50 protein-coding genes and 3 pseudogenes (2 of these 53 cut by a window edge) are annotated in these 57,671 nt (G+C 67.8%); 27 read left to right on the plus strand and 26 right to left on the minus strand.

Annotation, left to right across the window (positions count from 1 at the left end; all coding sequences use genetic code 11):
- The 3 genes from G6N46_RS16280 to G6N46_RS16290 form a co-directional block, all read right to left on the minus strand.
- Positions 1 to 718, minus strand: partial view of an Hsp70 family protein gene (locus tag G6N46_RS16280; RefSeq protein WP_138247744.1) — the beginning only. 1,223 nt of this gene lie to the left of the window's left edge; the window shows 718 of its 1,941 coding nt (coding positions 1–718); it begins with the start codon at positions 716 to 718; its stop codon lies beyond the left edge, outside the window.
- A gap of 164 nt (positions 719 to 882) precedes the next feature.
- The gene (locus G6N46_RS16285) at positions 883 to 1,533 is read right to left on the minus strand and encodes a L,D-transpeptidase family protein (RefSeq protein ID WP_163692815.1); all 651 of its coding nucleotides are present in this window, start codon (positions 1,531 to 1,533) and stop codon (positions 883 to 885) included.
- Positions 1,534 to 1,580: 47 nt separating this feature from the next.
- Complete coding sequence (locus G6N46_RS16290) at positions 1,581 to 2,228, minus strand: phosphatase PAP2 family protein (RefSeq protein ID WP_064860590.1); 648 nt, start codon at positions 2,226 to 2,228, stop codon at positions 1,581 to 1,583.
- A 99-nt stretch (positions 2,229 to 2,327) separates the two neighbouring features.
- Here G6N46_RS16290 and G6N46_RS16295 point away from each other — a divergent pair, with 99 nt between their 5' ends.
- The 8 genes from G6N46_RS16295 to G6N46_RS16330 all read left to right on the plus strand — a co-directional run bounded on the left by G6N46_RS16295 (position 2,328) and on the right by G6N46_RS16330 (position 10,840).
- Positions 2,328 to 3,989 carry a purine-cytosine permease family protein gene (locus tag G6N46_RS16295; RefSeq protein WP_138247743.1) on the plus strand — a complete coding sequence of 554 codons (1,662 nt, stop codon included), beginning with the start codon at positions 2,328 to 2,330 and terminating at the stop codon, positions 3,987 to 3,989.
- 85 nt (positions 3,990 to 4,074) lie between these two features.
- A complete protein-coding gene (locus G6N46_RS16300) occupies positions 4,075 to 4,560 on the plus strand; it encodes a hypothetical protein (protein WP_061001058.1) in 486 nt (161 codons plus the stop codon).
- Positions 4,561 to 4,586: 26 nt separating this feature from the next.
- Positions 4,587 to 5,306 (plus strand): NUDIX hydrolase, encoded by a 720-nt coding sequence (locus G6N46_RS16305; RefSeq protein WP_061001057.1) that lies wholly within the window; start codon positions 4,587 to 4,589, stop codon positions 5,304 to 5,306.
- Between the two features lie 100 nt (positions 5,307 to 5,406).
- Entirely contained in the window at positions 5,407 to 6,780 is a 1,374-nt protein-coding gene (locus tag G6N46_RS16310) for a sulfatase family protein (protein ID WP_061001056.1), read from the plus strand.
- A 62-nt stretch (positions 6,781 to 6,842) separates the two neighbouring features.
- Positions 6,843 to 7,643, plus strand: a complete 801-nt coding sequence (gene stf0 / locus G6N46_RS16315; protein WP_061001055.1) for a trehalose 2-sulfotransferase — start codon at positions 6,843 to 6,845, stop codon at positions 7,641 to 7,643.
- On the plus strand, positions 7,640 to 8,542 hold the full coding sequence (gene cysD, locus G6N46_RS16320; RefSeq protein ID WP_061010337.1) for a sulfate adenylyltransferase subunit CysD: 903 nt from the start codon (positions 7,640 to 7,642) through the stop codon (positions 8,540 to 8,542). The genes stf0 and cysD overlap by 4 nt, the downstream gene beginning before the upstream one ends.
- Before the next feature lie 31 nt (positions 8,543 to 8,573).
- Positions 8,574 to 10,424 carry a sulfate adenylyltransferase subunit CysN gene (gene cysC / locus G6N46_RS16325; protein WP_138247742.1) on the plus strand — a complete coding sequence of 617 codons (1,851 nt, stop codon included), beginning with the start codon at positions 8,574 to 8,576 and terminating at the stop codon, positions 10,422 to 10,424.
- A 209-nt stretch (positions 10,425 to 10,633) separates the two neighbouring features.
- Positions 10,634 to 10,840 carry a hypothetical protein gene (locus G6N46_RS16330; protein ID WP_138247741.1) on the plus strand — a complete coding sequence of 69 codons (207 nt, stop codon included), beginning with the start codon at positions 10,634 to 10,636 and terminating at the stop codon, positions 10,838 to 10,840.
- A gap of 1 nt (position 10,841) precedes the next feature.
- Here the strand turns inward: G6N46_RS16330 and G6N46_RS16335 are convergent, their stop codons facing one another.
- A complete protein-coding gene (locus tag G6N46_RS16335; RefSeq protein ID WP_138247740.1) occupies positions 10,842 to 11,603 on the minus strand; it encodes a trans-aconitate 2-methyltransferase in 762 nt (253 codons plus the stop codon).
- Between the two features lie 51 nt (positions 11,604 to 11,654).
- Between G6N46_RS16335 and G6N46_RS16340 the strand changes: the two genes are divergently transcribed.
- Positions 11,655 to 12,554: an amidohydrolase family protein gene (locus tag G6N46_RS16340; protein WP_138247739.1), complete on the plus strand. Its 900-nt coding sequence runs from the start codon at positions 11,655 to 11,657 to the stop codon at positions 12,552 to 12,554.
- A gap of 9 nt (positions 12,555 to 12,563) precedes the next feature.
- Positions 12,564 to 13,799, plus strand: coding sequence for an alpha/beta hydrolase family protein (locus G6N46_RS16345; RefSeq protein WP_138247738.1), 1,236 nt, complete (start codon positions 12,564 to 12,566; stop codon positions 13,797 to 13,799).
- 103 nt (positions 13,800 to 13,902) lie between these two features.
- On the opposite strand, the gene eccE is transcribed toward G6N46_RS16345, so the two are convergent.
- The 13 genes from eccE to G6N46_RS16410 form a co-directional block, all read right to left on the minus strand.
- Complete coding sequence (gene eccE, locus G6N46_RS16350) at positions 13,903 to 14,808, minus strand: type VII secretion protein EccE (RefSeq protein ID WP_138247737.1); 906 nt, start codon at positions 14,806 to 14,808, stop codon at positions 13,903 to 13,905.
- Complete coding sequence (mycP, locus tag G6N46_RS16355) at positions 14,805 to 16,184, minus strand: type VII secretion-associated serine protease mycosin (RefSeq protein ID WP_138247736.1); 1,380 nt, start codon at positions 16,182 to 16,184, stop codon at positions 14,805 to 14,807. The genes eccE and mycP overlap by 4 nt, the downstream gene beginning before the upstream one ends.
- On the minus strand, positions 16,184 to 17,563 hold the full coding sequence (eccD, locus tag G6N46_RS16360; protein ID WP_138247749.1) for a type VII secretion integral membrane protein EccD: 1,380 nt from the start codon (positions 17,561 to 17,563) through the stop codon (positions 16,184 to 16,186). Before eccD ends, mycP begins: the two co-directional genes overlap by 1 nt.
- A 7-nt stretch (positions 17,564 to 17,570) precedes the next feature.
- Positions 17,571 to 18,470: an ESX secretion-associated protein EspG gene (locus tag G6N46_RS16365; RefSeq protein WP_138247735.1), complete on the minus strand. Its 900-nt coding sequence runs from the start codon at positions 18,468 to 18,470 to the stop codon at positions 17,571 to 17,573.
- A 23-nt stretch (positions 18,471 to 18,493) separates the two neighbouring features.
- On the minus strand, positions 18,494 to 18,781 hold the full coding sequence (locus G6N46_RS16370; RefSeq protein ID WP_061000613.1) for a WXG100 family type VII secretion target: 288 nt from the start codon (positions 18,779 to 18,781) through the stop codon (positions 18,494 to 18,496).
- 42 nt (positions 18,782 to 18,823) lie between these two features.
- A complete protein-coding gene (locus tag G6N46_RS16375; RefSeq protein WP_061010344.1) occupies positions 18,824 to 19,117 on the minus strand; it encodes a WXG100 family type VII secretion target in 294 nt (97 codons plus the stop codon).
- 61 nt (positions 19,118 to 19,178) lie between these two features.
- Positions 19,179 to 20,759, minus strand: a complete 1,581-nt coding sequence (locus G6N46_RS16380) for a PPE family protein (RefSeq protein ID WP_235688648.1) — start codon at positions 20,757 to 20,759, stop codon at positions 19,179 to 19,181.
- Position 20,760: 1 nt separating this feature from the next.
- Complete coding sequence (locus tag G6N46_RS16385; RefSeq protein WP_064860575.1) at positions 20,761 to 21,069, minus strand: PE family protein; 309 nt, start codon at positions 21,067 to 21,069, stop codon at positions 20,761 to 20,763.
- On the minus strand, positions 21,069 to 25,058 hold the full coding sequence (eccCa, locus tag G6N46_RS16390; RefSeq protein WP_135356754.1) for a type VII secretion protein EccCa: 3,990 nt from the start codon (positions 25,056 to 25,058) through the stop codon (positions 21,069 to 21,071). The genes G6N46_RS16385 and eccCa overlap by 1 nt, the downstream gene beginning before the upstream one ends.
- Positions 25,055 to 26,638 carry a type VII secretion protein EccB gene (gene eccB / locus G6N46_RS16395; protein ID WP_135356755.1) on the minus strand — a complete coding sequence of 528 codons (1,584 nt, stop codon included), beginning with the start codon at positions 26,636 to 26,638 and terminating at the stop codon, positions 25,055 to 25,057. The genes eccCa and eccB overlap by 4 nt, the downstream gene beginning before the upstream one ends.
- Positions 26,635 to 28,533, minus strand: a complete 1,899-nt coding sequence (gene eccA, locus G6N46_RS16400; RefSeq protein WP_275938038.1) for a type VII secretion AAA-ATPase EccA — start codon at positions 28,531 to 28,533, stop codon at positions 26,635 to 26,637. Before eccA ends, eccB begins: the two co-directional genes overlap by 4 nt.
- A gap of 269 nt (positions 28,534 to 28,802) precedes the next feature.
- Positions 28,803 to 29,690, minus strand: a complete 888-nt coding sequence (locus G6N46_RS16405) for an SAM-dependent methyltransferase (protein ID WP_138247733.1) — start codon at positions 29,688 to 29,690, stop codon at positions 28,803 to 28,805.
- A gap of 46 nt (positions 29,691 to 29,736) precedes the next feature.
- Positions 29,737 to 30,615 carry an oxygenase MpaB family protein gene (locus G6N46_RS16410; RefSeq protein WP_061003145.1) on the minus strand — a complete coding sequence of 293 codons (879 nt, stop codon included), beginning with the start codon at positions 30,613 to 30,615 and terminating at the stop codon, positions 29,737 to 29,739.
- Between the two features lie 77 nt (positions 30,616 to 30,692).
- On the opposite strand from G6N46_RS16410, the gene G6N46_RS16415 reads away from it, so the two are divergent.
- The 3 genes and pseudogenes from G6N46_RS16415 to G6N46_RS16425 all read left to right on the plus strand — a co-directional run bounded on the left by G6N46_RS16415 (position 30,693) and on the right by G6N46_RS16425 (position 32,998).
- Entirely contained in the window at positions 30,693 to 31,310 is a 618-nt protein-coding gene (locus G6N46_RS16415; RefSeq protein WP_135356757.1) for a TetR/AcrR family transcriptional regulator, read from the plus strand.
- A complete protein-coding gene (locus G6N46_RS16420) occupies positions 31,307 to 32,116 on the plus strand; it encodes a helix-turn-helix domain-containing protein (RefSeq protein ID WP_061003148.1) in 810 nt (269 codons plus the stop codon). Before G6N46_RS16415 ends, G6N46_RS16420 begins: the two co-directional genes overlap by 4 nt.
- Before the next feature lie 58 nt (positions 32,117 to 32,174).
- Positions 32,175 to 32,998 (plus strand): annotated as a pseudogene (locus G6N46_RS16425) (SAM-dependent methyltransferase).
- 362 nt (positions 32,999 to 33,360) lie between these two features.
- Here G6N46_RS16425 and G6N46_RS16430 read toward each other — a convergent pair.
- Both G6N46_RS16430 and G6N46_RS16435 read right to left on the minus strand, forming a co-directional pair.
- A complete protein-coding gene (locus G6N46_RS16430) occupies positions 33,361 to 33,939 on the minus strand; it encodes a VOC family protein (RefSeq protein WP_138247732.1) in 579 nt (192 codons plus the stop codon).
- 106 nt (positions 33,940 to 34,045) lie between these two features.
- Positions 34,046 to 35,267: pseudogene (locus tag G6N46_RS16435) on the minus strand (IS110 family RNA-guided transposase).
- A gap of 368 nt (positions 35,268 to 35,635) precedes the next feature.
- Between G6N46_RS16435 and G6N46_RS16440 the strand changes: the two are divergent.
- The 5 genes from G6N46_RS16440 to G6N46_RS16460 all read left to right on the plus strand — a co-directional run bounded on the left by G6N46_RS16440 (position 35,636) and on the right by G6N46_RS16460 (position 40,937).
- On the plus strand, positions 35,636 to 36,265 hold the full coding sequence (locus tag G6N46_RS16440) for a TetR/AcrR family transcriptional regulator (protein ID WP_061003156.1): 630 nt from the start codon (positions 35,636 to 35,638) through the stop codon (positions 36,263 to 36,265).
- Positions 36,262 to 37,281, plus strand: a complete 1,020-nt coding sequence (locus G6N46_RS16445; RefSeq protein WP_138247727.1) for a lysophospholipase — start codon at positions 36,262 to 36,264, stop codon at positions 37,279 to 37,281. The genes G6N46_RS16440 and G6N46_RS16445 overlap by 4 nt, the downstream gene beginning before the upstream one ends.
- Positions 37,278 to 38,240, plus strand: a complete 963-nt coding sequence (locus G6N46_RS16450; protein ID WP_234880498.1) for a 2-hydroxyacid dehydrogenase — start codon at positions 37,278 to 37,280, stop codon at positions 38,238 to 38,240. The genes G6N46_RS16445 and G6N46_RS16450 overlap by 4 nt, the downstream gene beginning before the upstream one ends.
- Positions 38,241 to 38,333: 93 nt before the next feature.
- On the plus strand, positions 38,334 to 40,514 hold the full coding sequence (locus G6N46_RS16455; protein WP_138247726.1) for an acyl-CoA dehydrogenase family protein: 2,181 nt from the start codon (positions 38,334 to 38,336) through the stop codon (positions 40,512 to 40,514).
- A gap of 126 nt (positions 40,515 to 40,640) precedes the next feature.
- On the plus strand, positions 40,641 to 40,937 hold the full coding sequence (locus tag G6N46_RS16460; RefSeq protein WP_407665115.1) for a hypothetical protein: 297 nt from the start codon (positions 40,641 to 40,643) through the stop codon (positions 40,935 to 40,937).
- Here G6N46_RS16460 and fadD2 read toward each other — a convergent pair.
- Entirely contained in the window at positions 40,934 to 42,646 is a 1,713-nt protein-coding gene (gene fadD2 / locus G6N46_RS16465; RefSeq protein ID WP_138247725.1) for a long-chain-fatty-acid--CoA ligase FadD2, read from the minus strand. The genes G6N46_RS16460 and fadD2 overlap by 4 nt on opposite strands.
- A gap of 65 nt (positions 42,647 to 42,711) precedes the next feature.
- Here fadD2 and ligD point away from each other — a divergent pair, with 65 nt between their 5' ends.
- Complete coding sequence (ligD, locus tag G6N46_RS16470; RefSeq protein WP_138247724.1) at positions 42,712 to 43,950, plus strand: non-homologous end-joining DNA ligase; 1,239 nt, start codon at positions 42,712 to 42,714, stop codon at positions 43,948 to 43,950.
- Positions 43,951 to 44,115: 165 nt separating this feature from the next.
- The gene (locus tag G6N46_RS16475; RefSeq protein ID WP_061003169.1) at positions 44,116 to 44,574 is read left to right on the plus strand and encodes an STAS domain-containing protein; all 459 of its coding nucleotides are present in this window, start codon (positions 44,116 to 44,118) and stop codon (positions 44,572 to 44,574) included.
- Positions 44,575 to 44,738: 164 nt separating this feature from the next.
- Here G6N46_RS16475 and G6N46_RS16480 read toward each other — a convergent pair whose 3' ends face one another.
- Positions 44,739 to 45,200, minus strand: a complete 462-nt coding sequence (locus G6N46_RS16480; RefSeq protein WP_061003171.1) for a PPOX class F420-dependent oxidoreductase — start codon at positions 45,198 to 45,200, stop codon at positions 44,739 to 44,741.
- A gap of 55 nt (positions 45,201 to 45,255) precedes the next feature.
- On the opposite strand from G6N46_RS16480, the gene G6N46_RS16485 reads away from it, so the two are divergent.
- On the plus strand, positions 45,256 to 45,657 hold the full coding sequence (locus G6N46_RS16485) for a MerR family transcriptional regulator (RefSeq protein WP_061003172.1): 402 nt from the start codon (positions 45,256 to 45,258) through the stop codon (positions 45,655 to 45,657).
- Between the two features lie 21 nt (positions 45,658 to 45,678).
- On the opposite strand, the gene G6N46_RS16490 is transcribed toward G6N46_RS16485, so the two are convergent.
- The gene (locus tag G6N46_RS16490) at positions 45,679 to 46,245 is read right to left on the minus strand and encodes a hypothetical protein (protein WP_138247723.1); all 567 of its coding nucleotides are present in this window, start codon (positions 46,243 to 46,245) and stop codon (positions 45,679 to 45,681) included.
- A gap of 264 nt (positions 46,246 to 46,509) precedes the next feature.
- Here G6N46_RS16490 and G6N46_RS16495 point away from each other — a divergent pair, with 264 nt between their 5' ends.
- Positions 46,510 to 47,823, plus strand: a complete 1,314-nt coding sequence (locus G6N46_RS16495; protein ID WP_138247722.1) for a hypothetical protein — start codon at positions 46,510 to 46,512, stop codon at positions 47,821 to 47,823.
- A gap of 91 nt (positions 47,824 to 47,914) precedes the next feature.
- On the opposite strand, the gene G6N46_RS16500 is transcribed toward G6N46_RS16495, so the two are convergent.
- Positions 47,915 to 48,736 carry a DUF732 domain-containing protein gene (locus tag G6N46_RS16500; RefSeq protein WP_131808828.1) on the minus strand — a complete coding sequence of 274 codons (822 nt, stop codon included), beginning with the start codon at positions 48,734 to 48,736 and terminating at the stop codon, positions 47,915 to 47,917.
- Between the two features lie 428 nt (positions 48,737 to 49,164).
- Here G6N46_RS16500 and G6N46_RS16505 point away from each other — a divergent pair, with 428 nt between their 5' ends.
- Both G6N46_RS16505 and G6N46_RS16510 read left to right on the plus strand, forming a co-directional pair.
- On the plus strand, positions 49,165 to 50,331 hold the full coding sequence (locus G6N46_RS16505) for a hypothetical protein (protein ID WP_138247721.1): 1,167 nt from the start codon (positions 49,165 to 49,167) through the stop codon (positions 50,329 to 50,331).
- Between the two features lie 117 nt (positions 50,332 to 50,448).
- Positions 50,449 to 50,868: a nitroreductase family deazaflavin-dependent oxidoreductase gene (locus G6N46_RS16510; protein WP_061003179.1), complete on the plus strand. Its 420-nt coding sequence runs from the start codon at positions 50,449 to 50,451 to the stop codon at positions 50,866 to 50,868.
- On the opposite strand, the gene G6N46_RS16515 is transcribed toward G6N46_RS16510, so the two are convergent.
- Entirely contained in the window at positions 50,855 to 51,436 is a 582-nt protein-coding gene (locus G6N46_RS16515) for a TetR/AcrR family transcriptional regulator (protein ID WP_061003181.1), read from the minus strand. The genes G6N46_RS16510 and G6N46_RS16515 overlap by 14 nt on opposite strands.
- A gap of 304 nt (positions 51,437 to 51,740) precedes the next feature.
- Here G6N46_RS16515 and G6N46_RS16520 point away from each other — a divergent pair, with 304 nt between their 5' ends.
- Positions 51,741 to 52,175, plus strand: coding sequence for an MmpS family transport accessory protein (locus G6N46_RS16520; protein WP_163692825.1), 435 nt, complete (start codon positions 51,741 to 51,743; stop codon positions 52,173 to 52,175).
- Positions 52,172 to 55,066, plus strand: a complete 2,895-nt coding sequence (locus tag G6N46_RS16525; RefSeq protein ID WP_138247719.1) for an MMPL/RND family transporter — start codon at positions 52,172 to 52,174, stop codon at positions 55,064 to 55,066. The genes G6N46_RS16520 and G6N46_RS16525 overlap by 4 nt, the downstream gene beginning before the upstream one ends.
- Positions 55,067 to 55,540: 474 nt before the next feature.
- On the opposite strand, the gene G6N46_RS16530 is transcribed toward G6N46_RS16525, so the two are convergent.
- Together G6N46_RS16530 and G6N46_RS16535 are read right to left on the minus strand one after the other, a co-directional pair.
- Complete coding sequence (locus tag G6N46_RS16530) at positions 55,541 to 55,765, minus strand: hypothetical protein (RefSeq protein ID WP_135356766.1); 225 nt, start codon at positions 55,763 to 55,765, stop codon at positions 55,541 to 55,543.
- A gap of 161 nt (positions 55,766 to 55,926) precedes the next feature.
- A pseudogene (locus G6N46_RS16535) lies at positions 55,927 to 56,712 on the minus strand (L,D-transpeptidase); the annotation flags it as partial.
- A 277-nt stretch (positions 56,713 to 56,989) separates the two neighbouring features.
- On the opposite strand from G6N46_RS16535, the gene G6N46_RS16540 reads away from it, so the two are divergent.
- A protein-coding gene (locus G6N46_RS16540) for a patatin-like phospholipase family protein (RefSeq protein WP_061001473.1) crosses the window boundary here: on the plus strand, positions 56,990 to 57,671 show its 5' portion. Its footprint extends 377 nt past the window's final position; only the first 682 of its 1,059 coding nucleotides appear in the window; its start codon is at positions 56,990 to 56,992; the stop codon falls past the right edge of the window.

A 57,671-nucleotide genomic window follows, 5' to 3' on the forward strand; every position in this document is an offset into this window, starting at 1 on the left:
CTGACAGTTGTTCCTTTGCCGCAGAGCAGAATTCACGGAGTTTCTCCAGCGAACTCACAGCGGCAGTGCCCGCGGTGTCCACTCCGCCGGCGCCACCGACCCGGTCGAGCACGTGCGACAGCAGGGCCTGATCGACGGCCTCGCCGGAGAACTCGGCGTACCGCACGGTCTCGATGGGCTCGAACGACGCGTCCGCCGCGGCGATCGTGATACTGGTGCCGCCACCACCGAAATCGAGCAGCGCGGCAGTACCGGTGGCAGGCAGACCCGGATTGGCGTGCAGTGCGGTCAGGGCCGCCACCGCATCGGACACCAGCCGCGCCGGGACCCCGTTGGGCGCCAGACTGGGGTTTGATCGCATCACGGTCCGCATGGCGCGCAGCGTCGCGGTATCCCAATGCGCCGGAACGGAAATCGCCAGCTGCCCGGTCGGCGGCTCACCGCCGGCCGCCTCGATCAGGGCGTCCAGCGCCTCGGCCACCAACTGATCGGCGTGATATGCGGTGCCGTCGGGCGCCACCATCGGCACCGGGTCACCGACCCGTTCGACGAAACCGCGCAGCGTCACACCGTCGTCGACGACATCCGCGGACAACCCGATCTCGGGCGCGCGGTCACGGAACAGGCGCAACACCGCCCGCCGCACCATGGGTGGTTCACCGACACGCGCTGCGACCAGGTTGGTCGTCCCGATCGACAACCCCAGCTGGTGGCTCATAACCCAACCACCCTAACGCGCGAACGCGTTACCGCAGCTCGGGACACGTACGAACTGCGTTCTCGCAGATACCTTTTCGTCCGCTGTGTCCGCGCTGTGGAAGAAAACGGGCCGGCGTTCAGTCCGGCTCCGCGGTTAAACCCGTTGCTGCCCTTCATATCTGATTACTTGGCAACGGCGATCAGCGCTCCCGGTTGCAGCCATCGCATGATTTTCACCAGGGTGCCCTCGTCGATGGCCACGCACCCGGCCGTCGGGCCGTCACCGATGTGGACGAAGAAGGCGCCGCCGTTACCGGGCGTCCGTTGCGGGTTGACGCCCATCACGACGGCGTACTTGTAGGCCGTGATGTCGAGATTCTCGGTGCCACTTGCGGGATCGGTGTCGAAGCGGCACTGCGCCTTCTTGCACACCTGCATGGTGTTGTAGGTGGGGCTCTTCATGTCGCCGTCCCACCAGTGATCGGGTGTGGTCTGGACGTATTGCAGACCCGTCCCGGGATTGGCGGCGGTGCCGAACGCGAACGGCAGTGTGAAGATGCCCATCGGGGTCTGCAGGTTGCCGTCGTGACTCTGCGGGACCATGCCCCTCGAGCCGACATGTGCCGGGATACCGACAGCGACGGCGTCCCACCCCGCGGGCCCACGCTGGTACACGTCCATCTTGGCCGACGAACCACCAACGCCCACAACCGAAATCACCTGCGTGGCCGATCCAACCGAGTTGGCGAACCAGGGCGTGACCACCGCATTGCCGACGGGCGCCAGTGCCACCGCCAGCGCGGCAGCACACAGCAAAGCGAACAGTCGGCGCACCCGTCCATGGTCGAGAACCGCCCTCTGGAAGGTCAAGCCAGGGCGGGTCAAGGTTTGGGCACGATAACGCTTCGGCTTCGAGACCCGCTGTGACTCAGTAGTGGTAGGCACACCAGGAACCACAGGCTGCCCAGCAACCAACCCGCGAGCACATCGGTCGGGTTGTGCACGTTGAGCACCACACGGCTCACGCCGACGAACACCACGATCACCGCGCAGAGCACCTCGATCAGCCGGGCGCGCGCCACCTGAGCCATCCGGAACACCGCACACAAACCGAGTGCACCGGCCATCGTGCCGAGTGCATGCCCCGACGGGAACGACCATGACGGTTCGTGCGCCAGCGCGGTCAATGGCCGCGCCCGTTGGGCGATGTCCTTGGCGACCTCGGTGACCAGGCCCGACGACACGACCCCGACCAAGAGGAAGAGCGCGGTGCGCCGCTGCCGCCGGGCGAGCGCGACGAAGGCGACCACCACGGCGGTGATCTGAAAGGTCCACGGGCCGAAAACGAACGACAGCCAGCGCCAGCCCACGACCCAGCCGGGGTGTGCGACGCCGTACCGGTGGGCGGGCGCGAGCAGCGACGTATCGAGCGTCGTCACCCAGGACCACTGTGCGACCCAGCCCACCCACAGCAGGGCGTAACCGATCGCGGCCGCGGCTCCCAACAGCCAGCGGTTGCGGTTCGTCACCGGTCTCCTTTCGGGGTACGCTCGCGCGCCAGAAATTCGCTACCGCCCGGAACATAACTGTCACGGGCACGAAACAAACTGACCATAGCTTCGCTAACCATGACCCAAGACCTCAGCCAGGAGCCGCTGTCGCCTGCAGTGGCACCGGATGATCAGGACCGGTTGACCGCGACGCGAGAAACCCTGGAGGACTACACCCTCCGCTTCGCGCCACGCAGTTACCGGAAATGGTCGACGCGCGTGGTCGGTATCTCGGCATTGGGCGGCATCGCCTACCTGGCCGATTTCGCGATCGGCGCGAACATCGGCATCTCGTACGGCACCACCAACGCGCTGGCGGGCATCGCGATCTTCGCGGTCGTCATCCTGCTGACCGGGTTTCCGGTGGCGTACTACTCGGCCCGGTACAACATCGACCTCGACCTGGTGACCCGCGGCAGCGGCTTCGGTTACTACGGCTCGGTGGTCACGAACGTCATCTTCGCGACGTTCACGTTCATCTTCTTCGCACTGGAGGGGTCGATCATGGCCCAGGGCCTCAAATTGGGCCTGGGCCTGCCGCTATGGCTCGGCTACGCGGTGTCGACGCTCATCATCTTCCCGCTGGTCATCTACGGCATGAAGGTGCTCTCGACGCTGCAGGTCTGGACGACGCCGCTGTGGCTGATCCTGATGGTCGCGCCGTTCGTCTATCTGCTGATCAGCCATCCCGAATCAGTCGGCCAGTTCTTCGCCTACCAGGGCAAAGACCACATCCAGGGCTTCGACATGGGCTCGACTCTGCTGGCCGCCGGCGTGTGTCTGTCACTGATCGCGCAGATCGCCGAGCAGAACGACTACCTGCGGTTCATGCCGCCGAAGACGCCGGAGAACAAGCGCTCCTGGTGGACCTGGATGTTCCTGGCCGGCCCGGGCTGGGTGTTCTTCGGCGCGATCAAGCAGGTCGTCGGCCTGTTCCTCGCCGTCTACCTGATCGCCAATGTCGCCGACAGCGCGGGCATCGCCAACCAGCCGGTGCACCAGTTCCTGTCGATCTACGAGAACTTCCTGCCGGGCTGGCTCGCGATGACCTTGGCCGTGGTGCTCGTGGTGATCAGCCAGATCAAGATCAACGTCACCAACGCCTATTCGGGCTCGCTGGCCTGGACCAACTCCTACACCCGCGTCACCAACCACTACCCCGGCCGCCTGGTGTTCCTCGGCGTGAACCTACTGATCGCGCTGATCCTGATGGAAGCCAACATGTTCGACTTCCTCAGCACCATCCTGGGTTTCTACGCCAACTGCGGCATGGCCTGGGTTGTGGTGGTGGCGAGCGACATCGTCTTCAACAAGTACCTGCTGAAGCTGTCGCCCAAGGAGCCCGAGTTCCGTCGCGGCATGCTGTACGCCTTCAATCCGGTGGGCTTCGGCTCCATGCTGATCGCGGCGGGCCTGTCGGTGATCGCGTTCTTCGGTGGGCTCGGCTCGGCGCTCACGCCCTACTCGCCGCTGGTGGCGATCGGGCTCGGCGTGGTGCTGCCGCCCATCATCGCCATCGCGACCAAGGGCAAGTACTACCTGCGCCGCACCGACGACGGCATCGACCTGCCGATGTACGACGAGTACGGCAACCCGTCCGACGCGCACCTGCTGTGCCGGAAGTGCCACCACGAGTACGAGCGGCCGGACATGCTGGCCTCGGCCGAGGGCGGCTACATCTGCTCGCTGTGCCTGGCGACGGACAAGACCGGCGAGCACGTCCTGCCCGCACAGAACTGACAGCAGACGGCGCCGGGTGTGACACCACAGTCACACTCGGCGCCGTTTTTGTGGTGCATCCACACTCGGGGCCTACGCTGAGGGCATGGCTGTTCTGCTGCGCAAGCTGCTCGGCATCGGCAACCTGCCCGATGACATCCGCGAGCAGCTCCAGGCCGAAGGGCTGCTGCACGTGGCCGAGTTCGTCCCGGTGACGTTCCGGTTCTCCGGCCACGTACCCGGCAAGGTCGCCAAAGGCACCCTCCGCAGCCTCGTCGGCGCCCTGGTGATCACCGAAAAGCGGCTCATCGGGACGCTGTCGTCGGTGCCGAAGAAGGGCGCCAAGACCGTCAACCACATGTGGGACGAGCCCGACGGCACCATGGTGCGCGCCGAGCTGGACGAGTCCGGTCTGCTGCTGGACGCCCCCGACCTCTCCGCCGTCGACCCGAGCTTCGAGGGCTCGATGTCGCTGCGCTACAAGACGCCGCTGCCCGCCGACCTGCTGGCCGCGCTGCCGGCCCGGGCCTTCACCTTCGACGTCCCCAACAAATACGTGTATCTGGCCTGTGGGATGCCCCCCACCACCTGACTCCGCCGGGGCGTAGCGTCGGCCCGATGACGATCCCGTACGACGAAACCCTGCGCGCGCAGATCGGGACGCACCTGGCCGGTCATCGCCGCCGGGTGGTCGACGACCCGAGCAAGCGGCACGCCGCGGTGGCCATCGTGCTGGTGGACTCGGAGCGCGGCGAAGATCGCATCGATCCGGCCCCGGTCGACGAATGGATCGGCGGGCGACCGCTGCCCGACCAGAATCTTGACGGCCGCATGGTCGACGTCGCCGGCGGCGCCGCGTTCCTGCTGTGCCGCCGGACGTCCCGGCTGAACTCGCATGCCGCGCAGTGGGCACTGCCCGGCGGGCGCCTCGATCCCGGCGAGACCGTCGTGGATGCCGCGCTGCGCGAACTGCACGAGGAGGTCGGCATCAAGTTGCCCGACGAGTCGGTGCTGGGCCTGCTCGACGACTACGCGACGCGCTCCGGATACGTCATCACACCGGTGGTGATGTGGGGCGGCGGCCGGCTCGACCCGCAGCCGTCGCCCGACGAGGTGCTGGCCGTGTACCGCGTCGGGCTGCACCAGTTGCAGCGGCCGGACTCGCCGCGGTTCATCTCGATTCCCGAGAGTGACCGTCCGGTGGTCCAGATTCCGCTGGGCAACGACCTCATCCACGCGCCCACGGGTGCGGTCCTGCTTCAGATGCGCTGGCTCGGACTGGAGGGCCGGCCGGACCCCGTCGACGAACTGGAGCAGCCGGTTTTCGCGTGGCGGTGAGGCGGGCACGAATCATGACGCACGAAACCGTTGAAGAGTAAGGCAATTCGCGGTTTCATGGCTGATTTCGTGACCATGACCGCCAGGAGGTAGCCGACCCATGCCCCACACGCCGGGCCAGAACGTGCTGTTCGTGCACTGGCACGACCTCGGGCGCTACCTCGGGGCGTACGGCCACCGCGACGTCCGCAGTCCCCGGCTGGACCAGCTGGCCGCCGAAGGCACCCTGTTCACCCGGGCACACGCCACCGCCCCGCTGTGCTCGCCGTCGCGCGGTTCGATCTTCACCGGGCGCTACCCGCAGAGCAACGGGCTCGTCGGGCTGGCGCACCACGGCTGGGAGTACCACGCCGGCGTGCAGACGCTTCCCCAGCTGCTCTCCGAATCCGGTTGGCACACCGCACTGTTCGGTATGCAGCACGAGACGTCGTTCCCGTCCCGGCTGGGGTTCGACGAATACGACGTCTCGAACTCCTACTGTGAATACGTCGTCGAGCAGGCCCTGCGGTGGCTCGAGGAACCACCACAGAAGCCGTTCCTGCTCACCACTGGATTCTTCGAGACGCACCGGCCGTACCCGCGGGAACGCTACGAACCCGCCGCCGGCGAGACCGTCACCGTCCCCGATTACCTGCCTGACACCGACTCCGTACGGGAAGACCTGGCGGAGTTCTACGGGTCCATCGCGGTCGCCGATGCGGCGGTGGGGCAGCTGCTGGACGCGCTGGAAGCCCGTGGGCTGGACCGCAACACGTGGGTGGTGTTCCTCACCGATCACGGACCGGCCCTGCCACGGGCGAAGTCGACGCTGTACGACGCCGGCACGGGCATCGCGATGGTCGTGCGGCCACCACGCGACGCCGGGATCGAGCCACACGTGTACGACGAACTCTTCAGCGGGGTGGACCTGCTGCCGACGCTGTTGGAGTTGCTCGGGGTGCCCGTTCCAGTTGAGGTGGAGGGTTTTTCGCACGCGCAGGCTCTGACGCGCAGCGAGGCGGGGTCCGCGGTACGCGAGGAGGTCTACACCGCGAAGACCTATCACGACTCGTTCGACCCTATTCGCGCAGTGCGAACAAAAGACTTCAGTTACATCGAGAACTATGCTTCGCGCCCGCTGCTGGACCTGCCATGGGACATCGCCGACAGCCCGCCCGGCCGGGCCGTGCAGCCGGCCATCAGTGACCCACGCCCGGCCCGCGAACTCTATGACCTGCACGCCGACCCCACCGAGCGGCACAATCTCCTGCTCGACGTGCAACCCGAATACCATGCAGTGGCAGCACAATTGGCGCTCAAGCTCAACACCTGGCGGCAGCAGACGGGCGATGTCATACCGTCGGACTTCACCGGGACGCAGATCTCCGACCGCTATACCCGGACATATCTGAGCATCCACGGACGCCCTGCGACGAGCCGCTCAGCGGTGGCCTCCGACCGCGGAATCAACCCGGATTCGACGTCGCAAGACTAATACTCATTGTGCGAAAAATCCCCTTCTGCAAGGGATTTCAGCGCAGGCTAGGCTCTTGCGCCATGACAGCACGGACGGCCTATCTGGTCCTCGCATCACAGCGCAGCGGCAGCACGCTTCTCGTCGAGTCGCTGCGCGCCACCGGTGTGGCCGGCGAACCCCAGGAGTTCTTCCAGTACCTGCCACACACCAGCATGTCCCCGCAGCCGCGCGAATGGTTCGCCGACACGGAAGACGAATCGATCCTGCGGCTGCTGGACCCGCTGATCGACGGCAGGCCCGAGCTGGCCCCGGCCACCATCTGGCGCGACTACATCCAGACCGCCGGACGCACGCCCAACGGCATCTGGGGCGGCAAGCTCATGTGGAACCAGACCGCGCAGTTGCAGCGCCGGGCCCAGGGCCTGCCGGACCGCTCCGGTGACGGACTGCTGGCCGCCATCCGCGACGTCATCGGCTCCGATCCGGTGCTCATCCACATTCACCGGCCCGACGTGGTGTCACAAGCGGTTTCGTTCTGGCGCGCGGTGCAGACCCGCGTGTGGCGGGGCCGTCCGGACCCGGTGCGCGACGCCCGCGCCGAGTACCACGCCGGCGCCATCGCACATGTCGTGCGGATGCTGCGGGCCCAGGAGGAGGGCTGGCAGAAGTGGTTCCTCGACGAGAACGTCAACCGGATCGAAGTGCCGTATCCGGTGTTGTGGCGCAACCTGACCGAGGTCGTCGGCGATGTGCTCGAGGCGCTCGGTCAGGACCGCAGGTTGGCACCGACGCCGGTGCTGGAGCGGCAGGCCGATCAGCGTTCGGACGAATGGGTGGAGCGCTACCGCGCCGAAGCCGAAAAGGAAGGGCTGCCGGTATGAGTATTCACGTCGACGAGCTCCGGCTGCTCGAAGCCGAAGCCGTGCACATCATCCGCGAGGTCGTGGCCGAGCTGGAGCGCCCGGTCCTGCTGTTCTCCGCGGGCAAGGACTCGATAGTGCTACTTCGGTTGGCCGAGAAGGCTTTCCGGCCCGGACCATTGCCGTTCCCGGTACTGCATGTCGACACCGGCCACAACTTCCCCGAGGTCATCGACTTCCGGGATCGCCGCACCACCGGCGTCGGGCACAAGCTGCTCGTCGGGTCGGTGCAGGAGAGCATCGACACCGGCCGGGTGGCCGACCCGGGTCCGGGGGCGTCGCGCAACAGGCAGCAGACCCGCACCCTGCTCGATGCCTTGGAGGCCGGCGGCTTCGACGCAGCGTTCGGCGGCGCCCGCCGCGACGAGGAACGCGCCCGCGCCAAAGAACGCATCCTGAGCTTCCGCGACGAGTTCGGCCAGTGGGACCCGCGCGCCCAGCGGCCCGAGCCCTGGTCGCTCTACAACGGCCGCATCCGCAAGGGCGAACAGGTGCGCGTGTTCCCGTTGTCCAACTGGACCGAACTGGACATCTGGCGCTACATCGAGCTGGAAAACCTTGAGCTGCCGTCGATTTACTTCGCGCATGAGCGCGAGGTGTTCGAACGCGATGGCATCCTGCTCGCCGTGTCGGAGTACACCCAGCCGGGTCCTGGCGAATCGGCCGCGGTGGAGTGGGTGCGCTACCGCACCGTCGGCGACCTGACCATCACCGGTGCGGTGCGCTCGAAGGCCGTCGACATCGCGAGCGTCATCGCCGAGATCTCCGCTGCCACCGTGTCGGAACGCGGCGAGACCCGCGCCGACGACCGCACGTCGGTGGCGGCGATGGAAGACCGCAAGCGAGAGGGTTACTTCTGATGGGGCGAGCGAAGCGACGGGGAAAATCGGCATGAGCACCAGACAACTGCTGCGAATCGCGACGGCAGGATCGGTCGACGACGGAAAGAGCACGCTGATCGGCCGGCTGCTGCACGACACCGACAGCCTGCCCCTGGACCACCTCGACGCCGTCACCGACGACGACGGGGTGGCCGACCTGGCGGCGCTGTCCGACGGCCTGCGCGAACAGGGCATCACCATCGACGTGGCCTACCGCTTCTTCTCCACCGAGGCCCGCAGCTACATCCTGGCCGACACCCCGGGGCATGAGCGCTACACCCGCAACATGTTCACCGGCGCCTCCAACGCGCACGTGGCCATCCTGCTGGTCGATGCCCGCGCCGGCGTGCTGCGGCAGACGCTGCGCCACGCGCGGATCGCAAAGCTGCTGGGTATCAAGCACTTCGCGGCCGCGGTCAACAAGATCGATCTCGTCGACTTCGACCAGGCCAGGTTCGACGCGGTGCACGACGAGCTCGGCCAGGTCGCGGCCCGGCTCGGTGCCGTCGACCTGACGGTGATCCCGCTGGCGGCCAAGCTCGGCGACAACGTCGTGCACCGGTCCGAGAACACGCCGTGGTACGAGGGGCCGACTCTGCTGGAATACCTGGAGGGCATCGAACTCGGTGCGCCACAGGCCGAACCGGCCAAGCTGCGGTTGCCCATCCAGTGGGTGTCCCGCCCCACCGCAGAACAGCGGCGCCGCTACACCGGCCGGCTGACCGCCGGCACCCTGCAGGTCGGCGACACCGTCCTCAGCCTCCCGGCGGGCACCAGCTCGACCGTCACCGCCGTCGACACCCTCGACGACGATCGCACCACAGCCGTTGCGCCCCTGTCGGTTTCGATCGAGCTGGCCGACGACATCGACGTCGGCCGCGGTGACGTGCTCGTCAGCAGCGCCGAGAACGCGTCGGTCCCGGTATTGGCCCGCGAACTCGACGCGACGGTCTGCTGGTTCGCCGAGACCCCGCTGCGGGCCGGTGACCGGCTGGCACTCAAGCAGGGCACCCGCACCGTCCGCGCCACGGTGCAGGCGCTGCACACGCGGCTCGATCCCGAGACGCTGGACGACATCGATCAGCCGGTCGAGTTGGTACTCAACGACATCGGCGCCGTCACGCTGCGCACCAGTTCCACCGTGATCGCCGACCCCTACCGCGACAACCGGGAGAGCGGCGCCTTCATCCTGATCGATGAGACGTCCAACGACACCGTCGGCGCCGGCACCATCACCGAGCCGCGCGAGGTCAAGCTCGGCACTCACTCGCGCAGTGATATCCGTTGGCACCATTCGTCATTGGACCGCTCGTACCGCTGGGCCCGGACCGGGCAGCGGGGCGCCACCATCTGGTTCACCGGGCTGCCGGCGTCGGGCAAGTCGACGCTGGCCGTCGCGGTCGAGCGCGCGCTGGTCGAGACCGGGCAGGTGGCGTATCTGCTGGACGGCGACAACATCCGGCACGGGCTGTCCGACGACCTGGGGTTCTCCGCGGGAGACCGGGCCGAGAACATCCGCCGGGTGGGCCACCTGGCACGCCTGTTGGCCGACTCGGGTGTGGTGGCACTGGCGTCGCTGGTGTCGCCGCTGAAGTCGGACCGCGACACCGCACGCGAGCTGAGCACCGTCGCCAAGTTGCCGTTCATCGAGGTCTACGTGTCCACCCCGCGCAGCGAGTGCGAGCGCCGCGACCCCAAGGGCCTGTACGCCCGGGCCAAGGCCGGTGAGCTGCGCGGCCTGACCGGCGTGGACGCCCCCTACGAGCCGCCGGAGAACCCGGATCTCGTGGTCGACACCACCGGCGCCGACATCGACACCCTGGTGGCCCAGGTGCTGGGCGCTCTCAACACCCTCCGCTGACCAGGGATTTGTGCACGTTTTTCCGCGGTCGGCGCGGAAAATCGTGCACAAATCCCCGTGTCGGTGTCCCCCAATCGGGGGACAGTGAATTCATCCTGTTGGGGGCCCGGCTGGTGGACAGACACCGCGGGCGTGCTGCGGGACTCTTGAGTCAACACCGGATCACTCCGGACCCGACATCAAAAGCCCACAGCAGCAGGAGAATTCAAATGAGCATCGTCACCCGCTGGGTCAGCTACTTCATCATCGTCGTCGGCCTGACCGTCGCGCCCGGACTGATCGCGATCGGCCTGGCGACGTCCGCCCACGCCGCGCCGAACACCGGCTCGATCTCGGTGCACCAGATCGTCGCGCACCAGAACAGCGCGCCCCAGCCCGGGACCCCGGTTCAGCACCAGTACCAGCAGCTCCACTGATTCACGTCTGGGCGACCACGAAAATCCGGCGGAACGGGAAGAACGTCGTCCCGTCGGGCTGGGGTGGATAGGCCTGCGCCAACAACGGGATGATCGCCTGGCGGTACCGCTCCCAGGCGTCGTCGGTGAGCCGGGAGCGGACGTCGGTCAGCGCGGTACCGGTGATCCAGTCCAGCACCGGGGTCTCTCCGGTCAACTGGTGCAGATACGTGGTCTCCCAGGCGTCGACGGTGCAGCCGGCGGCGGTCAGCAGCGCGGCGTATCCCGCCGGGTCGTCGACGACGTTCGTCTCCCGGAACCGGATGTCGGCCAGCGCTTCGGCGAACTCCGGATACCGAGCCACCTCCCGCACCGCCTGGTGTGACGGCGAGTCGAAGTTGCCGGGTACCTGGAACGCCAGCCAGGCGCCCTTCGGCAACTGACCGACCCACCGACGCAGCAGTTCCCGGTGCTCCGGAACCCATTGCAGCACAGCGTTGCTCACCATCACGTCGGTGTCCGGCGCGGGCGACCAGTCGGCGGCGGCGACCACCCGGGCATCGACACCGCGGGCACGTGCCGCCTCGACCATCTCCGGTGAGTTGTCCACCGCTTCGATCACGGCGTCGGGCCAGCGCTCCGACAGCGTGACGGTCAGATTGCCGGGGCCGCAGCCGACGTCCGCCACCCGTCTGGGCGTCTGGGCACCGACCCGCGCGAGCAGGTCGTAGAAGGGCCGGCCGCGGTGGTCAGCGAAGGCGAGATAGGTGTCGGGATTCCACACATCCCCATCCTGCCGCCGGAGCCTGATACGTGCCTGACATTCTGTTGGGTGATGGACGAGTCAGTACGCGACCTCTGGCAGTCGCTGGGCCTTCCCGGCCTGATCGATGTGCACACCCATTTCATGCCCAAGAACGTGATGGACAAGGTGTGGAAGTACTTCGACAGCGCCGGGCCGCTGACGGGCCGCACCTGGCCGATCATGTACCGCACCGAGGAGCAGCACCGGCTGGAGACGCTGCGCGGTTTCGGGGTGCTGGCGTTCACCTCGCTGGTGTATCCGCACAAACCCGACATGGCGGCCTGGCTGAACCAGTGGGCCGCGCAGTTCGCCGCGCAGACCCCCGACTGCCTGTCCACCGCGACGTTCTACCCCGAGCCCGGCGCACCTGACTACGTCGCCGACGCCATCGCCGGCGGCACCCGGGTTTTCAAGGCGCATGTTCAGGTGGGCGCCTACCACCCGGCTGACCCGCTGCTCGACGACGTGTGGGGCACGATCGCCGACGCCGGCGTCCCGGTGATCATCCACTGCGGTTCCGGCCCGACGCCGGGCGTGCACACGGGCCCCGACCAGGTCCGCACCGTGCTGGACCGCCACCCGAGCCTCAAGCTGATCATCGCGCACCTGGGTATGCCCGAGTACCGCGAATTCCTGGACCTCTGCGAACAATTCGACGGCGTGCACCTGGACACCACCATGGCGTTCACCCCGTTCATCGAGGAAACCATGCCGTTCCCGCCTGCCGAATTGCCGCGCCTCGCCGAACTCGGCGACCGGGTCCTGTTCGGCAGCGATTTTCCCAACATCCCGTACCGGTACGCCGAGTCCCTCGAAGTCCTCACCAAGGTCGCCCCCGACGACGACTGGCTGCGAAAAGTGCTGTACCACAACGCCGCCAGGCTGTTCGATATCGACGATCGGCGGACGGGCGCCGAGAATCGGGGTTAGCATCCGAATGTGAACAGTCCGCACGGCGATGCGTTCAACCCGCCCGTCCCGGTCCCCGACGTGCCGGGCGCGGATGCCACCGCCCGCGGACTGCCGCGCCGGGCCGACCTGACCTGGCAACAGAAGCTGATCGTCGACTCCTCAGCGGTGGCTGACCTGGGCCTTCGCACGGCGCTGGCCTCGGTGATCGGCGCCGGCATGATTCCGCGAATGGCGGCATCGGCGGTGCGCAGCCGCGCCGGCGACGACCCTGACGCCCTGCGGTTCTACGCCGAGCTCGCGACCACCAAGGACCCGCAGCAGTGCTTTCCGGCGCCCAGCCGTCCGCCGCGGGTGTCCACTCGTCCCGCCGGCCAGGTCGCGCAGTGGGTCGCGCGGGGCCGGGTGGAGAACATCTGGTTCCAGAGCAGTTACGACGCCGTGTATCCCGGCCTCCGGGACCGTCGAAGTGGCTATACCCGCAACAACGTCGTGCATGCCCAGCACTGGCGGCACGACGACGGTCCGCGCCCCACGCTGTGCGTGATCCACGGGTTCATGGGCTCGCCCTACCTGTTCAACGGCTTGTTCTTCTCGCTGCCGTGGTTCTTCCGGTCCGGGTATGACGTCCTGCTCTACACCCTCCCGTTCCACGGGCCGCGGGCCGAGAAGGGCTCTCCCTACAGCGGCTACGGCTTCTTCATGGACGGCGTCCCCGGCTTCGCCGAGGCCATGGCGCAGGCGGTGCACGACTTCCGTTCCGTGCTCGACCATCTGGAGCACACCGGCGTCGATCGCGTTGCCCTGACCGGGATGTCGCTGGGCGGCTACACGTCGTCGCTGATCGCCTCGGTCGACGACCGCATCCAGGCCGTCATCCCGAACGTTCCGGTGGTGACACCGGACCGCACGGTCGACGAATGGTTCCCGGCCAACCTGCTGGTCAAGCTGAGCAACCGGCTGGCCCACACCGACGAGGACCTGATCGCCACAGCCGGGCTTTACCACTCACCGCTGAACTACAAGCCGCTGGTGCCGAAGGATCGACGGCTGATCATCGCCGGTCTGGGCGACCGCCTGGCGCCGCCGCAGCAGGCCGAAATGCTGTGGGAACACTGGGATCGCTGCGCGTTCCACTGGTTCCCCGGCAATCACATCCTGCACGTCAGCCAACCTGACTACCTGCGCCGGATGACCAAGTTCATGAGCCCGTTCATGTTCGACAGCAGCGAGCGTCAGGACGGCCGGGCACGCCCCGCCCGCTGACTCTGCCGGCAGGGCCCTCCCTACTCGGCCTTTCAGGCCCTGGTCGCAGACTCAACACCGTCCCCCGTTGACCCTGCGCGCAGGGCCCTCCCTACTCGGCCTTTTAAGCCCTCGCCGCAGACTCAACGGCAGTGCCGGCGCCGAGTCCGGACAGCTCCTCGAGCAACTCCGTGGTCAGCACACCCGGGCGCGTACCGAGGCCGCCGGCCGAAGCCGGGGCCATCGCCGCGAGCAGCGGCCCCTGCCGGCCCGACTCGCGTGCCAGACCCGCGACCGCCGCCGCTGCGGGAGCGTTGGCCGTGCGCACCGCACAGGCCGCGGAAATGGTTGTGCCAGGGGAAAACTCGAGCACCGTCCACAGCTCGGTCGTCGCTGCCAGCTCGGCCAGGCATTCCGGCAGCCGCTGATCGGCCGGCAGCCCGTAGGCGGTCAGGTAGCCGTCGTCGTCGACGACGGCGCGCCACTTCTCGCGCGCGTCGGCCGACATGGGGGCAGCCGCATCCTCGGTAACCGTGACGGGGACGCCGGCCTCGCGAAGCTGGTCGGCAAGCCGGCGGGCCACCTTCTCCGCAGTGTCCGCGAGCGGCAACTCCGACGACCGCGCCTGCAGCGCAGCAAGATTCGACGCGGCCGCCACCGTGACGCTGACCCACGCGCTGCGCGCGCCGTCGAGCCGCCGTTCCGTGACGCGCACCGAGTCGCACCGCACGCCGTAACGGTCCACATAGGAAGCGACGAGAGGCAGTGCCTCGTAAGGAAATTCATCGGCTTCCAGCACCACGGTGACCTGACCGGCCGTCGGCCGTGCGGCCCCGCGCCGGTTCCGGCGCCACACCGCGAAGCGACGGGACACCATCGTGGTGAAGAACAGTCCGCGCCACCAGGCGAACACCAGCAGCACCACGGCGACCGCGATGCCCAGGATCCACTTCTGCGGCGTCGTGTGCCACGGGTACGTCATGGCCGCCGGGATGATCGCCAGCAATGCCAACGTGATTCGGGCCGTCATCGGGCGCCGTCCTTTCTTCGGTACGCGACCAGGGCGATCAGCGCGGCGACCGCCAGCACTGCCGCACCGGTGAACGCGATGGTCCGGGGCGTGGTGTCCTTCGGCGCCGGCTCGGGCGGCATCGCCACGGCAACGGATTTCGGCGCCGGGGCAATCGCCGGCAGGTCCCAGGTCAGGGCCGCAACCGGGTCGACGACGCCGGCACCCACGAGGTTCGACGGCGAGCGCGCGGCACCGTGCGCGGTGGCGGTCAGCCGGTGCGTGACGTCAGCTGCGTTCAGCGCGGGAAATCGGCTGCGTACCAAGGCGGCAACGCCGGCAACGTAGGCCGCCGCGTAGCTGCTGCTACGCAACGGGAACAGGTCGCCGCGTTCGTTGGGCAGCGCGTTGGCCAGACCGTTCGCTCCGGTCGACGCGACGTTCTCACCTGGTGCCGCGATGCCGACCCAGGGCCCGGGGGTGGTGAAGTCCGACGGTTGTCCAGCGGCGTCGAGTGATCCGACCGACAGCACGTACGGCTGCCACCAGGACGGAATGGACACCGACTTGACCCCGGCCCAGTTGCGCGGGTCGGCCGCGTTGCCGGGGTTGTCCAGGGGGTTCGCCTCGCACGACGGGCCGCCGGCCAGGCCGGCCCGATCATTGCCGGCGGCGGCGACGATCACCGCATCCTTCTCCTGCGCAGCGTATTTCAGTGCCGCGCCCAGTTCGGTCTGGTCGACCGGCCGGTCGGCGGGCAGGCAGGTGACGGCCGTGATGGCGATGACCTTGGCGCCGCGGTCGGCGGCATGCACCACGGCCCGGGCCAGTGACGCGACGGCGATGGTCGCGTACGCCGCGGCCGGGTCGCCCCCGTTGCCGCGGGGCGCGTACCGCTCGGAGGTCTGACGGATCGCGAGGATGCGGGCGCCCGGCGCGACGCCGGAGAACCCGTCCGCGCCCGGCTGACCCGCGATCAGTCCGGCGACGAGCGTGCCGTGGCCATCGCAATCGGTGAGTCCGTCGGTGTTCTCCACGAAGTCGCCGCCGGCCTCCACATTCGGCAACCGCGGACCGGGACGCACGCCGGTGTCGATGACCGCCACCGTCTGTCCGTCACCGCGGCTGAAGGCCCAGGCGCCCGGCACGTTGAGCAGGGTGTGACCCGGACCCGGTGCGCCCGGATCGGTGCCGGGCAGCACGCCGGCGGTGACGCACTGTCCGCGCTGGCCCATCGCCGCGACGGGGCCGACGCTGCCCGACGGCGGCGCCGCATGTTCATCGACGTGTGGCGGCACGATGGCACCGGCGGCCGGTACCAGTACCGTCGGCACGACTGCGGCGGTGGCGGCGAAAGCGGCCGTCAGGACGGAGATTCCGCGCCGGATGGCCACCATCACCGGTTGATGACCCAGGCGAACAGACCCACCAGGTAGGCCAGCACCGGGATCAGCGAAGCGTCCAACGCCGTCGCCGCGAAGCCGACCAGGCGACGCATCGGCAGCGAGTAGGTCTGCGGGTCGGCCACCTGGGGATTCAGGGCAGCCACCACACCGACCGCCACGAGCGCCGCGAGCGCCGCGAGCGACCACCAGGCGTTGGTGTAGTGACCGCCGCAGGCGAACAGCGTGAGCAGCACGGCCGCAAGCAGATACGGCTGGCTCAGCAGCCACACCTTGCACGGCACCGAGTCCCAGATGCGGGCTCGCAACGCCGTCGCCAGCGCGGCGGCCACGACCACGTACCACGCCCACGGCGACGGGTGCGCCGCCGCCACGAGAACCACCGAACCGGCGGTCAGGGTCAGCACCGCACCGGCGAGGAAGCCGGTCTGGTGCGCGTCACACACGCGCACCCGGCGCGGCAGATCGGCCAGCACGGACCGCGGCAGGGCCGACGGCGTCGGGTCGCCCGGCGCCGGGATGTTCGGCACCGGGAAGCGCGCCCACAGCGTCGACAGCTGCGCGGCCTGGACCATGACGAGCAGTGCGAAAACGATGAGCACAGCACCGATCACGGCGTTGTTCAGTTGCCAGAGCGATGCGGCCGCACCGACGATCACGCCCGCGATGCCGAGGACCGTCGTGGCGGTGAAGGCCGCGATGGCCTGTCCGCCGACGGTGATGCTGACGATCGACCACGCCGCGACCGCCGCCGCACCGAGCAGCAAGCTGGCCGGGCCGGACGGACCGGGCACTGCCAGCGCGAAAGCCGCGCCGACCGGCAGCAGCGCCACCAGGCTCAAGGCTGTCGCCAGCCGCGGCATGGCGGGCCGGGTCAGCAGAGCCGCGGCGACGGCCAGCACCGCAACACCCACGACGGTGAACAGTCCGGCGGGCTGACCGGTGCGGACCCGCACCAGCGTCGCCAGCGCGGTGGCGAGCACCGTCAAGGCCACGACGCCCCACGCCGCGAGACGCCGGATATGCGCATTGCCCCAGGGGTTTTCGCGGGCCGCGGAGAAGATGGCGGCGGCATCGGCGATGTCCTCGACGATGCGCGGGGCCGGCGGACCGGCGGGCACCGGCTGCAGCGCCAGCAGGTCACCGTCGACCACACCCACCGTGTCGAGGGTCGCGTCGAGGCTGTACGCCGCACCGCCGAGCGGGGCGAGTGACAGCTCGGCGGCGGAGGCGGCCTCTGGTGCGATGATGCGCCGCACCGCGGGCACGATCTCGCGCAGGGGCAGGCCCGCCGGCAGGGCGACGTCGGTGAGTCGCCCGCGACCACCCTGCTCGTCGCCCGCGGCGAGCACCGCGACCCGCACAATCGGCATCGCAGTACTACCAGACGTGTTGGGGGACATGTTCTTTCCGTTCTCCAGTCGAGGTCTCGAAGTCTCGGGTCAGGTTCGCCGTGGGGAACCAGGGACCGTCGGGCAGCGTCGCGGTCAACCGCTGCACCGCAGCGGTGACGGCGAGGTCGGTGCCCGGGGTGAAGTTTGAAATCCAGGTGCCGTCAGCGGCTTTCACCGGCGCCACGACGACGCGGCCCGCAGCGGTGTCGACGATGCTGACGCCCACGTCGGTGCTGATCCGGTGACCGTCGCGATGATCGCCCGCGACGATCTCCACGTAACTGCGGCCGGGCGCGAACGCAGCCCGCACGACGGTATGCGCCGAAGGCGGGACGCCGAGGTGGTCCATCACGTCGTCCAGCGAGTCGCCGCGGCGCAGCCGTTCGTCGGCCTTGGCTCCGATGTGCGCGGGCATGGCGAATTCGTCGAACCGAGCGGGCGCGCGGCCGGACAAGCCTGCCGTGAGCACCGGCACCAGCGCATCGGGGGACGCGACGGTCAGCGCGGAGCAGGTCATCAGGTGCTCGCTGCGCAGGACCGCGACGGTGAGGTCGCCGCTGCGCACGAGAATCCCGCGCAGCATGGCGCCCGATCCGGACACCCATCGCAGTTCCAGCCAGCGCCGGGGCCGGCACACGGCCCGAATCCATTGCGCGACAGCGGGATGCACGGAGCCGTCGGCGGACAGCACCCCCATCCGCGTCAGCGCGGTGACCTGGTCGGCATCGAAGCCGTTCTTGGCGGCGGGGTCGCTGTAGGGCTGCGTGATGGCCAGCACCCACGGAAAACCCCCGGCGCCCAGACGGTCCGCGAGGAACCAGGCTTGCTCCGCGGTGAGTTCGACCGCGGAGACCGGGACTCCGGCGCGTTCCGTGTCATGCGACACGGAACGCGCCGGAACCGTTGGACCTAAACCCACTTGGCGCCTTCGGCGCTGTCGCGCGCACTCATCGAGAGCGTGTTGGTCTCGTGGGTGCTCGCCATCGCGCGGTAGGCGTGGACGAGTTCTTCCATCGCGGTGTTCCACTGGGCCTGCCACGCCTGGTAGCTGGTTCCGGTGTCACCCTGCCAGGCGCCGGCCAGGGCGGCCTGCTCGCTGGCGATGTCGAGGCCGACGGCGTGCAGGGCGCCCGCGTAGGCGGTCATCTCGCCGGCGTGCGCCAGCATCGCCGGGTAGTTGTACATGATCTGGGACATGGGATCTCCTCGCTGCTGGGTGTCTGGATCGGGGTGCGGCGGCTAGACCGAGGTGTAGGTGCCGGCCGCGGCGGTGTCCTGCGCGACGTAGGTGCCGGCCGCGTCGCCCAGGTTGGCCTGTGCGATGTCCAGCAGGGCGTTGACCTTGGCAGCGACCGCCATGAAGCGGACGTGTGCAGCCTGGAAGGCGGCCGCCGAGTCACCCTGGTGGAAGCCCTGGGCCGACTGCGCGGCCTGCTCGGCCTGGCCGATGGTGCTGCGCATCAGTGCGGCCTTGGCGGAGAAGGTCGACTCGGAAGCGATCAGCTGGGGGATGTGTGCGTCGAGCATGCTCATGGTGATACCTCTCAGGGTTCGTCCGGATTCTCTTGGTGGTCAAATCTCTTGGTCCACAGGCTCAGCGGTTGGCACCGCCTTCCGCGTCCCAGCTGCCGGGCAGCATGGGTTCGGTGACACCGCCCCCGAAACCGTTGCCGGTCAGGCGGTTCAGGCCCGTCGCCTGCTGGTCCTGGCGGGTCAGCGTGCCGCTGAAGCCGATCGGGCCGGCGCCGCGGGCCGAGGCGAGCACATCGGCGCGTGGCGTCCTGTCCGCGCCGGCGCCGTCCCCGAAGTCCGGATCGACCTCGGAGTTCATGTCCATGTACTCGTCCCGGACACCACGCTCTTTCGCCGCCCGACGGCGACGGGCACGCCGCCGCTCGGTCGCGGCCGCTGCGGCAGCCGCCGCTGCGGCGGCAGCGATCCCGGATGCCGGCGCCGGCGCGGTCGCGCCGTCCCGCAGGGTCGGGGTGAACCCCGGGCCCGGATCGTCGACGGCCACCGCGTACGCCATCAGCGGGGCCGGCGCCGCCGGGGCGGGGGCCGCGACCGAAGTCGGTGCGGGCGCAGGCGCGCTTGCCGGGGAGGCCGGGGTGGCCGGCACCGTCGGGGCGACGCTGACGACCGGCATCTGGTGGTCGACAGCCTGCAACTGCGGCGGCGGCGGGAATGCATCTGCGACTTCGGGATCCGGCACGTAGTCGGGCTCCAGCAGCGCCAGCAGGCCCAGGCTGGACAGACCGACGGCGATCAGTGCCGGCCCCCACAACGGTGCCGACAGCATCGCGCCCCAGGTGCCCCAGCCGACGGGCTGGAAGAACGCCTGATAGCCCAGCGCGAAAAGCAAAGGGCCCCAGGTGGTCAACGCTTGCGAAGGGTTGGTCAGGAAGTCGAAGATCATCTGCTGGATCTGGCCCAGCGGATCCTGCAGGAACTTCCAGATCAGATCGCCACCGGGCAGCGTCTTGATGTAGTTGTACAGATAGTCGGTGATCGCGTTCGACGCGTCGAGCGACGAACCGGCATCCGCGGCCTGCAGCTGAGCGCCGGCCTGCGTCGCACTCGCCGACGCGGTGCCCGCCTCGCCGACGCCCGCCGCCAGCATCATCGGTGCCGGCGTGGTCGTCGGGGCCGCCGCCACCGCAGCGCCCGACACCGCCTGGTACGTACCCATCACGGTCGCGGCCTGCAGCCACATGCGGGCGTAGTCGGCTTCGTTCAACGCGATCGGAATAGTGTTGATACCGAAGAAATTCGTTGCGACCAGAGCCGCGTTCACCACGTGGTTGAGAGCCAGTTCGGGAAGCGTCGGCATCGCGGCCAGGGCGGTGCTGTAGGCGGCCGCGGCCGTCTCGTGCTGCACCGCATTGGCAGCGCTGTTGGCGCTGGCCTGGGCCAGCCAGGTCAGATACGGCGCGTGGGAGGCGAGGTACTGCTCTGCGCTCGGCCCCTCCCACGCCCCCGCCTGGACCTCACCCAACAACGCGGTGAGTTCGGCTGCGGCCGAGGCATATTCGGTGCTCAGCGACTGCCAGGCAGCCGCCGCGGCCAGCAGGGAGCCCGGACCGGGTCCACTGGACAGCAGCGTCGAATGGACTTCGGGCGGCAGCGCCGCCCAGATGGGGGCGGTTGGCAGGCCTATCCCCATGGGGGCGGTCATGTCAGCCCAGGACCGTCACGTACGTGGCGGCGGCCTCGGCGTCGCCCGTCGCGTAGCTGATGCCGGCTTCGGTGACACCGCCACCGGCACGGCCCAGTTCGGTGACGCCCTGTGCCGCGACCGCCTCGTGCTCGGCGCCGTGGGCGCTCAGGCTGATCGCCGTCTGCAGCGAAACAGGATCCGCGGCAGGCGGGATCACCGCGGTGACCGCGGGCGCGGCCGCGGCGTGGGCCGCGGCGAGCCGAGCGGTGAGCGCCTCGACGGCGGCACCGGCTGCCGTCAGTCCTTCGGGAACGACGCGCAAGGTCATCAGTGGAACTCCCCTCGTTGTGTTCCGGTGGGCCGGCCCGTGATCGGGTCGGCCACCAGCGGATTGATCAACTGGACGTACGTGGCCTCGTCGCTGTCGCCGAGCACCATGGCCCGACCGGCCGGCAGCCGGTTGAACCGGTGGCCGCGGATGCGGCCGCTGTCCTGCGGGTTGCCGGACAGCATGACGGTGGTGGCCTGCAGCTCGTTGAGCCTGCGCAGCAACGGAGCCGTCATCACCGCATGGGCGGAGCCGGCGGCCCGGGCGGTGACGATCACGCGCAGACCCAGCTCGGACGCCTGGGACAGCAGCCCCAGCAGTGCCGTCCAGGGCCGCTGGCCGACGAACGGACCACTGACCGCCGGGGCGTCCGGGATCTGGTCGACGTCGTCGATGATCAGGTAGTGCAGGTGGTTGCCCTGACCGTTCCGGTAGGTCCACCCGCTGAGTTCGGCGGCCGTCAGACCAGCTGGGGGCCTGCGCTTTTCGAGCAGTGCCGCCAGACCGAGCATCGCCGGGGTGACCCTGTCGACGTTGGGCGTGTACTCGTTGTCCGGGAACAACGGCTCGTCCACCAGGTGCAGCCTGCGGTCGATCACGGTGAACGCCACCGACTCCGGCGTCGAGTTGTCCCGCACCGTGCGGATCAGGTGCCGCAGCAACGTGGTCTTGCCGGACTTGGCATCGCCCAGCACCATCAGCAGCGGGTTGGCCGCGAAGTCGACCGTGACCGGTGCCAGGTCCTGCTCGCGCTGACCGATGACGACCGTCTCGGGGCTGTGATACAGGGGCGCAAGGGTTTCCGGGGCCAGGTCCGTCGGCAGCAGGCGCACGGGCGGCGCCGTCTGCCCGGGGTACCGGGCGTTGATGGCGGCGATCGCACCGAGATCCGGTTCGGCGAACAGGAAGTGCTCGGCTGCCATGGTCAGGCCGCGGCCCGGCTGGTCGGCGGGGACGCCGTCGGCGGGGCGAGTCAGTGCCGCCACGCCCGGGGTTCCCGTGGACCGCACATTGCTGTCGCGCGAGTCGGCCAGCTTGAGCTCGAGCCGCAGACCCAGGCCGTCGCGCATCGCCAGCGGCACCTCGAGCCAGTTCGGCGTCGTGATGACCACGTGGATGCCGTAGGCCATACCGGTGTTGACCAGTTCGGTCATCTTGGACAGCAACGGGTTGCGGGTGTTGAACATGTCGGTGTTGTCCCGGCTGAACGCATACAGGTTGTCGATCACCAGGAACACGTCGCCGTAGCCGTCGTCGCGCAGATCGCCGTCACCGGCGGCGGCGCGGGCCTGACGCGACGCCAGCAGCTGCTCCAGTTCACCGAAGGTGCGACGGATGCGCTCGGGCTCCAGCGGCGAGGCGACACTGCCGACGTGGGCCAGCGGTTTGAGCGAGCGCAGCCCGCCGCCGCCGTAGTCGAGGCAGTAGAACGTGACCGCACGCGGCGAGTGCGTCGCGGCCGCCGACAGTACGAACGTCTGCAGCGCAGTCGATTTCCCGGACTTCGGCCCACCGTGGATCACCAGGTTGGCGGCCGCCGACGTGGCGTCGAAGACCAGCGGATCGCGGCGCATCTGGAACGGCCGGTCGATCTCGCCCAGCGGCCACCGGCCGTGTCCGGCGGGAATCTCGGTGCCGGCCAACAGCTCCGGCAGCGCGATCGGCTCGTCCAGCGGGGCCAGCCAGAGGCGCGGCGCCTGCGGGCCGTACTGCGCCAGCTGCTCGCCGATGGTGGCGACAAGCTTGCGGGGCGGACGCAGATCCGGCGCCGTATCGGTGACGATCACCGTGTCGGGAGCCGGGGTGACGTGGCCCGCCGGGAACAGCTGCGGCTGCGGAACCGCATGCACGACAACCGCTTTCTCCGCACGTGGCGGGTCATAGATACCGTCCACGTAGGTGCTGCGGAACTTGACCGGCACCGCGCCCGGCGTGGGGACCAGGAAGCCTTCGCCCTTGTGCTCCGGACCGGCCTCGATGTGGTACGCGTCCTCGACGCCGATGATCTGCCGGCTGATCGACGGGCTTGCGACCTTCAGACCGATGCGGTAGGAGGTGTTCTTGTCGATGTCCTTGATCCGGCCGACGTCCAGCGTCTGCGACGCGAACAGGATGTGGATGCGGAACGAACGGCCCTTGCGGGCAACGTAATCGAACAGCTCGGCGTACTCGGGATGGTCGGCGAGCATCAGGGAGAACTCGTCGGCGACCACCAGCAGCGTCGGGATCGGCGGCAGGTCGTGCCCGGCAGCCTGCGCCGCCTCGTACTCGAGGACCGAGTTGAAGGCGCTGCCCTGCACGCGGCGGCCGGCCTCCATCAGCAGCTGCTCACGCCGGGCCACCTCACCGCGGAGGGTGTCGGCGAACCGGTCGGCCAGCGAGCGCTTCTCGGCCATGTTCGAGATGACGGCGACAACCTGTGGGAAGCCCCGGAAGATGTCGGCGCCGGCCTCACCCTTGAAGTCGGCGTAGATGACGATGAGACGGTCGGCCGAGTGCGTCGTCAACAGCGACAACAGGATCGACATCAGGGTCTGCGACTTGCCCGAGCCCGTCATACCGATCATCAGACCGTGCGGGCCCATGCCGCCCTCGGCCTCGTCCTTCAGGTCGAACATCAGCGGCTCACCGGTGGCGGTGACGCCGATGGGCACCCGGAGCTCCTCGGCGCGTGAGCGCGGCGCCCACAGGCCGGCGACGTCGAGCGCCGCCGCATCCGGAATCCCCAGCAGTGTGCCGAAGGTGGCCAGGCCGGCGCCCGTGCTCCGGGCCCGGTTCGGGTTGGAGTCCCAGCGGGCGAGGCCGCGGGCCAGGTGGGCTGCGGCGTGCGGCGAAAGGTCGTCGGCGACATCGAAGTACGACTGCCAGCCGGCCGCCGCCCACCGCTCGATGCGGCGGTCGGACACGCGCAGCACCGGGCGATCGGGATCGGGGTACTCCGGCTGTTCCGTGCCGCGCTGCAGCACCGTGACTCCAGCCAGGCCGGCCCGCGGCAGCAGCTCACCGAGGTCGGCGTCCGGGTCGTCGACGACGATCAGCAGGTGCCGCTGCGGCGTGGTGTCGGCGGCACCGAACGGTTGCCGGTCGCCGAGCTCGGCGGACAGCAGACCGGCGAGCTCGGGGACGTCGGCGGACAGGTAGCGGGCCGGGCCGACACCGTCGATCTGGCCCGGAATGTCGCTGTGCGGCAGCCACTTCAGCCAGGACCAGGACTCCGATTCCAGCGTCTCGGCATCCGCAGTCGCCAGGCCGATCCCCAGCAGCGCCGGGTCGTGCCACGTCACCGCTTGCGCAATCCAGGCCCGCAGCGCGCCGCGCACCTCGTTGGCATCGCCGAGCACGGTGATGCGCGAAACCTTGGTCAGGTCGATACCGCCGGGCACGGCGGGCACCGTCCGCTGCACGTCGAGCAGCCCGCGCAATGCGCTGTGCGACACCGGCTCCAGATCGATCTCGGCCGCGGTGTCCTTGACCTGCAGCACCGTCTCCAGGCGTGCGTCGTGCAGCCCGGCACGCACCACCAGGTAGTCGGCGTCGTGCGGGTCGCGCTCCCACTGGCGGCGGGTGCCCGCGATGGCGGCCAGCTGGTCGGGGGCGGGGTGGGACCACTCGAGCGCGGCGCGCTGCTCGGCAGCCTGGGCCCGCACGTTGTCCCGCACCACCGACAGGTAGCGCAGGTAGTCGGCGCGTTCCGCGTCGACCTCTTCGGTCCGGGTCTTGTTGTCCGAACCGCGGTAGAAAGCGGTGGCGGCCAACAGGAGTACGAAGGGGAAGAACAGCGTCTGCGGCGAGATGACGCGCATGCCGGTGGCCACCAGGGCCACGACCATGCCGACGATCAGGATGACGATGAGGTAGGGCAGCACCCGGCGCAGCAACGACGGCGGCACCAGCCGCGGCAGCTCCGGCGGCGGCTCGATGGTGATGACGCTCGCACGGGTTGCCGGGACGGGCAGCCGGCGCCGCGCTTCGAAGATCAGACGGCTCACGGGTTCTCCCTCACGGCGATTTCGACTGCCGGGCTCGTCCGGGTGGGCACGAGCGCCGGGATCTGCAACGCGTCACTCCGCGACAACGTCGGGCCGGGCGCGAACTGGCTGAGGATCGACCACGGCACCGGCAGCGGTGCTGCGGTGAGTCCCAGCGCGGCAGGGGTTTTCCGGTCGGCATTGGTGGCATCACCTTCGGTGGAGATGCCGTAGCGGACGCCGGTGTCGCTGATCCAGTAGCCGGACAGCGCCGGGGTACCGCCCTGGCCGGTGGCCTGGACGTAGTACCCGGTGCCCGGGGTCACGGCGACGCGCTGCGCGGTGCCGGCCGGTCCGGCCAGGGCCACGGTGTGCTCGTCGGCGGGCAGCGGCAGCGTGGCTCCCGCCAGTAGGGTGAGCGAATTGGTCGTGGCGCCATCGTGTTTGGTCCAGCGAGCACACGTCAGCGGCGCCTTGGTGGCATCGACGACGGCCAGCGGGCGCTCCGGGTATGCCGCGGTGTTGATCGCCGTGGAGACCGGGATGCGGGCGACCTGGTCGGCCGACAGGCGCGGTGGCTGCTCCAGACCGTACGAGTCGGTGTTGCGCAGGATCGCCGCGACAACCTGTGAAATCGGTTGCAGGCCATCATCGAGCACCGCGTAGTAGCGCACGGCGTTATCGGTGGCGGCCTCCGTGGTGACCGCGGTGACCACGGCGCCGACAGGGGCCGCGACCGGCATGGGGTACGGCGTGGGCTGGCCCGCGTTGACGATCGGCGGCGCGGCCAGCGGGGCCGACTCCGGGATCGCGTTGAACAGGCCGTCGGCGACTGCGCGGGGCGTGGGCAGGGCAGTTCCGTTGGCGCCCAAGCCGAGTGCGGCCGTCACCGCCCGGTTGTTCAGGTCGACCGCACTGCGTCTGCCGTCCCACAGCAGCCAGCTGCCCCCGTTGACGCCGGCCGAGCCGACGCCATCGTTGCGCACCAGCACCGCGTCGTGGGCACCGAGCGCGCCCGCGCGGGAGCCGCCTTCGGCCAGCGGACCGGTGATCACGGTGACCCCGACGACCTCGCCGGTGGCCGCGTCGCACACGGTCCAGTCGGCATCCCGAGAAGAGTTGGGCACCATACGTTCCGGGGCACCCGGGATGCCGATGAGACTGCCGCGCGCGAACTTGTCCAGCTCCGCGCTCGGGACCATGGTGGGGTTGTCCGGGCGCCCGGCGATGAGCCGGGCCGAAGTCAGATTCAGGACGGGGTGCAGTTGGTCGCCCACCCGGGCGTACAGCGCGGACGTCTCCCGGTCGGCCAGGATCACGTCGTTACCCGCGACGCCGGCGGGCCGGATCAGGGAGAAGACGAAGCAGCCCGCCAGCGCGGTGACGAGCACCAGCCCACCGACCAGAACGGAGCGGCTCTGGGTTCGCAACGGGTCGACCAGCATCCGGGTGTCGTGCATGGCCACGCCAGATGCGATGCGCCGCATGAGGAATCGCCAACCCGACACCTGGTGCCGCGTGACGAATCCGCGGCGGTAATGGATCTGATCCGGGTTCTCGTTGACCGGGGTACGCGAACTGAAGCTCTTACGGTCGGTCACTGGGGCACCACCAGTCCGAGGCCCCGCAGCAGTGGCGCGGCCGAGTTGCTGACGTCACTCGCGGTGATCGTCATGAGTTCGTCGTCGGTGAAGTCATGCGCGGCAAGGTGATCCAGCCGATACTCACGTTCTTCTTCGGAGCGCTCCACGAGGTTGCGGACGAAGCGGCCGTTACCCGCGATGTCCAGGCTACGGCGCGCGACACCCGCCGCGTCGGGCGTCGTCGCCGTCGCGAGGTGTCCGAACAGCTGCTCCATCTCCTGCTGCGCAGCGGGTTCGAAGACGCTGTCGCGTTTTTCGGCCATGCGCATCGCGATCTCGGTGAGTTCGGTCGCCGAGTAGGACGGGAAGTCGATGCTGCGGGTGAAGCGCGAGCGCAGACCTTCGTTGGTGTCCAGGAACATGTCCAGGTCTTTGCGGTAGCCGGCGATGATCACGACCAGACGGCTGCGGTCGTTCTCCATGCGGGCCAACAGAGTGTCGATGGCGACCAGACCGAAGTCGTTCTTTGCGCCGGTGGACACCAGCGCGTAGGCCTCGTCGAGGAACAGCACGCCGTCGAGCGCGCTGTCGATGATCGCGTTGGTCTTGGCTTCGGTTTCACCGATGTGCTGGCCGATCAGGTCGGCACGATGCACTTCGCGCACCGTCTCTTTGCGCAGCAGGCCGAGGCCGCAGTAGATCTTGGCGACAACGCGGGCGATGGTCGTCTTACCGGTTCCGGGAGGTCCGGCGAAGACCAGGTGATTGGTGCGCTGGGCCACGGCCAGGCCGCGCTCCTGGCGCCGAATCGACATCGCCACAGAGCTTTTCAGCCGGGCCACCTGGTACTTGACCTCTTCCAGGCCGATGAACTCGGCCAGCTCGGCCTCCGCTTCGACGAGCAGATGAGCCTTGCGCGACTTGGCATCCGGGTCGACGAAGTCGGCCTCGGTCGGCTCGGTCTCGGGATCCCACGGATTGTGCCGGGCCTCGATCCGGGCCGCGGTCGTCGGATCGATACCGAAGCTGGTGTCGGTCAACGCATGCTCGGCGTCAGTGTTGTCGGGGTGGGCGGCGTACAGCTCGGCCAGCACGTCGGTGGCTTCGTCGTCCTCGCCCTGCGCCCGCAGCGACAGCGCCTTGACGAACGTGCCGTCCACGGCGGCAACCGCGACCGGCCCCTCCGGGTCCTCGAGGTGCGACAGCGCAGGCGCGAACATCCCCAGGTGGGCCAGGGCGATACCCAGCGCCACCCGCGCGGCGTGCGCGTAGTTCGGATCCAGGTTGGGGTCGTTGACGATCGGGGTCAGCTGCCGGACCACGTCGGACCAACGGCGGGTGCGGTGGTGCATCCCCACTCGCACCCAGCGCGCCGGCAGCCAGCCCGGCTTGCGATCGAGCAACTCGCCCACCAGCTGATCGGCACCTTCGTACGCGCCGGCGCCGGCAAGTGTTGCGGCGTAGGCGAGTTGGAAGCCGTCCCGGTCGGCGGCGCGGAACTGCAGGTACAGACCACTGTCGTAGGTGAAGCCCAGGTCGCCGTCGGCGAGGTCGAGCGCCCGCTGCAACACGCCGGCCGACGCCACCGTCCGCCAGATCGCCTCCACCACGTCGGGCGTTGCCGCGCCTGCGGCAGCCAACCCGGTCCAGGCGTCGCAGTGCTCGCCGGCGATGCGCGTCAAAGTCAGGAAGCCGCCCAGGGCCGCGTCGAGGTCGGCCGGGCGACGACGACCGTCGACGCTCAGGCCGAGCGCCAGGCAGCCGGTGGCGAACCGGGTCAGCACATCACGGTCGACCCGCGATACCCGCTGCGCCGCATCAACATCGGCGACCACTGTGTTACTGCCCGCGGTGCTCGGTCGCACGTGGGTCCTTTCCGTCGTCGACACGCCAGAGGACGAACCACCGCTCATCTGGCGGCCGCCCTAAGAAGGAGTCGGCATCCGGAACGGGTTGGTTCCCGACGGGCCGAGGAACGGGCACTGTGCCGCCGCGCGGACGCGCCTTGCTGGAAGTGCGCCGCGGCGGATACCGCAAATGTGTCAGTGCCCATGTTGATGTTCGCGGGATATTAGAGTCCCCGCATATCTCCTTAAGTATGCCTAAGCTAACCCCTGCGAAGTTAGCATTGCATAACTTAAGTTGTCGAGACGCACCCCTCCGTCGGAGCAGGTGACGACGCTCACTCCTTAACGGCAGTGACCAGGGTGTTCGAGGCGATCATGGTCGCGGCTTCCGCATTCGTCGGCACCGGACGGCCCACCGAGCGGAAGTAGTCGGCCAGCCCCGTGGCCTCCGCCCGCCAACCGCGCGCGCCGAACCAGTCCGCCGCCGGGGCGATCTGCTCGTTGTAGATCAGCTTGAAGAAGCCTTCCGCCATGTCGTCCCCGGCGGCACGCTTGGCCGCGAAGACCTCCGCAGGCATGGGCTTGCCCTCTTCGACCGCCACCCAACTGCCAGGTGCCGCCAGGGCATCGATACCGGTGAACAAATCGTCCTGTGCCGTCGCGGGCAGATAGATCAGCAGCCCCTCGGCGATCCACGCCGACGGGCGGGAGGGATCGAAACCGGCGGCCGTGAGTGCCGTCCGCCAGTCGTCGCGCAGGTCGACGGCGATCTCCCGGCGCTCGACCTTCGGTTCGGCTTCGTTGCCGGCCAGCACTTCCCGCTTGAACTCGAGCACCTGCGGTTGATCGAGCTCGTAGATGACGGTGCCGTCGGGCCAGTCCAGGCGGTAGGCGCGCGAGTCGAGCCCTGCGGCCAGCAGCACGATCTGGCGCACACCGGCCGCCGCGGCGCGCTGGAAGTAGGTGTCGAAGTATTTGGTCCGCGAGGCCTGAAAGTTGATGAACGGTTCGCCGAATTCGGGCGTCGCCAACGGATGTTCCGGCGCCTCACCGTCCAAGACGTCGGCCCAGACACCGCCGACGGCGCGGGTGAACACCTCCGCATATCGGTCCACCGCAAGCGGATTGGGCTTGGCCGCTTCCAATGCCCGCGCCGCGGCAACCATCACCGCAGTCGATCCAACACTCGAGTTGATATCCCAGCTGTCATTGTCGGTCCGCACCCGCGCGAGGGTACGCCGACAACGTGGACGCCGACTGGGACGAGCCTCAGACCAGCGGGCGCCCGGTGCGGATGCGCCAGTTCAGATCCATGAGCATCCAATTGAAGGGGAACCGCCGCAGCGGCCCGGGCAGCACGCGGTTGACCGCTTTCACGAGTTTCATCACCGCGTTGAAGCGCTTCTGCCGCTTGGTATCCCACGGCAGCTGCATCTCGTCGCGGAAGCGCTGCGGCAGGAAGCCGGTGGTGAGCAGCAGGGCAAACGCCTCGGACCAGCGCTGCAGCGGGCCAGGAAGCTGCAGCCCCTTCAACCGCGCCGCCGCAATCGGAAACAGGTACTCGCGCACCGTGTCGTCGATGTGCACCTGGTCCAGCGACTCTTGCCAGTACTTGTCGAAGGCGGCCCGGTCGGCCGGCCACATCTCCGGCGTCACCTGCAAGGTGGTGCCCATCGTCATGCCCTGCCGATAGAACTCCTCGGCAGTCTCGTCGTCCAACTCGCCGACCACCAGGCGGTACACGTCGAGCGCGCCCTTGAACAGGCACGCCGCCACCCACAGCTGCAGGTTCTTGTCCATGGCGCTGTACTTCACCGGGCTGTCCGCGGTGGAGTACACCTGCCGGTGCGCCGTGTTCACCGCGCTGCGGTACGCCGCCTTCTGTTCGTCGGATCCCAGGATTGCGACCGCGAGGTACGTGAACGTGGTCCGGGCGCGCTTGATCGGGTGCAGGTCGGTGCGGCCACTTTCCACCCGGCTCTCGACGACGCCGTAGCCGACGCCCGGACGCGCCAGCTGCATGATCACGTTGGCCGGGCCCGCCAGTAGTGCCGCACCAACCAATCCGTCGGCGTACTGGACATCACGACGCACCCGACGGCCGGGCGCGCACGCGTTGACCGGCATCTCGACGAGATCGACCGTCATTGGTCACTCCTAGCAAAAGTGAGAACGATTGATTCCTGATATTGCCCGCGGCACGGTGCGGGTGTCAAGATGGCGGGGTGCCTCAGGTACGCCCGTACCGCGGGATCGACGCGGCAGAACGCCTGGCCCAACGACGGGCCCGGCTGATCGACGCCGGGCTGGAGATTGTGGGTGCCGCGCCGCCGGCACCGGAACTCACGGTGCGGACCATCTGCGGCGGAGCCGGCGTGGCGATGCGCTACTTCTACGAAAGCTTCTCCGACAAGGACGTTTTCGTCGAGGCGGTGTTCGACCACGTGATCGCCGGCCTGGCCACCACGACGCAGGCGGCGGTCGCCGCCGCGCCGATCGATGAGCAGAGCCGCGCCGGTATGGCCAACATCGTGCACACCATCGCGAACGACCCCAGGGTCGGCCGGCTGCTGTTCAGCGCGCAACTGTCCAACGAAGTGGTGGCACGCAAGCGCAACGAATCGACCGTCTTCTTCGCCATGCTGCTCGGCCAGCACGCGGGCGACGCCCTTCAACTACCCGCCGGCGATCGTCGCCGGGCCAGCACCCATTTCGCGGTCGGCGGCGTCGGACAGACGCTGAGCGCCTGGCTGTCGGGCGAAATCACTTTCACCCCAGACGAATTGATCGATCATCTGGCGTTGCTGCTGGACACGCTCGGCAAGCGGGCCGTCCGCCGGTGAACGGACCCCGGCTGCGCCGGCCCCGGTCGCCGCTGCACCAGCACATCGACTTCTTCGGCTACTGGGCGCACGGTGGCGTGGCCACCGACCGGAGCCGAGCACTGCCGCGCGGCGCCGCGACCGTGGTCATCGACGTGGGCGGCCGGGATCGCGTCGACATCTTCTCCGCCGACGGCGCCACCCGGATGCCGGTGGAGCCGGCATTCCTCACCGGGCCGGGCACGCTGTCGTACGTCACCCGGATCGATCCGGGCGAAGCGGTGCTCACCATTCATTTCCGGCCCGGCGGCGCACTGCCATTCTTCGGAATTCCGTTGGCGGACCTGGAGAATTCCTGCGCCAACCTCACCGACCTCTGGGGCGCCGACGCCGCCCTGCTGCGCGAGCAACTGATCGCGACACCGGACTGGCCCCGACGCATCGAGATCGTCGAGGACTTCCTCATCGCCCGGTTGCGGCCGATTTCCCACACCCTCATGCCGGTACTGCACACCGCCGAACGCCAACCGTCAGTCCGGGTTTCCGAGGCCGCCGAGCTGACGGGCCTGTCCCCCAAGCGCTTGATCGCGACGTTCCGCAACGAGATCGGACTCACCCCGAAGGCCTATCTGCGCGTGCGACGGCTCCAGGCGGCACTGCGTCTGCTCGATGCCGGCAGCCGCGACGGCGCCGACGTCGCGGCCACTCTCGGGTACTTCGATCAACCGCACTTCGTGCGCGAGTTCCGCGGCTTCACCTCGGTCACGCCGACCCAATATGCCCAGCGGCGCAGCGCGCTGCCCAGCCATGTGGGGCTGCCGGGGTAATCAGTCAACGGGCAAAAATATCCAAGCGTCGCGCGCATCAGACCGGCACCATGGGGACATGCACCAAGGAGCACAGGCCGTCGCGAACACCGGCCTTCTGGTCGCCGCCATCCGCGCCGACGAATCACGCCGCCCTGACCGCCTTTTCACCGATCCGTTCGCCGACCGCCTTGCCGGAGAGACGGGCCGCCGGCTGCTCGCCGAAGCCGTCGCCGAAGCCGGGGACCGCCCGACCCGGCAGATCGTGGTGCGCACCCGGTTCTGGGACGAGGCCCTGCTGCGCGCGCCACCCGGTCCGTCCGCCAGGTCGTGATTCTCGCCGCGGGTATGGATGCCCGCGCCTACCGGCTGTCCTGGCCGGACGGCACCACGGTGTACGAATTGGACCAGCCCGAGGTGATCGCCGCCAAGGCCGCGGCGCTGGAGGGCGAGCAGGCGTTGTGCACGCGGGTGGCGGTCGGCGTCGACCTCACCGGCGACTGGACAGCAGCTTTGCGCGCCAACGGCTTTGACGACCGCCGACCTACGGCGTGGTTGGCCGAGGGACTACTGCAGTACCTCGACGAAGCCGCGGTCGGCACGGTCTTCGAGCGCGTCGACGCCCTTTCCGCGACTGGTTCGGTGCTGCTGTACGACGTCGTCGGCAAGACGCTGCTCGCCGCGCAGCTGTTGGCGGCGGTGCGCCAGTCGATGGCGCGCAACGGGGCACCGTGGCTGTTCGGCACCGACCAGCCCGCTGAACTCGCGGAGCGCCACGGCTGGTCTGCGGTGGTCACCGACGTCGCCGTGCCGGGAAATGAGTGGGGCCGTTGGTTCGCCCCCGCGGTGCCGATGGACGTGCCCGATGTCCCGCGCGGCTACTTCGTCGAAGCGACGAAATAGGTTGGCGCCGAGCTTGGCGCGTCTTGATCCTGCACTCATGGTCTCGCGCACTCAGCTTTTTGCGCCGTAGCCGCGGAATCAATGACGGTCTCACGTTGATCCTGCAGCCCGGGTCCCCACGACTCGAGCTTTGTGAGCGTCAGCGCAGGGTCAACGTCCGCAAGACATTTGCTTGTCAAGTGCCCAGCACGCGGAGGCTTGCGACTGTGCCACCAGATCGTCGATTTCACGGATCCGGCGGTCTGATTGCACACTCGCGAAGGCGCTGAAACACCTCGCGCCACGACTGTGCATTCAGAGCGCATCAACCGCGAATCTGGCGGTCTGTGCGCACACTCGATATAGACCCGGCATTCCAGCCGTCAGGCCGGAGCCACCGCCGGCCGCCGGTCGGCGGCGGTCCGCGGCTCGGTCACGGTGTCGGCCTCGGTGAATTCCTTGGTCCAGCAGGCGAACTCCAGCGTGATGCCGTCAGGGTCCTGGAAGTAGAACGACCGGACGTACACGCCGGGGTGCACCGTCGGCGACGCCTGCATGGGGCTCTCGTCGTGGTTCAGCACCGGCCCGACCCGCACGCCCTTTTCCTTGAGCCGCTTGCGGTACTCGTCGAACTTCTCAGCGGGTACGTGAAAGGCCAAGTGGTTCAACGACCCGACGGCGCTCATGAACTCCCCGATACCGGGCAATGCCGCCGGTTGCGAGATACCGGGCGCTCCGTCGGGAGCCTGGGCGAACCAGAAGAACGCCACGCAGTCGCCGTTGCCGGCGTCGAAGAAGAAGTGCTGCCCCATGCCGCCTGGCAGGTCCAGCGACTTCACCAGCGGCATGCCCAGCACGCCCGAGTAGAAGTCGACGGTCCGCGCCATGTCCGCACAGACCAGGGCGACGTGGTTGATGCCGCCCAGCTCGAATTCGGCGTTGCGGTTGTCGGGCTTGATCATCGTGCCACTCCTGACGACAGGGTCTGGTCAATCACCTAATCTGAATCTAACATCAGGTTCAGGTTTGATCAATGACACCTCGAAAGACATCTCACGAAGTTAAAAGTCAAGCCGCGGCCGGGAGTGGAGGTGGAAACGCTTGATGTTCGTTGTAGAGCTGGCCGGTGTGCAGGCAGTGATGCAGTTGGCCGAGGAATTTGTTGAACAGGTGCCGTTGGGCTTGGTGGTTCCAGTCTCCGGCGGCGCGGCGGGCGTCGAAGTGCCGGCGGGCTCCTGGGGAGGCGCGCAGCGAGGCCAGGGCCCAGATCGGCCCGACGGCGTTGAGTCGCCGGTTTTTGATATGACGGTGCAGGACAACGGTTTTCTTGCCGCTGGCTCGTGTGATCGGCGCCGATCCGGCGAACGCTTTCAAGCCGCGGGCGTCGGGGAACCGGGTGCGGTCATCACCGATCTCGGCGAGCACCCGGGCACCGGCGAGCATCCCCAGCCCGGGAAGCTGGTGATGATCGCGGCGTCCGGGTGCTGATCAAAATGGGCGGTCGCCGCCTCGGTCAACGCATCGGTCGCGGCGCAGGCCGCGTCGAACTGGCCCAGCAGCGCCGTCAGGTGAATGCCCATCGCGTTTTCCACCACCGCCGGCTGGTGCAGGTAGGTGTCGCCGAACACCTCACGCAGGCGTGTCACGTCGCGGTCGAGGTAGCGCTGGCGGCCAGCTTTGATCAGCAGCCGGCGCAACCTGGCGGGGGTCAGCTTGGCGGCCTGGGCCGGGGTCGGCGCCGCGGTCAGGATGGCCCGGGCATCGGGGCGGGCCAGCCCGCCGTCGAGGCCGTCGAACGCCACCAGCGCGGCGGGTAGAACTCTTTGAGCAGATCACGGATCTGGTTGCCGACCTGCCCGCGGGCCCACACCGCGTCCTGCTGGGCGCGGGCCAGGACCCGGATCGCTTGGGCCAGTTCGGTATCGGCCGGCAACGCGCGATGCGCGGTGGGATCGGTGCGGATGATGTTGGCCAGCAGCACCGCGTCGGTGGCATCGGATTTGGCGCCCGACACCGAGTACCGGGCCCGGTAGCGGGACGCGGCCAGCGGGTTGATCGGGTAGATCACCCGGCCGGTTTCCCGCAGCGCTGCCACGAACAGGCCGCGGTCGGTTTCGATACCGACCGGGATCGGATGCTCAGCGCTGTCACCGACCTCGGCCAGCAGGGCCAGCAGGGCGGTGAACCCGGCGGCGTCGTTGTTGACCCGGCCGCGGGCCACCACCTTGCCCTCATCGTTGATCACCGCGACATCGTGATGGGCTGTGGCCCAATCGATTCCGCAATACAAACCCAATGTTGTCTCACTCCTTCGATCTGTGGTCGTGCCGTTACCGGTGGACTCACGCGGCGCCCTAATCGTGGGACTCAAAGGTCCGTCATCTCACTAGCCGTCCGTGACTCCAGCGCACCGCAGGACTTCGTTCTATCGAAGAGCTCAAAGCTCGGGAACCATCATCGGGAAGTCAACCCTGCGGCAGGCTCGGGCAACGGAATCCCACCACCACCGAACAGGGTCTGCTGCCAGGCGCGCCGTTCTTTCGTAAGTCGTCGAACGACGGGACACATCAGGCATCACCTGGCAACAGACCCCGTCAGGAACAAACCCCGGTCATCAGGACCGGTAATCCATCCCTACTAAACGATTAGGACGCCACTGTGACCGTCGCGCCCCGCGAGCAGCTGCCCACCGTGCGGGGGCGCCAGACGCAAGCGGCGATCGACAGCGCCGCCCGCGCCGTCATTGCCCGCAAAGGCATTCTGGCGACCACCATTTCGGACATCGCAGCCGAGGCCGGCCGGTCCACGGCGTCGTTCTACAACTACTACGACTCCAAGGAGGCGATGGTCCATGAATGGGCGCAACGCTTCCGCGACGAAGCCGGGGAGCGGGCCCTGCCGGCCATCAGCGCCGAGCTGACCAACTGGGAGCGCTCCCACCAGGCCGCCGCCGCGCACTGGGAGACCTACCGGCACCGGCTTGCCGAGGTCATCGCCATTTCCCAGTTGGCAATGATCAACGACGATTTCGCGCAGTATTGGTCCGAAATCTGCGAGCTACCGATCTCACTGATCGTGTCGATGGTCAAACACGCTCAGCAGCAAGGCTTCTGCCCGGATGACAATCCACGGCTAGTTGCCGTGGCATTGGTATCGATGCTGAACCAGTTCTGCTATACCCAATTGTCAGGTGATGGCGCCACCACCGCAGACGACGACGCCTGCGTCACCACCCTGGCCAACATCTTCTACCGGACCATCTACCACGAGGGGAATCCGCGTACATGAATAGACCTGGAAGTTCGTCTGCCGCGGGAGTCACCCGAGAGTTCATCGGGATGGACTCGCCGACCGCGCTGCGTGCCGGGTCTGGTGGTCACCCCTGCCAGGGCATCTACTACCGCGGCATGGGCCGGAAGCCCAAGGTGGCGATGATCGCCACGCACTACCAGATCGATTTCGCCGAGCACTATCTCGCCGACTACATGGCAACCCGCGGTATCGGGTTCCTCGGCTGGAACACCCGATTCCGCGGTTACGAATCCAGCTTTCTGCTCGATCACGCGCTCGTGGACATCGGCGTCGGGGTGCGCTGGCTGCGCGAGGTCGCCGGTGTGGAAACCGTTATTCTGCTGGGCAATTCGGGGGGCGGCTCCCTGATGGCCGCCTACCAGGCCCAGGCGCTGTCACCAAATATCACGCCGCTGGAAGGGATGCGCCCGGCGGCCGGTGTCTACGACCTGCTCCCGGCGGACGGCTACGTCTCCAGCGCCGCCCACCCGGGCCGACCGGATGTGCTGACCAATTGGATGGACGGCTCGGTGACCGATGAAACCGACGCACTGGCAACCGAATATGCGCGCGTCCGTGCCGCGGGCTTCCGGGACCGCCCGTTCACCGTCATGCGCACCTGGGCCGACCTGCGCATGATCGACCCCACGCTCGAACCCACCAAGCGCCCCGCCAATCAGTGCTATGCAGGATCCCCCGTGCAGGCCAACCGCTCGGCCAACGGCATTGCCGCGGCCTGCACACTGCGCAGCTGGCTGACGATGTGGAGCCTGCGGCACGCCCAGACCCGTGCCGAGCCGCACCTGGCCCTCATCGAAAACCCGGCGCTGGTGATCAACGCCGAGCAGGATTCGGGCGTGTATCCGTCTGACGCGCAACGCATCTACGACGCGCTGGCCACCACCGACAAGACGCTGCACGCCATCGACTCCGACCACTACTTCACCACCCCGGGCGCCCGCAGCGAGCAGGCCGATCTGATCGCCAAATGGATCGCCAAGCGGTGGCGATGAATCAGCCCGTACGGGTGTTGGCGCACTTCACGCCCGGCCCGCGCGTCACGGAATTCCTTGCTCCGCTGGACAATCTGGTCGACGTCCGGTTCTGCGCGGCGGACGACGACACGACGTTCTACCGGGAGCTGCCGGACGCCGAGGTGCTGTGGCACGTCCTGCGCCCGGTCAGCGCCGCGGATCTGGAATTGGGCGGGCGCCTCAAGCTGGTCCACAAGATGGGCGCGGGCGTCAACACCATCGACGTCGGCGCGGCGACCCGTCTCGGCATCGCGGTCGCCAACATGCCGGGCGCCAACGCACCTTCGGTCGCCGAAGGCGCGGTCATGCTGATGCTGGCCGCGCTACGACGGCTGCCTGAACTCGACCGCGCCACCCGCGCCGGCGCCGGCTGGCCCACCGACCCGACGCTCGGCGAGACGGTCCGGGACATCGGCAGCTGCACCGTCGGCCTCATCGGTTACGGCAACATCGCCAAGCGGGTCGAGACCATCGTCACCGCCATGGGCGCGACCGTCGTGCACACCAATACCCGTGGCGCGCAGGGCCACCCCGGCTGGCGGACGCTCCCCGACCTGCTGGCCGTCAGCGATGTCGTCTCGCTACACCTGCCGCTCACCGAACACACCGAAGGACTGCTCGACGCCGCGGCGCTGTCGCGGATGAAACCGGGTGCGGTCCTGGTCAACACCTCACGCGGCGCCGTCATCGACGAACCCGCGCTGGTCTCCGCACTACAGCACGGGCCCCTGCAGGCCGCGGGCCTCGACGTCTTCGCCACCGAGCCCGTCGACGCCGCCAATCCACTGCTCAAGCTCGACAACGTCGTCGTCAGCCCGCACACCACGTGGTACACCGCCGACACCATGCACCGCTACCTGGCCGAAGCGGTCGGTAACTGCGAGCGACTCGCCGCTGGACAGCAGCTGGCCAACGTAGTGAACGAAGTGAACCTCTAAACACCCGTCAAGTGGGTTACTCTCGGAACCAACCGACCAGTTATTTGGTTGGGTGCGCCCTGCACAGCCCACAGCCGGTCACAGGAGGCAACGATGCCCATCGCGATCACGTCCGAGCACAACGATCTGGCCGATTCGGTCCGATCCCTGGTGGCGCGGGTCGCGCCGTCCGAGGTCTTGCACGAGGCCCTCGAGACCCCGATCAGCAACCCGCCGCCGTATTGGGCCGCGGCCGCCGACCAAGGCCTGCAGGGCCTGCACCTGTCGGAAGCCGTTGGCGGACAAGGCTTCGGCATCCTCGAACTCGCGATCACCCTGGCCGAGTTCGGCTACGGCGCCGTCCCCGGCCCGTTCGTCCCGTCGGCCATCGCCAGTGCGCTGATCGCCGCGCACGACCCCAAGTCGGCCCTGCTGCCCGGCCTGGCCTCCGGCGAGATCATCGCCGCGTACGCCTTGAACTCGGGCCTGACCGCCACCACCCAGGGCGACGGACTCGTCGTCAGCGGTGAGATCCGCGCCGTCCCCGCGGCCGCGCAAGCCGAGCTCCTGGTGGTGCCCGTCGACGGCCGGTGGGTGGCCCTCGACACCGCGAGCCTGCAGATCGACCCAGTCCAGAGCGTCGACCCGCTGCACCCCGTCGCCCACGTCCGCGCCGACGCCGTACCGGTCGCCGCCGACCGCATCCTCACCGGCCTGGACCAGTCGCACGCCCGGGCCCTGATCACGACGCTGCTGTCGGCCGCATGTGTCGGCGTCGCGCGGTGGGCCACCGACACCGCCGCCGCGTACGCCAAGATCCGGGAGCAGTTCGGCCGCCCCATCGGTCAGTTCCAGGCCATCAAGCACAAGTGCGCCAACATGATTGCCGAGACCGAGCGGGCCACGGGCGCCGTCTGGGATGCCGCCCGCGCGCTCGACGAGCACGCGTCCGGTGACGCCGAATCCGACTACCTGTTCGCCGCCGCGGTGGCCGCGACCCTGGCGCCCGTCGCCGCGCAGCACTGTGCGCAGGACTGCATCCAGGTGCACGGCGGCATCGGCTTCACCTGGGAACACGACACCAACGTGTACTACCGGCACGCCATCGCGCTGGTCGCCGGATTCGGCCGGGCCGCGGACCACCCGCGCCAGGTCGTGGACCTCGCCACGACCTCCGGCATGCGGTCCATCGACATCGACCTGGACCCGGACACCGAGAAGCTGCGCGCCGAGATCCGGGCGGAAGTGACTGCGCTGAAAGCACTTCCGAGCGGACCGGAGCGCAACGCCGCGATCGCCGAAGGCGGCTGGGTGCAGCCGCACCTGCCGACGCCCTGGGGCCGGGCCGCAGAGCCGATCGAGCAGATCATCATCGCTCAGGAGTTCAGCACCGGAAAGGTGCGCAGGCCACAGATGGGCATCGCGGCGTGGATCATCCCGTCGATCGTCGCGTTCGGCACCCACAAGCAGCAGCAGGACTTCCTGCCGCCGACGTTCCGCGGCGACATGATCTGGTGCCAGCTGTTCTCCGAGCCCGGTGCCGGCAGCGACCTCGCCAGCCTGACCACCAAGGCCGTCAAGGTCGACGGCGGCTGGCGCATCACCGGCCAGAAGATCTGGACGACGGGAGCCCAGTTCTCCGCGTGGGGTGCGCTCCTGGCCCGGACCGACCCCAACGCGCCGAAACATCAAGGCATCACGTATTTCCTGCTCGACATGAAGAGCCCCGGCGTCGAGGTGAAACCGCTGCGCGAGCTCACCGGCAACGCGATGTTCAACACCGTCTTCATCGACGACGTCTTCGTCCCCGACGACATGGTGCTCGGCGAGGTGAACCGCGGCTGGGAGGTCAGCCGCAACACCCTGACCAACGAGCGGGTATCGATCGGCAGCAGCGAGCCGCCGTTCCTGGCCAGCCTCGATCAGTTCGTGGAGTTCCTGCGGGACGGCGAATTCGACGAACTGCAGCGCCACGAGGCCGGCAAGCTGATCGCCGAGGGCCACGCCGCGAAGCTGCTCAACATGCGCTCGACGCTGCTGACCCTCGCCGGTGGCGACGCGATGCCGGCCGCCGCGATCTCCAAGCTGTTGTCCATGAAGACCGGCCAGGGCTATGCCGAATTCGGGGTCGCGTCGTTCGGCAGCGACGCGGTTGTCGGTGACCCGCAACAACCCTCCGGCCGGTGGGACGAATACCTGTTGGCCGGCCGCGCGACGACCATCTACGGCGGCACCTCCGAGGTGCAGCTGAACATCATCGCCGAGCGGCTGCTGGGCCTGCCCCGCGACCCGTAACCGCTGCCCACCAACGGCCGGGAAACCCTCATTTCAGTGCAGAAATGGGGGTTTTCCCTATTGTCCGCGGCTGGTCGGCCAGGTGTACCGTTGACGTAGGCGGAAACATGTTTGGTGGTGATGGTCATGACCACGACAGAGCCGGCCACACGCGCGTCACGCATCCTGCGGCCGGTCTTGATAGCAGCCGTTGCGCTCGCGTTCACGATCCTGCCGACGGCCCTGCGCAGCCCGACCGTCACGCTGCAGGCGACCGGCGATCCGTGCGTCAACGGCATCGTCCCGTGGAACCCCTACGTCGTGAACTGCAACCTGCCCGATCGCAATACGCCCAGGGTGCGCGGCGCGGCTCCCGACGCCGGCGCCATCATCGCGTGCCGCGGCAGGCCGGCCTGCCTGTCCTGGTACGTCAACGGGTACTAGAGGTCCATCTCCCGTAGCGCGCGCTTGAGGATCTTGCCCGTGGGGTTACGCGGCAGCTCGTCGAGGAACACGACCTCGCGCGGAACCTTGTAGCGCGCCAAGTGATCTCGCACGTAAGACTTGATGTCGTCCTCGCTGACCGTCGCCCCCTCGGTTCTCACGACGAAGGCCCGCAACCGCGCGCCGAAGTCCTTGTCGTCGACACCGATCGCGGTCGCCTCCACCACCTCGGGGTGTCCGCTGATCAGGTCCTCGACCTCGGCGGGGAAGACGTTCTCGCCGCCGGAGACGATCATCTCGTCGTCACGGCCACTGACGTACAGCAATCCGCGCTCGTCGAAGTAGCCGACGTCGCCCGACGACAGCATGCCGTCGATGATCTCCTTGCCACCGCCGCCGGTGTACCCCTCGAACGGGAAAGTGGTGCCGACGAAGATGCGCCCGACGCTGCCCTGCGGCAGTTCCTTGCCGTTGTCGTCGAAGATCTTCACGCGGACGCCCTTGACCACCGGGCCGACCGTCGCCGGGTTGATCGACAGGTCCTGCGGACGGGCGATGGTGGCGAACGAGATCTCGGTCGACCCGTACAGGTTGTAGATCACCGGGCCCAGATCCTTGAGCGCCCGTGTCGCCAGTTCGGATCCCAACTGCGAACCCGACACGAAGACGATCCGCAGGCTCGACAGGTTCGGCTTCGGTGACGCCTTGTCCAGCTCGTCGAGGATGCGCGACAACATCACCGGCACCACCACCATGGCGGTGACCCGGTGCCGCTCGATGTCGGCGAGCACGGTGGCCGGCTTGAACCGGCGCCGCAGCACCAGCGTGCTGCCGAGCAGCATGGCGATGGTCGAGTGCAGGTACCCCAGCGCGTGGAACATCGGCGCGGGCAGGCTGGTCACCTCACCGGATTTGAACGGCACCGACGACAGCACGCCACCCACCGGGGCCAGCGACGGCGGGGCACTTCGGTTGGCGCCCTTGGGAGTTCCCGTGGTGCCGCTGGTCAAGATGATGATGGACGCCGATTTGGCGGCCTTCGGCGGCGCCAGGCTGCTGGTCCGGGCGATGACCTCTGCCAGCGATTCGTCGGTGCTGTCCGACGGTTCCGGCTTGTCCGGGTTGTGCCCCAGTGCCCGCAGCTTGCCCAAGGGTGGCTCGGACAGCGCGACGGCGTCGGCGTATTCGTCGTCGTAGATGATGAGCTGCGCGCCCTCGCGCTCAGAGACCTCTTTGATCTGTGGACCCGAGAATTCGGTGTTCATCAGGATGATGCGCGCGCCCACCCGCGCCGCGCCGTATACCGAGATCAGGAACCACCGGTGGTTGCGGGCCAGGATCGCCACGCCTTCCCCGGCCTGAACCCCCTTGGCCCGCAACGCGTTGGCCGTGGCGTTCACGGCGTCGTCGAACTCCTGGAAGGTGATGTCGCCGTCGTCGTCGATGACGGCGGTGCGGTGCGGGGTACGACGCGCGTTGAGCGCCGGGACCATGCCGATCTCACCCCAGCGGGCGATGTCGGCCAGCATCGCCGCGATGTGCTGTGGCGACTCGAGTTTGAGCGCGCCCGCCTCGAACATCTTCTTGGCGTAGTGCAGTTCGGCGGCGCCGCGGTCAGCCAATTTGGTGACCGATTTGCCGCCCAATTTTTCCAAAGTTTCCTGAACCTTGTTTGCCACCTGCGACGGGAGGTCAGTCAGCTTCGCCATGAGCCAACCATAGGTGACACCACGGGTAACGCGGCCGGAACTCTCGCGCCAATTACGATGACTTCATGGGTGACTCGCGGTCCCTCGAGGTGGGCGGGCGCGAGGTTGTCGTGAGCAACCCGGACAAGGTGATCTTTCCCGAACCGGGCGTGACCAAGCTGGACCTGGTCAACTACTACCTCGCCGTCGCCGACGGCGCGCTGCGCGGCGTGGCACGACGGCCCATGATCCTGAAGCGGTTCGTGAAAGGCATTGCCCAGGAGGCGATATTTCAGAAGCGGGCGCCGGAGAAACGCCCGGACTGGATCGACGTCGCCGAGCTGAAGTACGCCTCGGGCACCTCCGCGAAGGAAGCCGTCATCGGCGAGGCCGCCGGGCTGGTGTGGGCGGTGAGCCTGGGCTGCATCGACTTCAATCCACATCCGGTCCGGGCCGACGACCTGGAACATCCGGATGAACTGCGCGTGGACCTCGATCCGATGCCGGGTGTCGAGTGGCCGCAGATCGTCGACGTCGCCATCGTGGTGCGGGACGTGCTCACCGACTACGGGCTGACGGCCTGGCCCAAGACGTCCGGCTCGCGGGGTTTCCACATCTACGCCCGGATCGAGCGGAACTGGCCGTACACGCAGGTGCGGCTGGCCGCCCAGACCGTGGCCCGCGAGGTGGAGCGGCGCGCACCGGAGTTGGCGACCAGCCGCTGGTGGAAAGAGGAACGCCAGGGCGTCTTCGTCGACTTCAACCAGAACGCCAAGGACCGGACGGTGGCATCGGCCTACTCGGTACGGTCACGGCCCGACGCCCGGGTCTCGACACCGCTGTTCTGGGACGAGGTCCCGGGCTGCCGTCCCGAGGAATTCACGGTGGCGACGGTGCCCGCCCGGTACGCGCGATTCGGCGACCCGTGGGCCGGGATGGACGACGCCGCGGGTGGCTTGGAGGGGTTGCTGGCACTGGCCGAAGAACTGGGCCCGATGCCCAAGGCGGAGAAACCCGGGGGCGGCGCGGCCGCCGACGGCCGGCGGGCGTCACAGATGCCGCTCATCGAGATTGCCCGCACGAAGACGCGCGACGAGGCGATGGCCGCCCTCGACGAGTGGCGATCGAAGCATCCGGAGGCGGCGTCTGCCCTGGAAGCCATAGATGTTCTGGTCGACGGCATGCGCGGGCCCAGTTCGATCTGGTACCGCATCCGGATCAATTTGCAGCACGTGCCGGAGGAATTGCGGCCGCCGCAGGAGCCTCTCATCGCCGACTATTCGCCGTGGGTGGGGTATCAGGGCCATCAGGGCCGCCGTCCGTGACCGTTACCCCGCTGAGACCATGTTTGCTAGCTGGAGCTATCACACTTCTTAGCGATGATTTAGGACTTACTCCCCGGTACCTTAACTTGGCCACATAACTTCGATCTCGAGCCGGAGAAACGACACAGCTGTCGGGCGTTCGGCAACATCGAAGGGAGGCATCACATGGCTATGGTCACCAGCGACTCAGCTCCGACCACCGCTTTCCGCTATGGCAATCCGGCGGTCGCCTGCGGCGACGCCGAGGTGCGCGCCCAGTGCCGCCAACTGGCGACGGTACTCACCGTCACCGGAGTCATCGACGAAACCGATGTGGACCTGGTTGCAGCGCAGGCACGGCGCTGCGTCCTTCCCGAGAAGCCGTTCATCCTGGACCTGAGCGGGGTCACCTCGTTCGCAGTGTCCTGCGTCGAACTGCTCGACAAGGTCAACGACAGCTGCATCGCAGCAGGTAACGAGTGGTCTCTCATCGCATCCCAGCCGGTTTCGACCGCACTGCTGGCGTGCGGCGCAGAGTCCGCCTTCCCGACCGCAACCTCCGTCTCCGAAGCGCTGCACCACTTCTCGGACAGCATGTACGAGCGCCGTCGGTTGCTGCCGTTCCTCACCAAGAAGTCCGCGTAAGACAGGAACTGAACATGTTGATCGATCTCCGCTGGCTGAGTGCCCTGCTCCACCACCGTCGTAAGACGCATCTGGCGACGCCGGCTTTCTGACCATCTACAACCTCCAACACGGTGCCGACACCAATCTGGTGTCGGCACCGTGCTTTTGTTTGACGTCGAACGTCAAGAGCTGAAGTCGATGCGCACGATGGCGCTGTCGTCCCAGACATCACGGTTCCGCGCCTTGTGCCACTTCTCGCGCCACGGCAGCCCGGCGTGCACCTGGGTCACGCCCGGAATCCTGATCAGCGGCACCAGATTCCACTGCCACCCGTAGCGCCGGTGCAACACGCGGTTGGCATCGGTCGCGGCGACACCCTCGAGAATCGTCGCCGTGCCCGTGAATAGGGTTGCGCCGCTTAGTTTTCGGCCGCGGTAATCACACGCCGTCAGTTCGACTCGCGGATGTGCCCGCATCCGTGCGGTTTTCGGACCGCGCTTGGTCCGGAACACGATCGAATCCGGCTCGACGGCGAACCAGATCGGGGTATCGACCGGCCGGCCGTCGCGCCGGTAGCTCCGGAGCAGCGCGTAGCGGGTCCGGCTCAGTTCACTGATATCTGATCGCTGTGTGTTGGTAGCCATGCGTACAGTCAACGACTTAGAGTTGGCTTCAAGTCAAGGCCGAATCAGGAGTGTCATGGGCACGTTCACCATCGGCGAAGTGTCGGCGCGCACCGACGTCGCCGCGACGACCCTGCGGTACTACGAGCAGATCGGCCTCATCCCGGCACCGGCCCGCGTCGGTGGCCAGCGCCGCTACGACGACACCGTCATCGATCGCCTCAACGTCATCCGGGTATGCAAGACCGCCGGATTCTCTCTCGATGAGATCCAGCTGCTGTTCGCCGACGATGCCCCCGGCCGCAGCGCCACCCGCGCGCTGGCTCAGACCAAGCTCGACGAGATCGACGCCAAGATCGCCGAACTGCACCTCGCGCGCGCGATCGTCGAGTGGGGCATGCAATGCACGTGCCCGTCGATAAGCGCATGCAGCTGCGGTATCCATCCTCCCAAGCCCGGGGACACCCAGACGGCCTGACCGCCGGCCCGTCGCCTGCTGTCAGTGCCCGCCCTGACGGGCCCCGCCGACCTCTGCCGGCAAGGGTGGCGGCAGCGGCGTGGTCGGTACGGGCGCGGGAGCTCCGGTGACCGGTGTCGACGGCGTGCCCGTCGGTCCCGCAGCAGGCGCCGGTGTTGCGGCCGCCGTTCCGGACAACGGCCCGCCGCTGCGGAAGAAGGTCATGGGCTCGGACCGGATGGGCTGCGAACCCGCGCTGATGTCAAGCGATTTCGCGCTGACGGTATAGGTGATGCCGTCGCTCGTCGCGGTGTAGCCGCCCTGGCCGTCCGCGCCGGCGGCGACGATCAGCTTCGCGCCGTCGCTGATCCGGACGCCGCGATACTGATAGGCACCCCCGGCGCTCTTGCAGATCGCGACCCGCGACGAGGCGGTGCTGCCGAAGGCCACCGCGGTATCGCCGGTCGGGCAGCGCGCCGTCGAGTCGACGAACCCCTGGGCGTCCGTCGCGGGATCGGCCGCGGCCGGCCAGCTTCCGGCCAGGGCCAGCCCCGCACCCGTCAGGGTTGCAGCCGCCAGCCGTGCCGCACGGAATGTGAAGTCGGACATCGTCACCACCACATCACACCGCGACCGGTTCGGCGAGCGCCCACACCGCACCCCTGGCAAATCGTCCGGACATCACAGCCGCCGGTCCGTGGATGAATTCTTGGAAAACTTCAGCTTGATTTATTTACCCGGGCAGGGAAATTGTGCACGTATCGCCTGGTCAGGCGGCCGATGGGCGATTTTGCTCAGCTAGAGGCACCTGGCGGTTTCCGCTACTTTCAGACCGCCTAATTCCGCTCTGCCTCACTGAATCCGGGGTCCATCATGCAAATCGCTGTTCGGCACAACGCACTGCCCTCGTCTCTCGTTGCCGGAATGTGCTCGGTGTGCGTCGTCGCCTCGGTAGGAGCCGCCGCACCGTTGCCCGCGCCGCACTCCGTGCAAGCGGCACATTCCGCCGTGGCCACCGTGTCCACCTATGCGGAGAAGTACTACCTGACGGCCTTCCCGGAGGATCTGCTCCAGCTGGTCTCACTGCCGTTCACGGCGTACCAGACCTTCCTGAACAACCTCATCGCCGGCCCCAATGAGTTCATCAAGGCCATCAACTCGCTCAACGCCGCCATCTACGCCCAGACCGTCGGGCCGTTCGTCGCGCAGTTGATCCAGGGTCCGAACGCGATCATCACGGGCCTGAACAACATCAACAAGGCGATCTACAACCAGACGCTGTTGCCGATCGTGAACACGCTCATCGCGGCGCCGAACGCCATCATCAAGGGCATCAACGCCATCAACGCCTCGTTCTTCAACGGCGCGACGGCGACCATCCCCACGCTCATCAACACCGCGATCAAGACCGCGATCGCGGCGTTGCAGAACCTCAGCACACTGCCGGCCACCATCATCAGCGGAATCAGCGCCCTGCCGGGTGCACTGATCGCCGGACTGCAGGCCCTGCCGGGCGCGATCCTGTCCGGATTCCCGCTGGCCGCAACGCCGTTGGCCGCCACCACGTCGCTGAAGACACTGGCCTCGGCCACGACGCTGCCGACCACCCAGACGCTGTCGCTGACGGCCAAGCCCGCCGCCGCCACGGAGACGGATACGCCGAAGGCCGCCGGTGCGACGTCGCCCGAATCCGGTACGACAGGCACGACGCCCACCGCCACCGACTCGGGGAAGACGACCGAGAGCACCAGCGCCACCACGGCCGGCCAGACCGACGCCAAGGACACCAGCACACCCGCCGGCAAGACCGACGAGAAGGCCGCGACCAAGGACGCCGACACCAAGGCCACCGCCGAGACGAAGGCCACCGACGCCAAGGACTCGAGCACCAAGAGCACCGACGCCAAGGACTCGGGCGCCAAGGACTCCGAGACCAAGAGCTCCGACAAGCCGGACACCAAGTCCAGCAGCAAGTCTGACGACAAGGCCGGTGCCGACAAGTCGACGAAGGCGGAGTCGGGCAAGTCCACGAAGGCCGACAAGCCCGCCAAGAGCGGCAAGCACAGCGCTCCCGACGGCGCCCGCGGTTCGGTCTCCGTGCCCGCGGGTTCGACCGGCGGCAAGCACCGCGCGCCCGAGGGCGGCGGCGCGTCGCACGCCTCGAGCAGCAGCAGCCACGACAGCTGACGAGTAGCGCAACAACATTGAGGGCTGTGGCTTCGAAAAGCCACAGCCCTCAATGCATTCCCGCCCACGTTCGCTGGGCGAGGTTCATACCTCAGTAGCCGGGAATCGCCGGCACAACCGGGGAGGAAGCCAGCTGCAACGGCGCCTGCGCCGCAGGCGCCAGCAGACCTGGCGCAGGCACCCCGGCCGACGGCACCGTAAGGCCTGGCGTCGTAGCCAATGGCGCGGTCGCCGCACCGAGCACACCGGGAACCGGAGCCGTCGCGGCCCCCAGCGTGCCGGGCAACGGCGCCGTCACCGCACCCAACGTGCCGGGAACCGGAGCCGTCGCCGCACCCAGGACGCTCGACACGGGGGTCGTAGCGGCGCCCAGCGTGCCCGGCACCGCGCCGGTGACGCCCGACAGGTTCGGCACCCCGACTGACGGCACAGAAGGCAGCCCCGGCGTCACCGGCAGGCCGCCGTTCATCAGGGCCGGGATGTTCCCGTTGGCGAGTGCCGTCATGAAGGCGGGGCACTGCGTCTGGATCGCGACCTGCGTGGCGAACCCGGCCAGCGGCGGCGCAATGCCGCCGTTGCCGCTCATCTGCGTTGCCGTGCTGGCCATCTGGCTGCCCGGCTGCACCAGCAGCGGGCAGATAGAGGTACCCACCTCGGCGATGGCGCTGCTGACGGGCCCGTTGTTGCCGATACCGACATCATTGAGCGCGTCATGGACGACGTCGGCCTGGGCGCGCGGTCCCCACATGAGGGCGGCGGCCACGATGGCCCCGGCCACCACGACAGGTCGCAGCACCGCGGCGGATGTAGCGATGACATCCACCGAGCCCACCTGTGTCCTTCCGGTCTTGGGCCGGCCCGGGCGAGCGGCCACCGGTCGTCTGCGGTACGTCACTTCAGTAGTTGCGGTCATCAGCACGCTCCCTGTTCCTGAGTGCTCGGCGCCACACTGGGCACTGATTTCACTTGGGTAACGGTGGGCTACAAAAGTCACAAATACAACACGGAGCGATAACCGTTCGAACCCTATGCGAGTCGCTATCTTGATCTCTGAGACCGGACTGAAATTCTGTCTCTTTTTCTTACGGGAGCTTCAACTCAATAACACTACTAGTCACATTTGCCCCATTAACACCTTGCGACACAATTGGGAAGAGGCGTCAATATCTGGTCGATTTCCGGCCGTTTTCAAGGTGCGCCGCGGCCGGCTCCACCCGCCGGCGAGCCCCGACCAAGTCCCCCATCAATTGACGCCGGAGTAGGCCTTCCGTTGTTCATAGCTAATGGTCAGACGGGTGTGACATACTGCACTTTGGTCAGAAAAGGGGAGGTGATCTCCGCGTGATGCCCCACGCGCGGCTCCTCGCCGCCTCCAGCCTCGTCACAGCAGGCTTGCTGGTGCTGGGCCCCGAAGCCGTCGTGGCGTTGGCCGACACCGACACCGGCAGTTCCAGCACAGGCACCTCGGGCGGCTCGACCACTGGCACCTCGGGCACCACAGGAACCACGACGGGTACGACGACCGGTGGCACGACCACGGGCTCGGACACGTCGACCACCACCGGCGGCAGCACCACCACCGGCTCCACGACCACCGGATCATCGACCACCACCGGTTCGACCACGGGCAGTTCGTCACCGAACTTGCAGACCACCCTCGGGGGCATGGTCGGCCAGTTCACCCGCATCATCCAGCACCCGACCAGCATCATCGGTGGCGCACCGCTGACCGGCCTCGTTCCGGGCGTCAAACCCAACCAGGGCGTCCCCGCGCTCATCCCCGGCGCCGCACCGACATTCACCGGATCGGCACCCGCCCCCGTCAAGAGCACAGCGCCGCAGCCGTCGGCTGCCGTGACGCCGGACTCGACGGTGACCACCCCGGGCCCCGCCGCCGCGGCCGCGCCGAAACCCCCGCTGGCGCAGCTCCCGCTGGCCGTGGCCCAGGTTCCGCTGACCGCGCTGGACCTCGTCAAGACCACGATCCCGACGGTCGTCGAAGCGGTGCCGATCCCGGGTCTCGCCGCACTGCCCGTCTTCGCCGACGCCCTGATCAACCCCATCGAGACCACCGTCCGGGATTTGGCGACGGCCGCCTCCAACCTGCCGTTCCTCCACTACACGCCGGGTATGCCCGCCATCGCGTTGCCACCGGACAACCGGGCCCTGCAGCTGAACGCTCCCCAGCTGCCGAAAACCTTTGGCGCAAGCACTGATTCGATGCCGCGGGACATCTCGCCGGGCGCTCCGGGCACCCCCGACAAGCCGGTCCCGCCGGTCCGGCCCCGGGACGTCTTCGCCGCCGAGACGCTTCTCGTCGCCTCGAAGGACTTCCGGCCGGGCTATCCGGACTACCTGCGGGCCGCCGGCCTCCGCGAGGTCGCCGCGGTCGCCGTCCCCGGATTTGCCGGCATCATCACCCTCACCGCCGCCGGCGGGCTGATCGGATTCCGGCAGGCGCGGGCCACCTCGTCGGCACCCACGCGCGCCCGACGATTCGTCAACTAGGTCTGTACCTGCCGGCAGCACAAGATTTCGGCCGAGCGCTCCCCCGGATGGCCGCCGAACGGGAAGAATTGGGCTCGACCGGAATAACCCGGCTTCCTCAATCCGTTGGGAATCGACGTGACCGAACATGAACTGAGCCCCACCGACTGGGTGCGCAAGCAGACCGAACAGATTCTGGCGCAGGGCACCACCGATGGTGTGCAGATCCTCGATCGGCCGGTGGTCCTGTTCACCACCACCGGAGCCAAGTCCGGCAAGAAGCGTCTCGTGCCGCTGATGCGCGTCGAGCACAACGGTCGTTACGCCCTGGTGGCCTCCAAGGGCGGTGCCCCCGAGCACCCGTCGTGGTACCACAACGTCAAGGCCAACCCGCAGATCACAGCGCAGGATGGCGACAAGGTCATGGAGCTGACGACACGTGAGCTCGAGGGTGACGAACGGCAGGAGTGGTGGGACCGGGCCGTCGAGGCCTACCCGCCCTACGCCGAATACCAGACCAAGACCGACCGCCTGATCCCGGTCTTCATCGCCGAATAGCGTCCGGCTCCACCGCCGGAAGCAGCCGCCGCGCGGACTGCAACAAGATGCGGTGGAGTTCGCCGTCGGGGATGTCCTGTAGGTCGGGATCCATCGCGCTGCCGTAGACGCCCGAGGTGACCAGCGACATGGTCACCCGGGTTTCGGTATCTGCGCCGTCCATTCCGAGCACCCGGCGCAGGCGCTGGTTGATGGCGCTGCACTCTTCGTGCGAGTTCACCAGGGTGTCGATGGCCGGGTCGCGATAGAACACCGCCGTCACCCGCCGGTGCCGAACCGCGAGCTCGACGAACCCGGCGATCGCGGCTTCCTGGCGGGCCGGCCCGCTCCCCTCGGCCTCGATCGCGGTGGCCAGCTGATCGAGGTCTGCGAACACCGGCCGGATCACGGCCAGGACGATGTCGTCCTTCGAGTGGAACTGGTAGTACACGGAAGCCTTGCTGACCCCGAGATGATCGGCGATCATCTGCAGCGATGTGCCGTTCACGCCGTGGTCCGCAAACAACGCCAGGGCGGCGTCGATCACCCGCGCACGCGCCGATCCGCGTGGCCCCACCGATTTGGCCAATCCTCGCTCCCTGTTCGCCGACCACCCCTGGCGGTCGTCGTGTAGCCGCGGTCACCGCTGTCGCAGCGACGTCACGTGCGTCACAGGCAAGGCCCCGATGTGGGCACCGACCTGCATCAATCAATTCGCTTAACTTGTCTAAGTTTACCTTGGTGGATACGCTGAGTCTGCCGATCGGCAGATTGAAATGTGACACCTGTGGGCGCCGCACAAACGGTACGCAGCGTCCCAGGTCACAGGGTCCGCCGAGGTATGTCGAGCAATCGAAGGACGGGGAGGTCAGCATGACCAAGGAGATCGCCGCGTGATCGGCAATGCGATCAAGAAGGCGTGGATCCCGTTGCTGATCCTCGCCGTGGCCCTCGTCGCCGGTTTCACCGTGCAGCGCGTGCGCACCTACTTCGGCCAGAACCCCGTCATCGTCACCCCGCGCAACTTCGCCGACGACGCCAAACCGTTCAAGCCCAAGGTCGTCACCTACGAGATCACCGGCGAACCCGGCGCCTACGCCGACATCAACTACCTCGACCTGGACGCCAAGCCCCAGCGCGTCGATCACGCGATGCTGCCCTGGAAACTCGTCCTGTCCACCACCGCGCCGGCGGCTTCCCCCAACATCGTCGCCCAGGGCGACGGTGACTCCATCACCTGCACCGTCCACGTCGACGACGAACTCAAAGACACCCGAACCTCCACGGGCGTCCACGCCCAGACCTTCTGCCTGGTGAAATCTGCATGAGCAACCACAGCCTCGACACTCCGACGGACTCGTTCCCCAAGGCCGGGCAGCCGCCGCACCGGCCGCTGATCCCCCGTCTGATCCGCACGCTCGCGATCCCGGTCATCCTGGCCTGGATCGGCATCGTCGTCATGCTCAGCACGATCGTGCCGGGGCTCGACGAGGTCGGCAAGATGCGATCGGTCTCGATGTCGCCGCACGACGCGCCCTCGATGATCGCGATGAAGCAGGTCGGTTCCGACTTCAAGGAATTCGACTCCGACAGCTCGGCCATGGTGGTGCTGGAAGGGCAGGAGCCGCTCGACGCCGCCGCCCACGCGTACTACGACCAGATCGTCGCCAAGCTCCAGGCCGACACCGCGCACGTCGAGCACGTGCAGGACTTCTGGAGCGACCCGCTGACCGCGTCGGGCTCCCAGAGCGCGGACGGCAAGTCCGCCTACGTGCAGGTCTACCTGCGCGGTAACCAGGGCGAATCGCTCGCCAACGAGTCCGTCGAGACCGTCGACAAGATCCTCAAGAGCATCCCCGCTCCCCCGGGCGTCAAGAGCTACGTCACCGGCGCGGCCGCCCAGGCGTCCGACATGAACGTCGCCGGCGACCGCAGTTTGAAGATCATGGAGGCCGTTTCGTTCGCGGTCATCATCATCATGCTGCTGCTGGTGTACCGGTCGATCGTCACGGTGCTGATCGAGCTGTTCATCGTGATGGTGCTGGTGGGCGCGGCGCGCGGCCTGGTCGCCGTGCTCGGTTACTACAAGGTCATCGGCCTCTCGACGTTCGCCACCAACCTGTTGCCGATGCTGGCCATCGCTGCGGCCACCGACTACGCCATCTTCCTGATCGGGCGGTATCAGGAGGCGCGCACCGCGGGGATGGACAAAGACGACGCCTACTACGACATGTATCACGGCACGGCGCACGTCATTCTCGGTTCGGGTCTGACGATCGCCGGCGCGACGTACTGCCTGCACTTCACGCGGCTGCCGTACTTCCAGACGCTGGGCATCCCGCTGGCCATCGGCATGGTCACCGTGGTGTTGGCCGCGCTGTCGCTCGGCCCGGCCCTCATCACCGTGGTCACCAAGTGGGGCAAGACGCTCGAGCCGAAGCGCGCGATGCGCGTGCGCGGCTGGCGCAAGATCGGCGCGGCGATCACGCGCTGGCCAGGCCCGATCCTGGTCGCCACCATCGCGGTGGCACTGGTCGGCCTGCTGGCGATCCCCGGCTACAAGACGAGCTACGACGATCGCCAGTACATGCCCGCGGACCTCACGTCCAACGAGGGCTATGCGGCCGCCACCCGGCACTTCTCGCCGGCCCGCATGAACCCTGATCTGCTGCTGGTCCAGACCGACCACGACCTGCGTAACCCGGCGGACTTCCTCGTGATCAACAAGATCGCGAAAGCCGTTGTGGCCGTTCCCGGTATCGCTCAGGTGCAGGCCATCACCCGGCCCGAGGGCACGCCCATCGAGCACTCGACCATCCCGTTCCAGCTGGGCATGCAGAGCACCACGCAGGTGATGAACCAGAAGTACCAGCAGGACATGATGGCCAACATGCTCAAGCAGGTCAACGACATTCAGGTGAGCATCGACACCATGACCAAGATGCAGGCCATCACGGTCCAGATGTCGACCGTCATGGACAGCATGGTCGGCAAGATGCACGGCATGTTGTACGACATCGAAGATCTGCGTAACCACATCTCCGATTTCGACGACTTCTTCCGGCCGATCCGCAACTACCTGTACTGGGAACCGCACTGCTACGACATCCCGGTCTGCTGGTCCATGCGGTCGGTGTTCGACACCCTCGACGGCATCGACACCATGACGGACGACTTCCAGACCGTCATCCCCGACATGGACAAGATGTCCGCGCTGACGAAGCAGATGGTTCAGGTCATGCCCCCGCAGATCGAGACCATGAAGAACATGAAGAAGTACATGCAGATGATGTACGCCACCCAGAAGGGGCAGCTGGATCAGCAGGCCGAGGGCCAGAAGAACTCCAGCGCCATGGGTGAGGCCTTCGACAAGTCGAAGAACGACGACTCGTTCTACCTGCCGCCGGAGGCCTTCGACAGTGCGGACTTCAAGCGCGGCATGAAGAACTTCATCTCGCCCGACGGCAAGTCGGTGCGGTTCATCGTGCAGCACGAGGGCAATCCGCTTACGCCCGAAGGCATCTCGCACATCGACTCGATCAAGCTGGCCGCCAAGGAAGCGATCAAGGGCACCCCGCTGGAGGGCTCCAAGATCTACCTGGCCGGTAGCGCAGCGACGTTCCGCGATATGGCCGAGGGTTCGGACTACGACCTGATGATCGCCGGAATCTCTGCTCTCGCACTGATTTTCGTCATCATGCTGATCATCACGCGAGCCGTGGTGGCCGCTGCGGTGATCGTGGCGACGGTGGCGATATCCCTGGGTGCGTCGCTGGGTATGTCGATCCTCATCTGGCAGTACCTGATCGGCCTGCCACTGCACTGGATGGTGATACCGATGTCGGTGATCATCCTGCTGGCCGTCGGTGCGGACTACAACCTGCTCCTGGTGGCCCGGTTCAAGGAGGAGATCCAGGCAGGCCTCAACACCGGCATCATCCGCGCCATGGGCAGCACCGGCTCGGTGGTCACCAACGCCGGCCTGGTCTTCGCCTTCACCATGTCGTCGATGATCATCAGCGAGCTGCGCATCATCGGCCAGGTGGGCACCACGATCGGCCTGGGCCTACTGTTCGACACCCTGGTCGTCCGGTCGTTCATGATGCCGTCGATCGCCGCCCTCATGGGCAAGTGGTTCTGGTGGCCGCAGATCGTGCGTCAGCGGCCGAAGCCGGTACCGTGGCCGACCCCCGCCGAGAAGGTCGACGCGACCGTCTGACCCGTCGTAACCGAAAGCGCCGCTCTGAGATCATCTCTCAGCGCGGCGTTTTCGCCTGCGCGTAGGCCTCGACCTTCTGCATCAACGCAGTCTCAACTGCGAAAGGGAATTCCGACCACGTGCTCGGCGCACGCGACCCGTCGAAGGCATGGCGGGATACGTCGTTTCAATCGCCGAGCGCCGGCGTGGTCCCGGTTGAAGCCAGGGACCTTTCCAGAACCCCAGCGGTCCCTGGGTTCAATCGCCGGCTCAGATTGCCGTCACGATTGAACTCACGCACTACGCGCCCACACATCGCGGGGGCGTCCCGATTGTGGGCGCGACGCAGCACACGCGAATACTCTTTCACGCAAAATGCCCGCCTCGGTGCGACGAGGTTGTCGCACCGAGGCGGGCACAAGCGTGAGTACGGGTTGGAATGGCGGGGCGGCCGAGCCCCAGGCAGCACCGCGCGGGCGCTACCGACCTACGGAATCAGGCGCCGAAGCCGCGGCCCGTGGACCACGCGAACACCGCATGGGCCGCCGAACCGGACAGCTGGTGGATTTCGGCCTCCGTGCCACCGAGTTCGCGGATGCGGTCGGCGAAGGTCGACTCGATGATGCCCGAACACGTCGACAGCAACTCCATCAACGATGCGTCCGCCGCCGGCGGCTGTGCCGACTCGAACTGGTTCGGCAAATGCGCTACTGCTCCCACGACCACTCCTGACCTCAAACTGATATTTCCAGCTATCTAATTTTATCGGCTAAGTACCGGTCGTGACTAGGCCTTTTGCCGTGACACTGACCAGTGTACCTAATGCACTGTGGTGTGCGTCACATCGACGCGACCGAGATTCAAGATTGATCGCATCGTTATCACCATTGGTCCCACGGCACACTCCAGTCGCCGTTCTGCCACAACTGCAGGGGCTTGCCGCCGGTGTTCCGCACCTCGACCACGTCGCCCGGCACGGAGAAGTTGTAGAACCACTGCGCGTTGTCGTGGTTCAGGTTCAGGCAGCCGTGACTGGTGTTGGTGTTGCCCTGGGCCCACACCGTCGCGTCGAGCTGATGCAGGTACACGCCATCGGTACTGACGCGCACGGCGTACGGGATGGTCTCCTTGTACCCGAGGTGGTTGTTGATCGGCAGACCGTACGTCGACGAATCCATGACGACCGGATTGCTCTTGTCGAGCACGGTGTAAACCCCCGGTTGGGTCCAGAAGCTCAGCGTCTTGCCGTTGACGGTTTCGGTGCCGCCGCGCCCCATCGAGGTCGGCATCGTCTTCACCAGCGCGCCACCGTCGTACACGCTGACCTTCTTGGTCGCGTCGTCGGCGATCGACACATGGGAGGCGCCGATGGTGAACGTCGGGCCTCCGGCCACCGACACCACGGTGCCCGGTGCCCAGTACTGCGGCGGACGCCAGTGCGCGGTCGTGTTGTTCACCCAGTGCCAGGACCCGGTCACCGGCGGGTTCGCCGTCACCACCAGATCCCGCGCGGCGGCAGCCTCGTCGACCGGCGCGGCGAAGTGCGCGACGATCACCGTGCCGACGCCGTAGGTGGCGCCGTCACGGATGGGCGCCCCGGAGGTCATGGTGAACGAGACCGGCGGCGGCCCCGGCGGGGGCGCATCGTCGTCTGCAGATGCCACCGCGGTGGGGACGAGAAGGACCGTGGACATTGCTATTACCAGTGCGCGTGCCGCCAACATGCGGTCACAGTACCGATGCTCCATTCGTCACCCCCTCTCCGGTGAATCCTTCGATGTGCCAGCAACATTAGGGACGGGTACTGAGGGCGGCTTAGTCTGCGCCTAAGAATCGGCTGAGTGCGCCGGTAACGCGCGCCACACCGCCGCCAGGGCCGCACCGACCGTCACAATCCGTTGCGGTTCAATGCGAACCGTGGGCGTTCCCCTAGCATCGTCACCAATGGCGCACAGGCCCGACGACTCCCCCGCGGTCCCGGTCAAGACCGCCGATCTGGTGCTGTCGGGAGGCGGCGTCAAGGCCATCGGATTGGTCGGCTCCGTCGTCGCGCTCGGCGACGCGGGTTACCACGTCGGCCGGGTCTCCGGCACATCGGCCGGCTCCCTGGTGGGCGCCGTCATCGCCGCCGCGAACCGGCGTCAGCCGGCCGGATGCCAACTCGGTGGTGACCAGCTCCGGGAGCTGGCGATGTCCCTGCCCTACCGCACATTCCTGGATCCCGTTGGCACCACCCGAATCCCGGTGCTGGGCAAGTACTGGACCGCCTTCCACGGCCAGGGGATGTACCGGGGCGACGCCATTCACGACTGGGTCGACGGCGAGCTGCGGAACCTGGGCGTGCGTACCTTCGGCGATCTGGCGCTCGACGACCGCGAGCTGCCGCCGGAGCAGCGCTATCGCCTGGTCGTCACGGTCGCCGACATCACCCGCGGCACACTCGTCCGGCTGCCGTGGGACTACCGCCGGATGTACGGCCTCGACCCCGACGAGCAGTCCGTCGCGGACGCGGTCAGCGCGTCCATGGCCATCCCGTTCTTCTTCCGCCCCGTCACCATCACCAGCGCCTCGGGCACGACGTCGACGCTGATCGACGGCGGACTGCTGTCGAATTTCCCGATGTACT

Origin of the sequence: Mycolicibacterium phocaicum, from assembly GCF_010731115.1 — a bacterium.
Taxonomy (GTDB): domain Bacteria; phylum Actinomycetota; class Actinomycetes; order Mycobacteriales; family Mycobacteriaceae; genus Mycobacterium; species Mycobacterium phocaicum.

Coding starts and splice junctions, on each gene's coding strand:
- G6N46_RS16460 (WP_407665115.1), top strand. CDS start 40,641: ATGACCACGACAGAGCCGGCCACACGCGCGTCACGCATCCTGCGGCCG.
- G6N46_RS16370 (WP_061000613.1), bottom strand. CDS start 18,781: ATGTCCCAGATCATGTACAACTACCCGGCGATGCTGGCGCACGCCGGC.
- G6N46_RS16295 (WP_138247743.1), top strand. CDS start 2,328: ATGACCCAAGACCTCAGCCAGGAGCCGCTGTCGCCTGCAGTGGCACCG.
- G6N46_RS16380 (WP_235688648.1), bottom strand. CDS start 20,759: ATGACCGCCCCCATGGGGATAGGCCTGCCAACCGCCCCCATCTGGGCG.
- ligD (WP_138247724.1), top strand. CDS start 42,712: ATGGGTGACTCGCGGTCCCTCGAGGTGGGCGGGCGCGAGGTTGTCGTG.
- G6N46_RS16305 (WP_061001057.1), top strand. CDS start 4,587: ATGACGATCCCGTACGACGAAACCCTGCGCGCGCAGATCGGGACGCAC.
- eccE (WP_138247737.1), bottom strand. CDS start 14,808: ATGACGGCCCGAATCACGTTGGCATTGCTGGCGATCATCCCGGCGGCC.
- G6N46_RS16385 (WP_064860575.1), bottom strand. CDS start 21,069: ATGACCTTGCGCGTCGTTCCCGAAGGACTGACGGCAGCCGGTGCCGCC.
- G6N46_RS16410 (WP_061003145.1), bottom strand. CDS start 30,615: ATGACGGTCGATCTCGTCGAGATGCCGGTCAACGCGTGCGCGCCCGGC.
- G6N46_RS16495 (WP_138247722.1), top strand. CDS start 46,510: ATGCAAATCGCTGTTCGGCACAACGCACTGCCCTCGTCTCTCGTTGCC.
- eccD (WP_138247749.1), bottom strand. CDS start 17,563: ATGCCGATTGTGCGGGTCGCGGTGCTCGCCGCGGGCGACGAGCAGGGT.
- G6N46_RS16485 (WP_061003172.1), top strand. CDS start 45,256: ATGGGCACGTTCACCATCGGCGAAGTGTCGGCGCGCACCGACGTCGCC.
- G6N46_RS16310 (WP_061001056.1), top strand. CDS start 5,407: ATGCCCCACACGCCGGGCCAGAACGTGCTGTTCGTGCACTGGCACGAC.
- G6N46_RS16480 (WP_061003171.1), bottom strand. CDS start 45,200: ATGGCTACCAACACACAGCGATCAGATATCAGTGAACTGAGCCGGACC.
- eccA (WP_275938038.1), bottom strand. CDS start 28,533: ATGAGCGGTGGTTCGTCCTCTGGCGTGTCGACGACGGAAAGGACCCAC.
- G6N46_RS16430 (WP_138247732.1), bottom strand. CDS start 33,939: ATGATCAAGCCCGACAACCGCAACGCCGAATTCGAGCTGGGCGGCATC.
- G6N46_RS16450 (WP_234880498.1), top strand. CDS start 37,278: ATGAATCAGCCCGTACGGGTGTTGGCGCACTTCACGCCCGGCCCGCGC.
- G6N46_RS16475 (WP_061003169.1), top strand. CDS start 44,116: ATGGCTATGGTCACCAGCGACTCAGCTCCGACCACCGCTTTCCGCTAT.
- G6N46_RS16375 (WP_061010344.1), bottom strand. CDS start 19,117: ATGAGCATGCTCGACGCACACATCCCCCAGCTGATCGCTTCCGAGTCG.
- stf0 (WP_061001055.1), top strand. CDS start 6,843: ATGACAGCACGGACGGCCTATCTGGTCCTCGCATCACAGCGCAGCGGC.
- fadD2 (WP_138247725.1), bottom strand. CDS start 42,646: ATGGCGAAGCTGACTGACCTCCCGTCGCAGGTGGCAAACAAGGTTCAG.
- G6N46_RS16300 (WP_061001058.1), top strand. CDS start 4,075: ATGGCTGTTCTGCTGCGCAAGCTGCTCGGCATCGGCAACCTGCCCGAT.
- cysD (WP_061010337.1), top strand. CDS start 7,640: ATGAGTATTCACGTCGACGAGCTCCGGCTGCTCGAAGCCGAAGCCGTG.
- G6N46_RS16455 (WP_138247726.1), top strand. CDS start 38,334: ATGCCCATCGCGATCACGTCCGAGCACAACGATCTGGCCGATTCGGTC.
- mycP (WP_138247736.1), bottom strand. CDS start 16,184: ATGGTGGCCATCCGGCGCGGAATCTCCGTCCTGACGGCCGCTTTCGCC.
- G6N46_RS16340 (WP_138247739.1), top strand. CDS start 11,655: ATGGACGAGTCAGTACGCGACCTCTGGCAGTCGCTGGGCCTTCCCGGC.
- cysC (WP_138247742.1), top strand. CDS start 8,574: ATGAGCACCAGACAACTGCTGCGAATCGCGACGGCAGGATCGGTCGAC.
- G6N46_RS16330 (WP_138247741.1), top strand. CDS start 10,634: ATGAGCATCGTCACCCGCTGGGTCAGCTACTTCATCATCGTCGTCGGC.
- G6N46_RS16445 (WP_138247727.1), top strand. CDS start 36,262: ATGAATAGACCTGGAAGTTCGTCTGCCGCGGGAGTCACCCGAGAGTTC.
- G6N46_RS16525 (WP_138247719.1), top strand. CDS start 52,172: ATGAGCAACCACAGCCTCGACACTCCGACGGACTCGTTCCCCAAGGCC.
- G6N46_RS16490 (WP_138247723.1), bottom strand. CDS start 46,245: ATGTCCGACTTCACATTCCGTGCGGCACGGCTGGCGGCTGCAACCCTG.
- G6N46_RS16500 (WP_131808828.1), bottom strand. CDS start 48,736: ATGACCGCAACTACTGAAGTGACGTACCGCAGACGACCGGTGGCCGCT.